General features: G+C 58.1%; 44 protein-coding genes (1 of these 44 running past the window's edge). 29 read left to right on the top strand and 15 right to left on the bottom strand.

Annotated features, from left to right (window positions below):
- Positions 1 to 115: 115 nt before the first annotated feature.
- Positions 116 to 766: a hypothetical protein gene (locus HY298_11865; protein ID MBI3850955.1), complete on the bottom strand. Its 651-nt coding sequence runs from the start codon at positions 764 to 766 to the stop codon at positions 116 to 118.
- 142 nt (positions 767 to 908) lie between these two features.
- Here HY298_11865 and HY298_11860 point away from each other — a divergent pair, with 142 nt between their 5' ends.
- Positions 909 to 1,184 (top strand): helix-turn-helix transcriptional regulator, encoded by a 276-nt coding sequence (locus tag HY298_11860; GenBank protein ID MBI3850954.1) that lies wholly within the window; start codon positions 909 to 911, stop codon positions 1,182 to 1,184.
- Positions 1,185 to 1,412: 228 nt separating this feature from the next.
- On the top strand, positions 1,413 to 2,849 hold the full coding sequence (locus HY298_11855) for an arylsulfatase (GenBank protein ID MBI3850953.1): 1,437 nt from the start codon (positions 1,413 to 1,415) through the stop codon (positions 2,847 to 2,849).
- 50 nt (positions 2,850 to 2,899) lie between these two features.
- On the opposite strand, the gene HY298_11850 is transcribed toward HY298_11855, so the two are convergent.
- Complete coding sequence (locus HY298_11850; GenBank protein ID MBI3850952.1) at positions 2,900 to 3,784, bottom strand: formylglycine-generating enzyme family protein; 885 nt, start codon at positions 3,782 to 3,784, stop codon at positions 2,900 to 2,902.
- Positions 3,785 to 4,080: 296 nt separating this feature from the next.
- On the opposite strand from HY298_11850, the gene HY298_11845 reads away from it, so the two are divergent.
- From HY298_11845 to folK, 5 genes are all read left to right on the top strand, one after another.
- A complete protein-coding gene (locus HY298_11845; GenBank protein MBI3850951.1) occupies positions 4,081 to 4,971 on the top strand; it encodes an alpha/beta hydrolase in 891 nt (296 codons plus the stop codon).
- A 97-nt stretch (positions 4,972 to 5,068) separates the two neighbouring features.
- Positions 5,069 to 5,425, top strand: a complete 357-nt coding sequence (locus tag HY298_11840; protein ID MBI3850950.1) for a hypothetical protein — start codon at positions 5,069 to 5,071, stop codon at positions 5,423 to 5,425.
- 169 nt (positions 5,426 to 5,594) lie between these two features.
- Positions 5,595 to 6,473, top strand: coding sequence for a 4-hydroxy-tetrahydrodipicolinate synthase (locus tag HY298_11835; protein MBI3850949.1), 879 nt, complete (start codon positions 5,595 to 5,597; stop codon positions 6,471 to 6,473).
- A gap of 65 nt (positions 6,474 to 6,538) precedes the next feature.
- A complete protein-coding gene (locus HY298_11830) occupies positions 6,539 to 7,273 on the top strand; it encodes a 4-hydroxy-tetrahydrodipicolinate reductase (protein MBI3850948.1) in 735 nt (244 codons plus the stop codon).
- Positions 7,270 to 7,800, top strand: a complete 531-nt coding sequence (folK, locus tag HY298_11825) for a 2-amino-4-hydroxy-6-hydroxymethyldihydropteridine diphosphokinase (GenBank protein MBI3850947.1) — start codon at positions 7,270 to 7,272, stop codon at positions 7,798 to 7,800. Before HY298_11830 ends, folK begins: the two co-directional genes overlap by 4 nt.
- 20 nt (positions 7,801 to 7,820) lie before the next feature.
- On the opposite strand, the gene HY298_11820 is transcribed toward folK, so the two are convergent.
- A complete protein-coding gene (locus HY298_11820) occupies positions 7,821 to 8,735 on the bottom strand; it encodes a TIM barrel protein (GenBank protein ID MBI3850946.1) in 915 nt (304 codons plus the stop codon).
- A gap of 20 nt (positions 8,736 to 8,755) precedes the next feature.
- Entirely contained in the window at positions 8,756 to 10,084 is a 1,329-nt protein-coding gene (locus HY298_11815; GenBank protein MBI3850945.1) for an MFS transporter, read from the bottom strand.
- Between the two features lie 120 nt (positions 10,085 to 10,204).
- Between HY298_11815 and HY298_11810 the strand changes: the two genes are divergently transcribed.
- Together HY298_11810 and maf are read left to right on the top strand one after the other, a co-directional pair.
- Positions 10,205 to 10,777 carry a DUF1802 family protein gene (locus HY298_11810; GenBank protein MBI3850944.1) on the top strand — a complete coding sequence of 191 codons (573 nt, stop codon included), beginning with the start codon at positions 10,205 to 10,207 and terminating at the stop codon, positions 10,775 to 10,777.
- A 1-nt stretch (position 10,778) separates the two neighbouring features.
- Positions 10,779 to 11,339 carry a septum formation protein Maf gene (gene maf, locus HY298_11805; GenBank protein MBI3850943.1) on the top strand — a complete coding sequence of 187 codons (561 nt, stop codon included), beginning with the start codon at positions 10,779 to 10,781 and terminating at the stop codon, positions 11,337 to 11,339.
- A gap of 36 nt (positions 11,340 to 11,375) precedes the next feature.
- On the opposite strand, the gene HY298_11800 is transcribed toward maf, so the two are convergent.
- From HY298_11800 to HY298_11780, 5 genes are all read right to left on the bottom strand, one after another.
- Complete coding sequence (locus HY298_11800) at positions 11,376 to 11,792, bottom strand: type II toxin-antitoxin system VapC family toxin (protein ID MBI3850942.1); 417 nt, start codon at positions 11,790 to 11,792, stop codon at positions 11,376 to 11,378.
- On the bottom strand, positions 11,792 to 12,007 hold the full coding sequence (locus HY298_11795; GenBank protein ID MBI3850941.1) for a hypothetical protein: 216 nt from the start codon (positions 12,005 to 12,007) through the stop codon (positions 11,792 to 11,794). Before HY298_11795 ends, HY298_11800 begins: the two co-directional genes overlap by 1 nt.
- Before the next feature lie 53 nt (positions 12,008 to 12,060).
- Positions 12,061 to 13,467 (bottom strand): dipeptidase, encoded by a 1,407-nt coding sequence (locus tag HY298_11790; GenBank protein ID MBI3850940.1) that lies wholly within the window; start codon positions 13,465 to 13,467, stop codon positions 12,061 to 12,063.
- A 211-nt stretch (positions 13,468 to 13,678) separates the two neighbouring features.
- Positions 13,679 to 17,254, bottom strand: a complete 3,576-nt coding sequence (locus tag HY298_11785; protein ID MBI3850939.1) for an AsmA family protein — start codon at positions 17,252 to 17,254, stop codon at positions 13,679 to 13,681.
- Between the two features lie 494 nt (positions 17,255 to 17,748).
- Positions 17,749 to 17,859, bottom strand: coding sequence for a molybdenum cofactor biosynthesis protein MoaE (locus tag HY298_11780; protein ID MBI3850938.1), 111 nt, complete (start codon positions 17,857 to 17,859; stop codon positions 17,749 to 17,751).
- Between the two features lie 95 nt (positions 17,860 to 17,954).
- Here HY298_11780 and HY298_11775 point away from each other — a divergent pair, with 95 nt between their 5' ends.
- The 13 genes from HY298_11775 to HY298_11715 all read left to right on the top strand — a co-directional run bounded on the left by HY298_11775 (position 17,955) and on the right by HY298_11715 (position 39,738).
- On the top strand, positions 17,955 to 18,671 hold the full coding sequence (locus HY298_11775; GenBank protein MBI3850937.1) for a sigma-70 family RNA polymerase sigma factor: 717 nt from the start codon (positions 17,955 to 17,957) through the stop codon (positions 18,669 to 18,671).
- 34 nt (positions 18,672 to 18,705) lie between these two features.
- Entirely contained in the window at positions 18,706 to 20,169 is a 1,464-nt protein-coding gene (locus tag HY298_11770; GenBank protein ID MBI3850936.1) for a tetratricopeptide repeat protein, read from the top strand.
- 2 nt (positions 20,170 to 20,171) lie between these two features.
- Entirely contained in the window at positions 20,172 to 23,090 is a 2,919-nt protein-coding gene (locus HY298_11765) for a serine/threonine protein kinase (protein ID MBI3850935.1), read from the top strand.
- 249 nt (positions 23,091 to 23,339) lie between these two features.
- Positions 23,340 to 24,782, top strand: a complete 1,443-nt coding sequence (locus tag HY298_11760) for a hypothetical protein (protein MBI3850934.1) — start codon at positions 23,340 to 23,342, stop codon at positions 24,780 to 24,782.
- 16 nt (positions 24,783 to 24,798) lie between these two features.
- The gene (locus tag HY298_11755; GenBank protein MBI3850933.1) at positions 24,799 to 26,352 is read left to right on the top strand and encodes a hypothetical protein; all 1,554 of its coding nucleotides are present in this window, start codon (positions 24,799 to 24,801) and stop codon (positions 26,350 to 26,352) included.
- A 1,525-nt stretch (positions 26,353 to 27,877) separates the two neighbouring features.
- Positions 27,878 to 29,629: a WD40 repeat domain-containing protein gene (locus HY298_11750; protein ID MBI3850932.1), complete on the top strand. Its 1,752-nt coding sequence runs from the start codon at positions 27,878 to 27,880 to the stop codon at positions 29,627 to 29,629.
- 152 nt (positions 29,630 to 29,781) lie between these two features.
- Positions 29,782 to 30,849, top strand: a complete 1,068-nt coding sequence (locus tag HY298_11745; GenBank protein MBI3850931.1) for a hypothetical protein — start codon at positions 29,782 to 29,784, stop codon at positions 30,847 to 30,849.
- An 898-nt stretch (positions 30,850 to 31,747) separates the two neighbouring features.
- Entirely contained in the window at positions 31,748 to 32,956 is a 1,209-nt protein-coding gene (locus tag HY298_11740) for a hypothetical protein (protein MBI3850930.1), read from the top strand.
- A gap of 131 nt (positions 32,957 to 33,087) precedes the next feature.
- On the top strand, positions 33,088 to 34,458 hold the full coding sequence (locus HY298_11735) for a c-type cytochrome (protein MBI3850929.1): 1,371 nt from the start codon (positions 33,088 to 33,090) through the stop codon (positions 34,456 to 34,458).
- Between the two features lie 182 nt (positions 34,459 to 34,640).
- Positions 34,641 to 37,805 (top strand): protein kinase, encoded by a 3,165-nt coding sequence (locus tag HY298_11730; GenBank protein ID MBI3850928.1) that lies wholly within the window; start codon positions 34,641 to 34,643, stop codon positions 37,803 to 37,805.
- 330 nt (positions 37,806 to 38,135) lie between these two features.
- The gene (locus HY298_11725) at positions 38,136 to 38,273 is read left to right on the top strand and encodes a hypothetical protein (protein ID MBI3850927.1); all 138 of its coding nucleotides are present in this window, start codon (positions 38,136 to 38,138) and stop codon (positions 38,271 to 38,273) included.
- Between the two features lie 152 nt (positions 38,274 to 38,425).
- Positions 38,426 to 39,004: a DUF3455 domain-containing protein gene (locus tag HY298_11720; protein ID MBI3850926.1), complete on the top strand. Its 579-nt coding sequence runs from the start codon at positions 38,426 to 38,428 to the stop codon at positions 39,002 to 39,004.
- Between the two features lie 71 nt (positions 39,005 to 39,075).
- Positions 39,076 to 39,738, top strand: coding sequence for a hypothetical protein (locus tag HY298_11715; GenBank protein MBI3850925.1), 663 nt, complete (start codon positions 39,076 to 39,078; stop codon positions 39,736 to 39,738).
- A gap of 39 nt (positions 39,739 to 39,777) precedes the next feature.
- Here HY298_11715 and HY298_11710 read toward each other — a convergent pair whose 3' ends face one another.
- From HY298_11710 to HY298_11690, 5 genes are all read right to left on the bottom strand, one after another.
- Complete coding sequence (locus tag HY298_11710; protein MBI3850924.1) at positions 39,778 to 40,170, bottom strand: molybdenum cofactor biosynthesis protein MoaE; 393 nt, start codon at positions 40,168 to 40,170, stop codon at positions 39,778 to 39,780.
- A gap of 81 nt (positions 40,171 to 40,251) precedes the next feature.
- Complete coding sequence (locus HY298_11705) at positions 40,252 to 40,497, bottom strand: MoaD/ThiS family protein (GenBank protein ID MBI3850923.1); 246 nt, start codon at positions 40,495 to 40,497, stop codon at positions 40,252 to 40,254.
- 12 nt (positions 40,498 to 40,509) lie between these two features.
- Positions 40,510 to 41,067 (bottom strand): GNAT family N-acetyltransferase, encoded by a 558-nt coding sequence (locus tag HY298_11700; GenBank protein MBI3850922.1) that lies wholly within the window; start codon positions 41,065 to 41,067, stop codon positions 40,510 to 40,512.
- Positions 41,068 to 41,074: 7 nt separating this feature from the next.
- Positions 41,075 to 41,557, bottom strand: coding sequence for a hypoxanthine phosphoribosyltransferase (gene hpt, locus HY298_11695; protein ID MBI3850921.1), 483 nt, complete (start codon positions 41,555 to 41,557; stop codon positions 41,075 to 41,077).
- Between the two features lie 117 nt (positions 41,558 to 41,674).
- Positions 41,675 to 42,055 carry a dUTP diphosphatase gene (locus HY298_11690; protein MBI3850920.1) on the bottom strand — a complete coding sequence of 127 codons (381 nt, stop codon included), beginning with the start codon at positions 42,053 to 42,055 and terminating at the stop codon, positions 41,675 to 41,677.
- Between the two features lie 113 nt (positions 42,056 to 42,168).
- On the opposite strand from HY298_11690, the gene HY298_11685 reads away from it, so the two are divergent.
- The 6 genes from HY298_11685 to HY298_11660 all read left to right on the top strand — a co-directional run bounded on the left by HY298_11685 (position 42,169) and on the right by HY298_11660 (position 46,228).
- Entirely contained in the window at positions 42,169 to 42,795 is a 627-nt protein-coding gene (locus HY298_11685) for a MotA/TolQ/ExbB proton channel family protein (protein ID MBI3850919.1), read from the top strand.
- Positions 42,792 to 43,229 (top strand): biopolymer transporter ExbD, encoded by a 438-nt coding sequence (locus HY298_11680; protein ID MBI3850918.1) that lies wholly within the window; start codon positions 42,792 to 42,794, stop codon positions 43,227 to 43,229. Before HY298_11685 ends, HY298_11680 begins: the two co-directional genes overlap by 4 nt.
- Complete coding sequence (locus HY298_11675; protein MBI3850917.1) at positions 43,226 to 44,014, top strand: energy transducer TonB; 789 nt, start codon at positions 43,226 to 43,228, stop codon at positions 44,012 to 44,014. Before HY298_11680 ends, HY298_11675 begins: the two co-directional genes overlap by 4 nt.
- A gap of 53 nt (positions 44,015 to 44,067) precedes the next feature.
- Positions 44,068 to 44,292, top strand: a complete 225-nt coding sequence (locus HY298_11670) for a hypothetical protein (GenBank protein ID MBI3850916.1) — start codon at positions 44,068 to 44,070, stop codon at positions 44,290 to 44,292.
- A gap of 123 nt (positions 44,293 to 44,415) precedes the next feature.
- Positions 44,416 to 45,594, top strand: a complete 1,179-nt coding sequence (locus HY298_11665; protein MBI3850915.1) for a GuaB3 family IMP dehydrogenase-related protein — start codon at positions 44,416 to 44,418, stop codon at positions 45,592 to 45,594.
- 31 nt (positions 45,595 to 45,625) lie between these two features.
- A complete protein-coding gene (locus HY298_11660; GenBank protein ID MBI3850914.1) occupies positions 45,626 to 46,228 on the top strand; it encodes a HupE/UreJ family protein in 603 nt (200 codons plus the stop codon).
- A gap of 31 nt (positions 46,229 to 46,259) precedes the next feature.
- Here HY298_11660 and galE read toward each other — a convergent pair whose 3' ends face one another.
- Positions 46,260 to 47,231, bottom strand: coding sequence for a UDP-glucose 4-epimerase GalE (galE, locus tag HY298_11655; protein MBI3850913.1), 972 nt, complete (start codon positions 47,229 to 47,231; stop codon positions 46,260 to 46,262).
- A gap of 189 nt (positions 47,232 to 47,420) precedes the next feature.
- Between galE and HY298_11650 the strand changes: the two genes are divergently transcribed.
- Positions 47,421 to 54,043, top strand: partial view of a tandem-95 repeat protein gene (locus HY298_11650; protein ID MBI3850912.1) — the 5' portion only. The gene runs 340 nt beyond the window's last position; 6,623 of the gene's 6,963 nt are visible here — the first part of the coding sequence; the start codon lies at positions 47,421 to 47,423; its stop codon lies off the right edge, out of view.

Here is a 54,043-nt window from a genome sequence, read left to right as displayed (position 1 = left end):
GTTGCTCCGACTCGTCTCGGCCCTGCTCCAGGAAACCAGTGAAGTCTGGGAAACCGGAAAAGTTTACCTCAACATGGAATGCCAAACCTAGCCCTCAGTTTGATGCTCAACAAATTTACAGAAAAAGAATTGCGCCGCCCAAGTCCAGATAATAAGGTGGTGGCCCTGAACCTGCCGCTTGTTCTCTGTTACCAAATTCAATGTAGTTTCCGTAGGTTGTAGTGCTCGAAAAGCTCAGAATTGCAATTGGCGAATTACTCAAAAATACCGAGATCATGCTCCCGGAGTCCGTAATCAAAAAATCGTAGTAGGTGTTCATGTCGATGGTTGGGGCGGCTGCCGCCAAGAAAGTTCCGGTCTGAAAATTCCAGAGTTGGAGGGTTTGAGATGCGCCGTAATCTGGGTTCGAGCCAGACGTAAATTGAATCCCAATTCCGCCGATACGTACCTGCGAATTAGTGTCCACTCTTGTTCCATCACTTCTGACCAAGACTTTGAATCTGTCGTATTCCCACCCCGAAATGCGAAAGCGGCCTGATACTGATGCGTTCGGGAATTGAGCGACGGTTGTGAGCCATGAACCGTTCACAAAACGCACGTTGCCTGAAGATTCAGAAATCGAGGAATTGCCAAACGAAGTAACAAACGTGCTCCATAGAGCAGGATTGATTGACGCACCATTAAAGTCGTCGGTGAGCGATTGAGCCGTAGCACCACCGGCCACAGCTAGGCACGCTGTCAAAATAGAGGGATATTTTATTTTCATTTGATTGAGCAGTTAAGCTTCACGGACTGAATTTCTTGCCCTTGAGGGTGGCCCCGTGCAACTGGTGCCCAGATTGGTAAGATTCAGCAACGCTACCGTTGGATGGGTGTTTTAGTCAAGCTCAAAATACGATGCTGCACGCGTGGCAGCTACCGCAATCACACGGCTCTTGACCCGGTTAAAAGACCTCAGAGCGCACCATAACCTGACCCAGGAAGCGTTCTCCGAGTTGAGCGGGATTTCCTACAAGTACTACCAGGCCATTGAAGCCGGTCGAAAAAAGGATTTGCGGCTGTCCACCCTGGAGCGGCTGGCGAAAACCTACGGAATCGAGGTCCATCAACTCATTTCGCCCGACTTGCCGAAAACCAGCGTAGGGAAAATCCGCAGCCGGGTTTCCAAGGGCAAACGGGGCTGACTGGATGAGTCGCTGGCAGATCAGCAAAACGTTGCAGCCGAAGTGATGAGGCTCCAATTAGCTTCGAATTTCGGGATCCGGATTCTTGATCAGAGCCTCGTCACCTCGGCTGCTACATCAGGGAGGGAGTTTCAGGCCACGCACTTGGCGGACTCAACCAATCAGCGGGTTTTTGCGTTCATTTGATTGGACGAAGCGCCTCGTTTCTTGAAAAATGCCGGCAGCATTATGACCAAGAGAATTTCATCGGGCTTCTGGCACGCGGTGATTGCGCTCCTAGCCACGAGCCTGCTCGCGTTGTCTGTCGCTGCTCAGGCACCCAAAGTCACGCGCCCCAGACCCCAGCACAAACCCAACATCATTTTCATTCTGGCGGATGACCTCGGCTATGGCGATGTCGGTTGTTTCGGGCAAAAGAAAATCAAAACGCCCAGCCTTGATCGCATGGCTGATGAAGGAATGCGCTTCACCAGCGTTTATGCCGGCAGCACGGTTTGCGCGCCGTCGCGGTGCGCGCTCATGACCGGTCTGCATTCGGGCCACGGCTGGATTCGCGGCAATTCATCGCTCGCTTTGCGACCGGAAGATGTGACGGTCGGTGAAATTCTGAAACAGGCCGGCTATCGCACCGGCGTCATTGGCAAGTGGGGACTCGGCCTGGAAGGTTCATCGGGTGTTCCCGGCAAGAAGGGTTTCGACGAATGGTTTGGCTATCTCGATCAGCATCACGCTCACAATTACTATCCCGAATTTCTCTGGCGCAGCGACCCGCAAGGGAACGAACGTCGCGTGTTGCTGGACAAGAATCAGAACGGCCAGAAGGGCGAATATTCCCATGACTATTTCACGTTCACCGCGCTGAACTTTTTGAACATCAACAAGGACAAACCGTTCTTTCTTTATCTCGCCTACACGATCCCGCACGCGAACAACGAATTGACCCGCGCCACCGGCAACGGCATGGAAGCGCCGGGCGATTCGCCTTACGCCAATGAGCCGTGGCCGCAACCGGAAAAAAACAAGGCCACGATGATCACCCGTCTCGACCGCGACGTCGGCATCCTCCTGTCCAAACTCAAAGACCTGCAGATCGACGACAACACGATTGTTTTTTTCTCCAGCGACAACGGCCCGCACAAGGAAGGCGGCAACGATCCCGATTTCTTCGAGAGCCGCGGGCCTTTGCGCGGCATCAAACGCGATCTTTACGAAGGCGGCATCCGCGTGCCGACGATTGTTCGCTGGCCGGGCAAGATCAAGGAGGGCGTCGTCAGTGATTTCCCGTGGGCGTTCTGGGATTTCCTGCCGACGGCGGCGGAGATCGCGAGTGTCAAGCCGCCGCCGAACATCGACGGCATTTCCATTCTGCCGACGTTGCTCGGTCAGGAACAAACGAAGCGGCACGAGTTCTTTTACTGGGAGTTCCACGAGCGCGGCTCGAAGCAGGCCGTGCGGATGGGCGATTGGAAAGCCGTGCGGTTGAGTCCGGGTGTGCCGTTGGAACTTTACAACTTGAAAACTGATTTGGGCGAACAGACGAATGTCGCGAGCCAGCATCCGGAAATTGTGGCGAAGATTGAAGCGTACCTGAAAACCGCGCGGACGGAATCAGCGCAGTGGCCGCTCAAACCTGCCGAGGAGAAGAAGGCGGAGAAGAAATCGTAAAACCGGTAACTGCTGAAACTCCACGATTCGTTGTCTTGCATCACGCCTCGTCATTTCGAGCGCACACACCGAAAGCCGGTGTGCGACAACCCGGTGTCCGGCGTGCTTTTCATCCGCGCGCTGGGACGATAACCGATGCAATACAAGTCGCTGCACAAGTAAGAGCCGCCGCGTTGGACACGCTTCATCACTCCCGGCTCGTTGGGATCGAAACTCGTGTCTGGCCCGGGCGGATTTTCCTTCGGGCTGTGCGCATAGTAATCGGGCAGATACCAATCGGCGCACCATTCCCAGACATTTCCCGCCACGTCGTAAAGCCCGTAGCCATTCGGCGGGAACGACGCGACCGGTGCTGCGCCTTTGAAACCATCAGCCAACGTGTTCTCGTTGGGAAAGCGTCCCTGCCAGATGTTCGCCTGCCATTTGCCGCCGGGCACCTGCTCTTTGCCCCAGACGTAAGGTTGCCGGGCCAGTCCACCGCGCGCGGCAAATTCCCACTCGGCCTCCGTCGGCAACCGGTTGCCCGCCCATTTTGCATAAGCCATCGCGTCGTCCCAGGAAACGTGCACCACAGGAAATTTTTCGCGACCTTGGATGGTGGAATCCGGTCCTTCAGGATGACGCCAGTTTGCGCCCGGCACATAACTCCACCAGGCGAAATGATTATCCAACGCCACCTCGCCGGGCGGCGGCGTGAACACGATTGAACCGGGGACAAGATTTTCGGACGGCACACCGGGGAAATCTTTTGGATCGGGCTTGCGCTCGGCGACGGTAACGTAACCCGTTGCGCGGACGAACTTTTCAAACTGCTCGTTCGTGACTTCGGTCTTGTCCATCCAGAAACCATTCACCGTGACTTCATGTAGGGGCCGCTCGTCCGTTTGCCCTTCATCCGAACCCATCCAAAACGTGCCGCCCGGAATCCAGACCATGTCATTGGTGTCGGCAGGATGGGCCTGTGACGGCGACGTGCCGGCGGGTCTGACGGGATAGACGGGCGGTTGCTCGTGCCGCATCACGACGATCGAGCCGACCGCGACCCCGCCCAAAACCACCGCCAATGCAATGATGAACTGAACCGTTGATTTGTGATTGTCATCCGCTTCTTTACTCATCCACTTTGGAGTTTAATTATCGCGGCCTCATCCGCAACTAAAACCGCGCCGTGGTTGACTCGTCGATAATTTCCTCGTTGGCTTTGCCGCCATTTTACTTCACTTTTACCTGCATGAAAAATCTCCTTGCGATGTGGTTCAGCTTTTTAACTTTTGCCGCTGGCACGAATATTCATGCGGCGGATTTGGTCGTGCCCAACGACGTGGTATTCGAACAAGCCATCGAGTATTCCAATCCTGACAACCAACATCTGCAATTGAATCTGGCGCGACCGAAGAACGCCACCGGCCCGCTACCGGCAATTCTGTGCATTCACGGCGGCGGATTCCGCGCGGGCCATCGCGACGGCTACAACAAACTTTGCCTGACGCTGGCCCAAAAGGGTTACGTTGCGGCCACAGCCAGTTATCGCTTGTCGCCCAAGTATCAATTCCCCGCGGCGGTGCATGACGTGAAGGCCGCCGTCCGCTGGTTGCGGGCGAACGCGAAGAAATACAACCTCGACCCCGACCACATCGGCGTTACCGGCGGTTCAGCCGGTGGGCATCTCGCGCAATTCCTTGGCGTGACGGCGGGTGTCAAGCAATTCGAGGGCGATGGCGGAAACGCGGAGCAATCGAGCAGCGTCGCCTGCGTCGTCAATTTCTACGGGCCGAGCGATTTCACCAAATCCTATGGCAAGAGTGTGGACGCGGCGGAAGTGTTGCCGTTGTTTTTCGGCGGCAACTTGGAACAGGAACGCCATAAACACATCACTGGCAGTCCGCTCTATTGGGTGACCCCGGACGCCGCGCCGACGTTGTGCATCCACGGCACCGATGACAAATACGTCGCTTACGAACAGGCCACTTGGATTGTGGACCGCCTGAAAGCCTGCGATGTCGAGGCAGAGTTGCTCACGCTCCAGGGCGCGGGCCACGGTTTCAAAGGCGCGGATGCCGAACGGGCGGACGAGGCGATGCTCGCTTTCTTTGCCAGGCACCTCAAGCCGGAGAAAAAGTGAAACAGGTGTCCGAAAATCCTGTTGACGCCGGATGGATGCATTTCTACCATCGCCCCACAACCAAAACCAATCAGGCAACCTTCAACTCATTAATTATATGAAACGATACGCGTGGATTCTGACGACGGTTATGGCCGCCGCTTTATTGTTCGGCGGATGCGCGAAGAAGAGCAGTGTGGACACCGGCAAACTGGAAAGCAGTTTTCAATCGGCTGAACCGGCCACCAAGAGCAAGGTGGATTCGGCTGTTTCTGCCATCAAATCTTCGGATTTTGGAGGGGCGATGGCGTCGCTCCAAGGTGTGGCCGCGGACGGAAAACTGACGCCTGAACAGAAGCAAGCCGTCAGTGATGTTCTGGAACAATTGAAAACTGCCATGGCCAATACTGCCAACCAGGCTGCGGATGGCGCCAAGAAAGCCATGGACGACATGAAGAAATCAATGCCGAAGTAACTTTGGTTCCAAGTTGGTTCAGTGCTGTTCAACCCTCTGGTCCGAAAAGGCTGGAGGGTTTTTCATTTGCGGAGAGATCCGCCCGCGAAGTCAGTGGTTTTCCCGCCGGATTAAAATCAGGCTCGCCAAACGCGCTTCTTTGACTGAGTTTATCCGTCGCATTTGAATTATGTTCACTGGAACTTACACCGCCATCGTTACGCCGTTTAGAAACGGGCAGATCGACAAAGCCGCGCTGGAACGTCTCATCAAGATCCAGGTCAAAGCGGGTGTCGATGGCATCGTTCCGGTTGGTACGACGGGCGAATCGCCCACGGTCGATTACGAGGAGCACATCCAGATCATCGCCTTGTCCGTGAAATTCGCCGGCGGCAAAATCAAAGTGCTCGCGGGCACGGGCGGTAATTCCACCAGCGAAGCAATCTACCTGACTGAGCGCGCGGAGAAAGTCGGTGCGGACGGCTCGTTGCAGGTCGCGCCCTATTACAACAAGCCCACACAGGAGGGATTGTTCCAGCACTTTCGCGCTGTTGCGCGGAAGACGAAACTGCCCATTGTGCTTTATAGCGTTCCGAGCCGTTGCGGTATAGAGATCGGCGTCGAGACGGTCAAGCGTCTCGCTGGGGAATGCAAGAACATCGTTGGCATCAAAGAGGCCGGTGGCAATCCCGACCGTGTCAGCCAGCTTCGCGCCGCGCTTGGGCCGCGCTTTGAAATTCTCAGCGGCGATGATTCCCTGACGCTGCCGTTCATGGCTGTGGGCGCGCAAGGCGTCATCAGCGTGGCGTCGAACGTCGTTCCCAAGCAAGTCGCCCAAATGGTCAACGCGTTTGCCCGTGGCCAACTCTCGACCGCGTTGAAAATTCACGAAAAATATTATCCACTGTTCAAAGACTTGTTTGTCGAAACCAATCCGATCCCCGTGAAAGCAGCACTGGCCATGATGGGACAAATCGAGGAAGAATATCGGCTGCCACTAGTGCCGATGAATCGGAAGAATCGCGCGGTGCTCAGAACAACGTTGAAGCGGTGTGGCGTTTTGAATTAAGGTTGGAATTCCAGCTTTAGCTTGTTTCGAGCAGGCTAAAGCCTGAACTCCAACAAAACCCCAACATGACCAAAATCATCATCACAGGCGCGAAAGGGCGCATGGGCAGGATGCTCCTCGCCTGCGCCGCACATCATCCAGAGTTGCAGGTCGTCGGGCAGATTGATGTCGGCGACGATCTGCAAACTGTGATCGCGAAGGGTGACGTCGTCATTGATTTCAGTTCACACGACGCCACGGCGGGCATTGTTGCGCTCTGCGCCCAGCACAAGAAGGCGATGGTCATCGGCACCACCGGCCATTCGGACGCGGACAAATCGCAGATCGCACATTTCAAATCGCAGATTCCGATGGTGTTGGCGTCAAATTATTCCACCGGCGTCAATACGCTGTTCTGGCTGACGCGCAAAACCGCTGAAATCCTCGGCGAAGGCTTTGATCTGGAAGTTGTGGAGATGCATCATCGTCTGAAGAAAGACGCTCCAAGCGGAACGGCGACGACACTGGCGGAAATCCTGGCCGACGTTCGCAAGCAACAACTTGGCAAGGTAATCCGTCACGGACGCGTCGGGATGGTCGGTGAGCGCACAGCCACTGAAATCGGGATGCACTCGCTGCGCGGCGGCGATGTGGTGGGCGATCACACCGTCATCTTTGCGACGAACGGCGAGCGACTGGAACTCACGCACAAGGCCGCAAGCCGCGAGACGTTTGCCAACGGCGCGCTGCGCGCCGCCCAGTGGGTCGTCAAACAGAAACCCGGCCTCTACGACATGCAGGATGTGTTGGGCTTGAAGTGAAATCAGAAGCCAGAAGTCGGAAGCCAGAAGTCGGGGAGCACGTTTTCGTTGCCCTTGGTTCAAACCTTGGCGATTCCCGCCAAAGGATTCTACAGGCCATGAAGCGACTTCAGGAATTGTCCAGCCAGCCGCTGCTCAAATCGTCGCTTTGGCAAACTGCGCCGGTTGATTGCCCTCCCGGTTCGCCCAAGTTTGTGAACGCGGTCGTTGGTCTGGTGCCGCCTCAAGGCGAAACGCCCGAATCACTCCTTGCAAAGTTGCAGGCGATTGAAAAGAAATTCGGGCGCCACGCAAAAAAAATTCTCAATGAACCGCGGCCGCTCGATTTGGACTTGATCGCCTTTGGAACGCAGACACGCTCGACGGAGGAATTGACGCTGCCGCATCCGCGCGCGCACCAACGCCGTTTCGTCCTGCAACCGCTCGGCGAGATCGCGCCGGAACTGGTTTTGGCGGGCCAATCAAAAAGTGTGGTGGTCTTGCTTCAAGAGCTGCCGCCCGATGAGGGCATGACAAAAATAAACTGACGCAGTTTTGCCAGTTCAGTTCAACCTTTTGAGAACTCTGCGCGGACCTTTTCAAGCAGCCGTTTAGTCGCGCGCACACCGTCCGGCTCGCTGAGCTTGTTGCCTTCGTATTCGATGCCGAGATGTCCGTGATAGCCCGCGTCCAAGACGATCTTCAACATCCGGCGGTAATCGGTTTCCATGCAGTTGCCTTGCGCGTCGAAGTCGTGCGATTTGGCGCTGACGGCTTTGGCGAACGGCATCATCTCCGCCACGGCCTTGTAGCGGTCGTAATCCTGGAAGTTGCCGAAATCGGGCAGCGTGCCGCAGTTCGGCAGGTTCACTTTTCGCATCACCGAGGCAAGCCAGTCGCCGTGCGAAGTAATGCCGCCGTGATTTTCGACGAGGACGTTCAGTCCATGCTGGCCGCCAAATTCGGCGAGTCGATGCAGTCCATCAACCACACGCTCGCGCTGCTCGTCGGGAGTGCCCGAGGAATAGGCGTTGACGCGGATGGAGTGGCAACCAAAAAACTTCGCGGCTTCGACCCATTTGTAATGATTCTCGACGGCTTTCAGGCGCTTCTTCTCGTCAGGGTCGCCAAGTTGCCCTTCATCATCGCACATGATGAGCAGGATTTTGACACCGAGGTCGTCGGCACGCTTTTTGAATTCAGCCAGGTACTTTTCGTCCTTGGCCTTCTTCATGAAAAACTGGTTGACCAGTTCGATGGCCTCGATGCCGTGGTCCTGTTTGGCGACCTTGGGAAAATCGAGATGGTCCATCTTCTTGCCGAAGATGGCGCGGTTATACGACCACTCCGCGAGCGAAATCTTGAACAATGGTTTCTTGGTGTCTGCCGCCAACGCAGAAGTCATGCTGGACGTTAGCCCAACACCCGCTGCTGCGATAGTCGCTTGTTTGAGGAACGTGCGACGGTCGGTTTGTTCTTGCATAGGTATCAGGGGTTAAATGTTCAATGTGCGGTGGCCGGCTGGCCGGTCATCTCTGGTAGCTTTTTGGCGGGAGGTCGGAAGAACAACGCCAGTGCAATCGCCGCCACCACTGCCGCACCGCAAGGCAGCAGGAACAGGCTCTTGAAATCCACCACACCATTGTGGTTGAACGTCGTACCGATCAGCACCGGTCCGAGCATGTTGGCCACCAGCGGTCCCAAGCCGAGAATCATGAAGTTGAACAAGCCTTGGGCGCTAGCGCGCGCGTCTTTCGGGAAAAACTCATCCACGAAAATGTAAACGGTGGCGAAGAAGAAGGCGTAACAAATGCCGTGCAGCACGTTGACGAGGATGATGATTTCCTTGTGTTGCGGCAGAAATGCAAACACAGCAAAGCGCGCTGCATGTCCGAGAATGCCGAGGATCATCGTTGTCCGCCAGCCCAGCGCTTTGAGCGTCGCACCCAGGATGAGCATTGTCAGGATTTCCGCTATCTGACCGATGCTCATCACCGGCATGATCCAGTTGCCGGGAATACCCACACCACCTGCTTCAACGGCGCTGCCAAGGAAACGACCCGTCCAGTTAAAAAATAAATTATGCACCGTTGCATCAATGAAGGTCACGGCCCACAGCACCAAAATGAACGGCAGGCCGAGGAGTTTCATCGCTTCGAGCCAGGCCAGTTTGGGAACGCCAACCTCCGCCGACTTCGGCGGTGTGTGTGGCAGCGTCAAGCTGAAAGCGGCGAGCGCGAGTGACGCCACTCCGGCGACGACAAACGTCCATGTGGTGGCGTGCTGTAATGCTTCGCCCGTGAGACCAGAGCCCAACACGGTGCCCAGCCAGTTGATGACGCCTTGCGGATTCGCCGCCTTCACTTTGTCCCAGTCCACCAGAATGAAAGTGAACGGCCAGGCGGCCAGAATCCATCCAATCGTTCCGCCCATGCGCACGACGCCAAATTCCTTCTGTGCGTCTTTCATCTGGGCGAAGGCAATTGAGTTCGTGATCGAAATCGTCGGCACATAGAGCAGGCAGTGAACCAGCATGAGCAGGAAAAAAGGCCAGAACGAATGCACCCAGGCCAGCGAGAGGATCGCCAGCCCGGCGATCAGATGACTCACCGCAAGAAACTTCTCCGCGGCAAAGTTCCGGTCGGCGAACTGATTGCTGAAAAACATCCCGACGATCGCGGCGATGGGAAAGGCGTTTAATATCCATGACTGTTCGCCGGCTGAAAAACCCAAGCTCGGCAAGTAACCGAATATCAACGGCAGCCATGCGCCCCAGATGAAAAACTCCAGGACCATCATGAGAAACAGTTTGAAGCGGATTGCTTTATTCATAGGTTGCTGGGTGCGGACGTTACGGGAAAGGTGGCCCTGTGGCAAGCACGGAGACAGTTGCCGGCGACACGCATCGGCGGAGCGCTCGACTTTCCTTCTACCTCACCGTAAAGTCCCGCCATGCACATCGCGTTCAAAGAATGGGCTATCATCGTCGATGCGCTGGGCTGCGGTGAGCAGATCATCATTCTGCGCAAGGGCGGGATCAACGAAAGGCGTGGCGGATTCCGACCGGAACATTCACAATTCCTTTTGTTCCCAACGCAGTTCCATCAACAACGGGAATCAGTGCTGCCCGCGGCGCAAGTCCGATTCGACCGGATTTCGGTGAATTGTCCCGACCCATCCAAATTGCGCCTGGACATTTTTGCCGAGGTGGTCGTAGTCCAACGACTCGGTTCGCTGGCCGCCGCCGAACGATTGCGCGGACAACACATCTGGCGCGATGAAGTCATTGCCCAACGATTTGATTGGGGAAAGGAGAAGAACATCCACGCGCTGGCCGTGCGCGTGTCTCGGCTGCCGCAAGCTGTCGAGTTGCCGATGTCGCCGGCTTACGGCGGCTGCAAGTCCTGGGTGGAACTGGAAACCGACGTCGCGACCGCTGGGGCGAGACCGGTTTTGTCTGAAGAAATGTTCACGGAAAAGCTGAGCCAGTTTCGCACTGCGCTTGAAACGGCGGCGGCGGCCTGAGATGAACCTGCCGCCGCTCATCCTGGCTTCGGCGTCGCCGCGCCGCGCGGAACTGCTTCGCCAGTTGCCTTGGGAATTCAGCATCGTTCCCAGCGACGCTCCCGAACTCCAGCACGAGCACCTGACCGCGACGGAAATCTCCCAGGTCAACGCCTATCGCAAGGCCCGCGCCGTCGCCAAGAAATTCCCCGACGCGCTCATTCTCGGCGCGGACACGGTAGTTTATCTGGGCACGCAGTTGTTCGGCAAGCCCGCCGACCTCGCCGAGGCGCAGCGGATGTTGGCCCAACTGCAAGGACGGACGCACCAGGTGATCACGGGAGTGTGTTTGCTTCACCTGCGCAGCCATCGGCAAAAAGTTTTTGCGGAAAGCACGGACGTAACGTTTCATCCGCTGAGCGACGAGCAAGTCCGTGATTACCTGTCGCGCATCAGTCCGCTCGACAAAGCCGGCGCTTACGCCATTCAGGAAAATGGCGATCTGCTTGTAGAAAAAATCTCCGGCTCGTTCAGCAATGTGGTCGGTTTGCCCGTCGAGCGAGTGCGTAAGGAATTGACGTAGTGGGAACGAACGAATTGAGGTTTTTGCGCGCCTGCATCAGACCGGTGGTGTTACGATGGGGAGGGAGGCGAACAATTGTGCAAAGTCGGAACTGTTGCGGGTCAAGAGTCCTTGGAAACGGGTTGCGAAAGCGCCAATCAACACATCGGCGATTGGACGTTTGGTCACGTTGCCTTGTCGCTTTTCGGCCACGTGTTTTGCCCAGGCTGCAAACGCCGCCTGGGTGTCGGCCAAGGTCCATGCTTCCGGCCACGGAATGTTTACTTTCTCCAGAAATTCACCGACTGAAGCATATTGACCGGCGAACACCGGCGCCAATTCCACGACGGAAACCGGACAAACCACCAAACCGTCAGTTTGCTTTTCCTCCAAAAGGTGTGCCGACCCGGAACAAAACTTTGGATCATCTATTGCCAAATCAATCAACAGGCAGGTATCCACCACCCAGGCCATTAGCGTTCCCCTTCGCGAAGAATCCTCATCCACTCGTCTGTGGTCAGTGGTTGCACGTGAAATTTACGCGCAAATCCTCGCGCAGCCATGACTCCTTTGCCAAAGGACGTCGGCTGGTTGGGGCGCTCGATTTCTGCAAGCCAATCCAGCAATGCTTTGGCCTTTGCCTCGGGCAGGGTTTTCACCTTCTTGATGGCGAGTTCAACAGAGCTCATACGGTCGAATAATAACCTTGCGGCCGGCTGAAATCAAACCTCAATTGGCGGGCTCAATTGGCCGCCTCATTTTTCGCTCTCCAAGTCTCACTCAACTCCTGCCACAAATGCGCGCTCAACAACTGGCCTTTGGAAAAACAATCGAGATCGAACTTTTCGTTGGGTGAATGGGCGTTATCATCGGGCAAGGCCAGACCGAGCAGCAGCGTGTCTGCGCCGAGGATTTTCTTGAAGTCATTGACGATGGGAATCGAGCCGCCTTCACGCATCAACACCGGTTTGTGGCCAAACGCGCGTTCCAAAGCGCGCAGAGCCGCTTGCGCTTTGACGCTCTTGGGTGAGACGACGTACGGATCGGCACCATGACCTGCCTCGATTTCCATCCGCACGGTGGGCGGGCACAGTTTGGTGATTTGTTGGCGCACCAGTTTGATGACGCGCACGGGATTCTGGTTCGGCACCAGACGGATCGTCACTTTAGCGCGTGCCCAAGCCGGTACAATGGTCTTGCTGCCTTCGCCTTGATAACCGCTCGTCAGACCGTTGATGTCGAAAGTGGGCCGCGCTGTGCGTCGTTCCATCGGCGTGAACCCGCGCTCGCCAAAAAGCCGCGGCACGCCAAGAAACTTTTGATAGGCGCGGTCGTTGAACGGCAATCGCGCCAGTTCCTTCTGCTCGAATCGGGAGAGCGGCGCGACGTCATCGTAAAATCCGGGAATTGTGATGCGGCCATTCTGGTCGCGGAGCCGGGCGAGTAACTGGCACAACGCCATGGCCGGGTTGTCCACCGAACCGCCGAAAATGCCGGAGTGCAGATCGCGCGAAGGGCCATGCAAAGTGATCTCGAAAGCCGCGATGCCGCGCAGCGCGTAAGTCAGCGCCGGATGTTTCAGGCTGGGAATGCCGGTGTCGGAAATGACCACGGCGTCACAGCGCAGTTCCTTACGGTGCAGTCGAAGAAATCGCGAGAGACTCTTGCTACCGACTTCTTCCTCGCCTTCGACGACGAACGTCAAATCGCAAGGCAACTCAGTGCCGGTCTTCAAATACGCTTCCACGGCGTTCAGATGGGCGAGGTGTTGCCCCTTGTTGTCGCTGGCGCCGCGGGCGAAAAGCGAACGGCCTTTGATGCGCGGCTCAAACGGCGGCGAAGTCCAAAGCTCAAACGGCTCCGCGGGCTGCACATCGTAATGACCGTAAACCAAAAAGTGTAGCCGCCGACGTGAGGAGGCGGATTTGCGCTGTGGCGTTTTGGCGACGATGACGGGATTGCCGTCCGTCGGGCAGAGCCGTGATTGCAGACCAATCTGGCGGCAATGCTTGGTGAGCCATTCGGCGCAAGCCTGCAAGTCCTTGCGATGTTGCGGTTGGGCGGAGACGCTGGGAAAGCGGACGTAGTTGCACAGTTCGCGGATAAACCGCGCCTGGTTCTTTTTCAGATAGTTGATCACGGCTTGCATCGCGGATGATGTAGCAAGGGCGGAGGAAAGAAGCAAAGGCGGAGTGACCAAAGTTGGAGTTCAAGCTTTAGCTTGCTTGATGTCTCGATCTTGATTCCAGAACAAGCTGAAGCTTGAACTCCAACGGTCGAAGTCCTCGCCAGGCTGCAGCGTTCTTTGCGCCCTTTGCGTTAAATGGTTTTGTCTCCGTCGGCCGGATCGAAGCTTTGCACTACTTCTTTTTCTTTGGCTTCTTGAATATGTCCAGTGAGTCGAGCAAGCTTGGTTGGTTGGTGGACGCTTTGTTTGTGTTCGTCAGTCCCTCGCCGGTCAATAGTCCGCCAACCCCGCTCAAGATTCCGCCGGCTTTGCTGCCGGTTAACGCGCCACCAACGGCTTTCGCTGCGAGTCCGGCGAGGGCAGCGTAATTGCGTTGAGGATCTGGGTTGCCGATCGTGCCTTGCATCGTGAGAAAGTCCGGCATCGGAAAGTAAACCTGGTTCGTCGGCGCATTGGCGTTCACTAGGCCAATCTTGTCTCCCAAGGCACGATTGAGCGAAATCGACACGGGCATTTTCAAGGTTGAATTGGTCAGCACCGGCGCCAACGTGATATCGCCATGCGCCTTGGCTTCGAATGCATCACTGCGCACGACGGCTTCTTGCACATCGACCCGTCCGTTGCTGGCGCTGCCCCGCATGACGACGACGTTGATCGGCGCTGAAGTGAGTTGATCGACCCAGCCGGCGTTTTCCTTCTTACTCGTGCCGATGATTTGTTCGAACACGTTGCCCAATGCTTCACCTGGATGGCTAATCATGTTTGGAATGGAAACGACAACGTTAATGATGGATTTAATCAGTTTACTTTTTACGTTGATCAGGGAGAGATTCAAGTTCGTGGAAAGCACATTGAACTGCCCCGACAGGTTCTTTTGCAAACTCGCTCCTGTCACTCCCGCGCCTTTCACATTTGCGCTGGCAATCAACACGCCTCCGATCTGGCCTTTCCGCTCCGGCTGAAAAGAGTTCACAAACGGTGGCAAAGGAATCTTGTCGGCATTCAACGCCACATCATACTGATAGCCGGGGACGCCGAGATTCAAATCTGCGTTGGCGTTCACTGGCGCGCCGTTGAGCGTGAGTTGAAACGGTTTCAAAAGCACGCGGCCGCCGTCGAGCTTCACGGTCGTCTGCCAGTTGGCGATATCCACTTCGCGCAAATAAAAACGCCCGATGTTCACCTCCGCAGTGAAATTCTTGAAGGGCAGGTTCATGGCGGCAGGTTCGGTTTCGCCTGTTTCCGCTGGCCCAAGTTTAGAGGCCGTCTTGGTAGAGGCTTTCGGCGGCTTGGTTTCCGCGGCCTTGGATTTGTCGGCAAAGAGATCGTAGTAAGACGTCACGTCCAGTGATTCGGCCAGCAATTTCACGCTGCCTTGGGTCGCGTTGGTCTTGGACATATCGACCTGACCTTTGAGTTGCAGTTCGTTCTTCGCACGAGACGTTGGCGAAAGCGTTACCTGACACTGACGCAGATCCAAAACTTGTTTGCGCAGCGAGGTATCGACCTGGAGTTTGGCTTCCAGCGGTGTGGTGGGCAGTTGGTTATTCGGATCGCTGACGACAAGTTTTGTCATTTGCAAATCGGCTTTGACGGCGGAATCGCCTTGATCGTCAAAATTCGCCGAGGCAGTGGCGTTGATCGAAACCGAAACCAGTTTCTTGTCGCCGAGCGCGGATTCGAGGAACGGCCGCAGCCCATCTTGATTCAAATCGACGAGCTTGAGCGCAAACTGGCCGGACTTCTTGTCGAGGTTATAATTGCCGGACACGTCAAAGCTGCCGCCGGGTTTCGCGCCTTCGCGCAAGGAACCGGCCGTCTTGCGGATTTGCAGTTGCTGACCTTTCATTTCCACGTCCACATCTGCAGCCGTGGCGAACTCCGCAAACTTGTAGGACCCATAATTGCCGGTGAAATTCTCCAACTGCAAATTGCCAACCACCGTCTGATCGAAGCTCGGCTTCTTTGTCTCTGTCGGCGTCAGGTTTTTTTGCGTGATGTGTCCGGTGAATTTCACCGTGCCGGCGGTGGCCTTGAAATCCGGTAGAACCACGACGGACACGAGTTGAGGCAGAGCGGTTTCCAACTTCGCTTGTAGATCGGCGTCTTGACTCTTGGCGTCGTAAGTTCCGTTGCCAGTGACGGCGAGAGTGGATTGTTTCTGATGGGCCAGTTGCAGACTGTATTCGGCAAGCTGCACTTTGCTGAAATCGTCCACCGTGCCGCGTACCGCCACCGTGACGTCCGCCTGATCGATCTTATTGCTGCCGAACGTCGCCGAGAGGCCGTTGATTTGCGACGTGACATCAAGTTTTAACTTCTTCCCGGCCTGCTGCGAAAGCAGATTCACCTTGGCGTTCACTTTGCCCGCCGACACAAACTCACCGACAAACGCGCGCCAATCAGCGAGGTTCAAATCGGTCAGCGTCAGATCGAAGGCAGATTCGTCAACGGTGTTGTTGGTGTTGCCCCAGTCCAGTTTCATCGGTTTGGAGAGCGCGCCTTGCAGCAACGGTCGCTGTTGTTGCTTGCCATCGAGCGTGAACGATTGCACGAGGGCGGTTTTGCTCGCCTGGTCCACGGTCAGATTGTAGGCGATTAACAAATCGACCGCCGGCGTGGTCTGTTTTTTTTGCGTCACGCTGAACGAACTCCCGGTGAGCTGGCCGTTCACCGCGATCAGTTGTCCATTCTTGGACAGCTCAATCTGATTGCTGGAATTCAGCACGGTCGAGTTGAAATCCATTCCCATCGCCGTGCCGGCCAGGTTCAACACTTGGCGGTCAATCGAAGAAACCTCGATCTTGATCTTGCCTTCCCGTTTCGCCAGATCCAGCGGTCCGCTGGCAGCAATCGAGCCGAGGTTCTTTCCCGACTGCGAAAAGGTCAGGGCGCATTTCTTGATTTCCGTCGGCGACAGATCGCAATCGAGCGAGCCGGTCAAGGCGGCCAGGTCCTTGAAAGCGCCGAGCGCCTGACTGACCGCCAACTTGGCGTCGCCCTGAACCGTTGTCGGGTTCAGGTTGGCGTCCAAGGCGATATTGAAGGACGATTTCAAACTGGCGGCGAGTTGATCGCGGCCTGTGGTCGGCGCGGCGGCGGGATGATCCAGTTTTACAATGGCGTCGAGACTCAGCTTGGCGGTTGCGCCATTTTTCAAACCGTCGGCGGCGATGTTGATACCGGACAATTCCGTCACCTGTTTGTCGCCGCCTTTGAGGTTCTTCGTCAGGCGAACGGTCGCGTTTTTCAAAGCCACATTCTTCAAATTCAGATTCAATGGCTTACCCGGTTTCTTTTCGGACGGCGCCTTTTTCTCCTTCGTGCCTTTCTGCGGTTTGGTGAAGGGATCGAGGTTGCTGGTGCCGTCGGCGTTTTCGACAATCTCCACGACGGGCGAAACCACAGTGACTTCCTGCACGGCAATATTGCCACCGAGAATCGCTCCAAGACTGTACCGAACGCGGACTTCTTCAGCTTTGACCAGCGGTTCTGTCCCCGTGGTCTGAACTTTCAACCCACGCAGCGTGACTTGCGAGAATGGGCTGATCGAAGCGTCGGCCACGGTGATGTCGGCGTGCATCACCTTGCTGACCCTGGGGAGAATGACGCCTTTGAAAAAGGCCGCGCTCGTGGCGACGAAGTAAAAAAGAATCAACAGCAGCAGGAGACCGCCAAAGATGAACGCCAGTTTGCGTCCCCAAGAAGAGCGTTTTGCGATTTTAAGACCAGGTGTTGTTTCACTCATAAATAATTTCCCAACTCACTGAGGGTTTCGACTTGCCGTTGCGAGTTGCTGTTCAATGGCAAAGCCGGGGTCAATTTAGTCTCTGTCCGTCAAAATCCAAAACAAAAGTTGGGTGATGGCCGCTTTGCGGCGCCCACGGTCTCCCCATCGGATGGGAAGAGACTGCGCATTTTACCGGCCCAGTCCAGGCCGACCCAGGCGGCGATGGGAGCGGGCGGTGTCGTGGTCTTGCTGTTTTGCAGGTATTCGTTTTTCGTAGAAGGCTGTCGTTGGTGTCGTGCCAAGCAGTTGGACCGGCGAAAGTGCGATGGTTCACCAGAGAAAATCCTCCCCGAACAAAAGTTATTTACCGTCGGCTGCGGCGCGAGGGGCCAAATCTCTCCCCGCCGCCGATGAATGGTTTTGGAACAGCTTTAAGGGCCGGGGTGAGGGGCAATTCGGAGACTAATTTTGGCAATCAGCATGGGACTTCAGGTTTCTCGGCCTCAGCCTACTCAACTCTGCAGATGGCGAAGAACGGGCTTCTTCCAGATCGGCACGATGCGTTTCATTTCATCAATCAGCCACTGGCAGGCGACGAAGGCTTCCTCGCGATGTGACGCGATGACCTCGAGTCACAACCGCACTTTTCCTTTGAAAGTTAGGGAACAGATCTTACACTCGCTCTATGCTCCCCGAGCGCAGCCTTGAACGAAGCAGCATGGCATCGGCGCAATGTTTCTTGACTACACATTGGAGTGTGGTCGTGGCAGCCCGTGAGGGAGCGTCGGTGGAGGCAGACGCCGCCCTTGAACGGTTGTGTTCCATTTATTGGTGGCCTCTATATGCATTCGTACGGCGGCGGGGTTACTATGCGCATGACGCGCAGGATTTGACCCAGGAATTCTTCGCCCGGCTGCTGGCCAAGGACTTTCTCCACGAGGTGGACCGGAGCAAGGGCAAGTTCCGCTCCTTCCTGTTGGCGGCGCTGGAACATTTTCTGGCCAAGGAATGGCGCCGCGCCAATGCGCAGAAACGCGGTGGCAAGTTCACTTTTGTTTCCCTCAACGATGGCTCGGCCGAAACGCAATTCCTGCAAGTGCCGTCGTCCGATTTGCCGCCGGAAAAGCTCTTCGAGCAACAATGGGCGCTGACGCTTTTGACCCAGGTGACTACCCGGCTTCAGCAGGAACAAGTTGCCGCAGGCAAAGGGGGACAGTTTGAGAAGCTCAAGATCTTTTTGACCGGGGAAAAGCGCGCAGTGGCTTACGCGGACCTGGCCTTGCAACTAAACACGACCGAGGCGGCGCTGAAAATGGCCGTCAACCGCTTGCGTCAGCGATACCGCGAACTGCTGCGCGCGGAGATTGCGCAGACGGTGGCCGGGCCGGAGGAGGTCGAGGAGGAACTACGCGCTGTAGTCTCGGCGTTGAGCTAAGTCCGGCGTTACTTTTCATCCGAAACGGGTCTGAATGAAGTGGAAGAAACTCAGGAAGCTGGAAATCGTGGTCACAAAACCAACACGCGGCGAATGCGGGGCAGAACTGCCAGCCAAGGTCCTGCGCAAACATCATCTGCGGTCCGGCTCTGTTATCTCCTCAGGCTTTTCCGCAGTGACCGCCCTGGTTCTGTTGGCAGGTATGGTTGCCTCTCGCAGCCAAACGAACCCAGCTATCATCGTTTCACCCAGCGAGCGCAGCGAGCAGGAGTATCAGTTCCGGAAGGAGCTCGACCGGCAGAAGAAAGTTCATCCGGAGGCGCACCAGGAAGTCGCCACGGCACTGAACAATCTGGCGGTTGTCTTGCGCGACGCGAAGAGAGTGGTGGAGGCGGAACAATTATTTCGCGAAGCGCTGGCGATGCAACGGAAGTTGCGCGGACCTGACCATTTTGAGATCGCCGATTCGTTGTGTGATGTCGCTACCATGCTCGAAAAGCAGGGCAAGCTGGCCGGGGCCGAGGAATTATACCGTGAAGCGGTGACGATGCTGAAAAAACTTCCGGCGGTTGACTACTCCGTGCGGCTTGATGTCATGCATGGTCTCGGCAAAACGATGGTTGACCAAGGCAAACTGGCTGAGGCCGAAACCTTTTATCGCGAGATGCTGGCCGATGTCCGCGTCCGGTTTGGCGGCGTCCATGAAGAAACGGCGAAGCACCTGGATTACGTGGCGAAAAGTTTGGAAAACTCAGGCCGGGAAAAGGAGATCGAGGTCCTGCGGCGGGAAAGCCTGACCATACGAAGGAAACTGTTTGGCGAGGAACACCCCAAGGTAGCAACCTCGCTTAATGATGTGGCGGTCGCCTTGCGGGATCAGGGCAAAACCGTCGAGGCGGAAAAAGTCTTTCTCGAATCCCTGGGCATGCGCAGGAAATTGCTCGGGACAAACGACCTCGCCGTGGCCCGCTCGCTGAATTATCTCGCCACGCTGTACTTTTACACGGATAGATTGGCTGAGGCCGAACCCATGTATCGCGAAGCCCTGACGATCCGGAGAGAGCAACTGGGCCCCGAACACGCGGACATCGCAACGTCGCAGCACAACCTCGCGGCCGTGCTGGAGAAAGAGGGCGAATTAACTGAGGCTGAACGGCTCTTTCGCGAAGCGATGGCGATGAGGAAGAAACTGCTCGGCGAATCTCATCCGGACTTCCGCCAGGCCCGCGTTGGCCTGCTCAACGTCCTGAATAAACAGCATGATTTCACGGCAGCCGAACCGCTCCTTTTGGAAGATGAAGCAGCGCTGAAAAAAAATCTGAAGGCAACGCGCGAGGAAAAACGCGACCAACTTCTGCGTCTGAGAAATTTCTACATTGAGTGGGCCGTCGCGTCACCCGGTACCGGAAAAATGCAGAAAGCATCGGAGTGGGGAAAGCGCTTGCTCGAGTTTGACGGGCTTCCAACCGGGCCGACACAGAAAGTAACACCGGAGTAATCATGTCCGCACCCCGAACTTGTGAGGAATGCGGGGCCGAACTTCCGGCCAACGCGCCTCAAGGTCTTTGCCCGCGCTGTCTGGCGAACATGGGACTGGGTCTGCTTCCTGCCACCGCACCACTGGTGGCTGATATCCACGTTGAGCGAACCGGCACGATAATCGGGCGCTACAAGTTGCTGGAGAAAATCGGTGAAGGCGGATTCGGCGTCGTTTTCATGGCGGACCAGGTCGAACCGGTGCAACGCAAGGTCGCACTAAAGATCATCAAGGCCGGCATGGACACGAAAGAGGTCATCGCCCGGTTCGAGGCCGAGCGGCAGGCCATTGCGTTAATGGATCATCCGAACATTGCCCGAGCACTGGATGCCGGGGCGACAGAAGCCGGGCGGCCCTACTTCGTCATGGAACTGGTGCGCGGCATTCCCATCACCGACTACTGCGATCGGGAGAATCTTTCCACGCGCGAGCGCCTGGAACTCTTCATGAAGGTCTGCCAGGCGGTGCAACATGCGCATCAGAAGGGCGTCATTCACCGCGACCTCAAACCGAGCAACGTGCTGGTGACGGAGCATGATGGCGAGCCGGTGCCCAAGGTAATTGATTTCGGTGTGGCCAAGGCGCTGGGACAAAAGCTCACCGAGAAGACGCTCTTTACTGGCTTCCAACATATGATTGGAACGCCGGCTTACATGAGTCCGGAACAGGCGGCGTTGAGTGGATTGGACATTGATACGCGCGCGGACATCTATTCGCTGGGCGTGCTGCTCTACGAACTGCTGACGGGCGTGACGCCGTTCGACGTGGAGACTTTCCGCAAGGCAGCGCTGGATGAAGTCCGGCGGATGATCCGGGAAACCGAGCCGCCGAAGCCTTCGACGCGATTGGCCCAGGAACTCGTAGCAGCCGACGTGAGGAGGCTCCATTCAAAATCCGAAATCCGCGACCCGAAATCCGCAGAAGAAGTTAGAGCCTCCTCACGTCGGCTGCTACAGATCAAGGAAACCATTCGCTTGGTGCGTGGCGACCTCGATTGGATCGTGATGAAGTGCCTGGAGAAGGACCGGCAGCGCCGGTACGAAACCGCCAACGGACTGGCGGCGGACGTGGCGCGGCACCTGAAAAACGAGCCGGTCGTGGCCCGTCCGCCCAGCCGCCTGTATGAGTTTCAGAAGACTGTCCGGCGTCACAAGTTCGGTTTCGCGGCGGCGGGGGCGCTCATCAGCGTGCTCGCGGTCGGCGTCCTGGTGAGCACCTGGCAGGCGGTGAGAGCAGGGCGGGCCGAGCAAGACCAAGGGCGTTTGCGACTACAAGCCGAAGCCGAACAGAAGAAGGCCCAGACCGAGGCCGCCAAGAGCCAGCAAGTCGCGCAGTTCCTCAAGGACATGCTGAAGGGCGTTAGCCCGTGGGTCGCGTCGGGGCGCGACACGACGGTGCTGCGGGAAATCCTGGACAAGGCCGCCGGGCGTCTCAGCGGAGATCTGAGCAACCAGCCCGAAGTTGAGTTGGAGTTGAGGAACACAATCGGCCAAGTTTACCGGGATCTGGGCGACGATAAGAATGCCGAAGGGGTGCTCCGCGACGTGCCGGCAATAGCGAGAAAGCTCTGGGGGAATGATGACCTCAGATTAGCCGATTCGTTACAGAACCTCGCCCTCGCATTTGCCGGCCCGAACGGCAAACCGAAGGAGGCCGAGGCGCTCCAGCTTGAGGTGCTGGCGATCCGCAGGAAAGCGCTGGGCAACGAAAGTCCGGCGGTCGGTCAATCACTTCGCGACCTGGCGAACGTGCTCCGCATCCAGGGCCGGCGGATCGAGGCCGAGAAGACCGAGCGCGAGGCACTGGCGATCCAAAGCAAACTGTGGCCCCAGGGAAACTCCGAGGTCGCCGCCTCGCTCCTCGATTTGGAGATCGTGCTTAGGGAGGACGGCCGGTGGCCCGAAGCCGAAATCGCGGCCCGACAGGCGCTGGACATGTACCTGAAACTGTCTGGGAAGGAAAATCCGGACGTGGCCCGCTCGTTAGGTGAGTTAGGCTATGTACTACAGGGCCAAGACAAGCTGGCCGAGGCCGGACCCCTGCTTCGCAAGGCCCTGGCGATGCATACGAAACTCTACGGTAAGGAAAACCCCGGCGTGGCCAATTCGCTCGGCAATCTGGTGGATGTTCTCATGCGCGAAGGCAAATTCGACGACATCGAACCCCTTTTCAACGACCTTCTCACGCCAACCTTTCAAACTCAGCCAAAGAGCGCAGGATTGCTGCGCGAGCGCGGCGCGTGGCGCGCCCGCACGCGCCATTGGCAGGAGGCGGCGGCGGATTTCTCGAGGTCGGTCGAGTTTGAGCCGGAGAACCACGAAGCTTACCACGCGCTCGCACCCTTGCTCGTGCAAAGCGGCGATCTTCAAGGCTACCGGCAGCTTTGCGCGCAAGAGCTTGCCCGCTTCCGCTCCACAAGTGACCCGCGCATTGCCGAGCGGACAGCCAAGGATTGCCTGATCCTGCCCGATTCCGGGGTGGATTTGAGCACGGTCAACGCTTGGGCCGATATCGCCGTCACTGCGGGCAAGGACAGGGTTTACGCGCCTTGGTTTCAATTCTGCAAAGGATTGGCCGAGTATCGCCAGGGACATTTTGCCGGCGCGGTGGATTGGATGCAGAAAGTCCTCTCTCACGCAGGGGATAATCTCGACCGGGACGGCGGAGCCTACCTAGTGCTGGCGATGGCGCAGTACCGCTCCAAACAAGCCGACCAAGCCGGCGCCACCCTCGCCAAAGGAGTTGAAATTGCAGCGAGGAGATTGCCGAGGCTTGACAGCGGCGACCTCGGTGGCGACTGGGATGACTGGATCATCACCCACGCTCTCATGCGTGAAGCCAAGGCGCTGATACAACGTCCGCCAGCAACGCCCAAAGAGTAGCGCGCCCCCGCTGGTTTTCTGTTGGAGATGCCTTTTGGGACAAGAACAGCGAGGCCGCTCAGATTTGCGCCGTTTCTCCGCAGGGCGGATACATCCAGATTCTCCGTTACTCCCCACCCGTTTCCGGTCTGGAAGGAGTGGACTCAATAATCCATGAACACAAGCATCCGCAACCTTGAACTGGCAACGGCCACTTTCCCCGTGGTGACCTTCGCCAGCATTCGTTCTGCTATCGCCAAATAAACCCAAATGAAAACAAAAAACCTATTCCTCCTTCCGGCGCTGATCGCCGTGCTCAACTTGCTATCGGCGGGCCGCGTGACGGCGCAGACCTTCACCACCCTGCATAGTTTCACCGAAACTGCCCCCTTTACTGGAACCAACAGCGACGGAGCCACACCGGTTGGCGGGTTGATTACCAACTTGTCGGGTACCACCCTGTATGGGACGGCGATTTTTGGCGGTGCTTTGGGTTATGGCACGGTGTTCGCCATCAACACCGATGGCACGGGTTTTACGAATCTGCACAGCTTCACTTACAGCGACGGACCTTATCCGAACAGCACACTGGTCTTGTCGAGCAACATCCTGTATGGGACAGCGCATGGAGACGGCAGCGGGAGCTTTGGCACGGTATTCGCCGTCCATACCGATGGCACAGGTTTTACGAGCCTGCACACTTTCACTCGCGGCGACGGACAAGGGCCGGTTGGCGGATTGCTGCTATCGGGCAACACCCTGTATGGGACAACGGAGCTTGGCCGCAGTGTTTCGGGCCATGGCACGGTGTTCGCCGTCCATACCGATGGCACGGGTTTTACGAACCTTTATGATTTTACTGGCGGCAGCGACGGAGCTATTCCGCAGGCTGGATTGATTTTATCGGGCACCACCCTTTATGGGACGGCGATTTATGGCGGCAGTTCGGACAATGGCACGGTGTTCGCCGTCAACACCGATGGCACGGGTTTTACAAACCTGCATAGTTTCACTGCAATCTCCGGTTCCTGGCCTGAACTTACGAACAGCGACGGAGCCCATCCGTCTGCCGGATTGCTTTTATCGGGCAACGCCCTGTATGGGACGGCGCCTTCCGGCGGCAGGTCGGGCGCGGGCACGGTGTTCGCTGTCAACACCGACGGCACGGGTTTTACGAACCTGCATAGTTTTACGGCATCCTCTGGTCCTGATAATACCAACAGCGACGGAGCTAATCCGTCTGCCGGATTAATCTTATCGGGCGACACGCTGTATGGCACGGCGGCAAGTAGCGGAAGTTCGGGCGCGGGCACGGTGTTCGCCCTTCATACCGATGGCACGGGATTTACGACCCTGCTCAGTTTTACTGGCCTCGACGGAGCCGTTCCGCGTGCCAGATTGATTTTATCGGGCAATACCCTGTATGGAACGGCGAGTGGTGGCGGCAGTTCGGGCAATGGCACGGTGTTCAGTCTTTCGTTCCGGCCGCAACTGACCATCACTTCTTCCGGCACCAATGTTATTCTGTCGTGGCCGATCAGTTACGCCGGATTCAGTTACGCCGGGTACTATTTGGAGGAAACCGCGAACCTGGGTTCACCGACAGGCTGGAGCGCAGCAGATCCCTTTCCGCCGGTGATCGTCAACGGTCAGCTCAGAGTGACCAGGCCCATGCTCGGCCCACAAATCTCTTACCGGTTAAGAAAATTCTGATCAAAAGAATCAACCGATGAAATCAGATCAAACGAAAGCAGTCCGCACTTCGATGTTCAGAGTTCGATGTTGGAGGTTGAATGTTGCGGTCCTTGCAACTGCCGCCAGCGCCTTGGCCGACGTGCATTACGTGGACGTGACCAGCACCAACGCCGCGCCGCCCTACACCAACTGGACCACCGCCGCTACAAACATCCAGGACGCCGTGGATGCCGCAGTGGCGGGCGATGAGATTGTGGTCACCAACGGAACCTATGCCCCGCTATCGGTAGGCAAGCCGCTGAGCGTTCGGAGCGTCAACGGCCCGCAGTTCACTGTTGTTGATGGAGGCAATGCGGTTCGCTGCGCGTACTTAGCCGCAAGCGCCACCCTGTCCGGGTTCACCTTGACCAGAGGGAGCACAGGCTACAGTTACAATTTGACCAATGGGTTTTTCTACAAGGTGGGTGGTGGAGTCGTTGGCTTCTCAGCGAGTGCCGTGGTTTCCAATTGTGTGATCACTGGCAACCATCTTGTTGCGGATAATCGGGGTCCTTTGGTGATGGAGGGTGGCGGAGCGTACGGCGTGACTCTGAACAATTGCACTCTGACCAACAACTCAGTTGACGCCCGGCTCCAGGACATCGGCGGTTGGGCTTGGGAAATCACCGCTGGCGGCGGTGGCGCGGCCCGCTGCACCCTGAACAACTGCACGCTCGCCCGCAATTCGGCTAATGTCACCGACGACGACTTCGGTGGGTCGACCGAGTTGCATGGTTACGCGGAGGGTGGAGGCGCGCTATTCTGCACACTGAATAATTGCACGTTAAGCGGCAATGCAGCTCGCGGCACCGTTATTACCCGGTTATCCACAGTGCTTGAATCGTACGGCGGCGGGGCGTATGGCAGCACGCTGAACAACTGCACGTTGAACGGCAATGAGGCTCTTGTCTCCTCCCCTGGTCCCTGGGGAGAAGCAGAAGGCGGCGGGGCGTATGGCGGCACGCTGAACAACTGTATCGTCCTCGATGGTTACGGAAACAGTTCCCTGAACCACTGCTGGACCACCGCACCGTTGTTCGTGAACCAGGCCTCCGGGAATCTGCGATTGCAATCCAACTCCCCGTGCATCAATGCCGGCCGGAATGCGTTCGCGCCCGCCGGCCCCGACTTGGACGGCAATCCGCGCATCGTGGGCGGCAGCGTCGATATCGGCGCGTATGAATTCCAATCGCCCGCTTCGATGATTTCCTACGCCTGGTTGCAGCATTTCAATCTGCCCATCAATCCCGCGACCGATACCACCGACCCGGACGGCGATGGCGTGAACAACTACCGCGAATGGCTCGCCGGCAGCGATCCCACCAATCCGTTTTCGTTCCCGCCGCTCCTGACCCTGATTCCTTACGGGGCGAATGTCATTTTGACGTGGCCGACCAATGCCTTCGGCTTCACTTTGCAATCCACCACGAACCTTGGTTCATCGGCGGTCTGGAGCGCCAATTCACCCGGCCCGGTCGTCATCGGCGGGCAGAACGTGGTGATCAATCCCATCACCGGCCCGCAGCAGTTTTTCCGGTTGAGCCAGTAATCAAAAGAATCACGAAGGAGAACTACACGGCACACGATTATGAAAACAAAATCAAAACTGTTTCAAGTCCCGCTCTTTTGCGCCGTGGCGCTTGCCATTGCCTGCTCTTTCAGTCTGATTGCAACGGCGGCGGATTCGGCTGAGACCGCGCCTAAAAAAACAACCTAGGAAGCGAGACTCGTTACCGCGTCTCCTACAATCCCGTGGTCGCAGATTGGCGCGAAGGCCGGCGGGGATTACCAGGGCGACGGGCTGGCCGTCAGTCCCACCGCCGGGGGCGCGCGGTTGCGCTGCGTTTTCCAACGGCTCGAAGGCGAGGCCACGCGCGAAGGCCTCTGGCTGACTTCGACCGTCACCAACGGAGTGAGCGACCGTTTCCGCGTGGTAGCAGCCGACGTGAGGAGGCTCACTTCAACTCGAAACTTGAAACCCGAAACTCAAAACGAAGTTCAGAGCCTCCTTACGTCGGCTGCTACGGATCAGGGGACGCTCCCGCGCACCGGCACGGTGCAGGTTGCGGACAAGCTGGTTCGTTTCACCCGGCCCGGTGTGATCGAGGAATACAGCGTGAGCATGGACGGTGTGCGGCAGGATTTCATCATTGAACATCCGCCACTCAACCCTCAACTCTCCACCCTCAACCAACGAGCGGGCGAACTGGCGGTGCGGCTGGCCGTGAGCGGCGCAAGGGTCGAGCGGGCGGCGGGTGGCGCCCAGTTGGTGCTGGAAAACTCCGGGCGGAAAATTGCCTACAGCCGGTTGCGCGTCACCGATGCGACGGGTAAAGAGTTGACCGCGCGGATGGATGTAGCGTCAGGCATCCTGCCTGACGTAGAGGGCGCGCATCCTGCCGCCCGGAATTTGCCTGCGGATTTTTCCAGGGCTTCTTTGCAAGACACGCTTCAATCCGCCGGGCTGGAAGCCGCGGCTCTACGGCAGGCAGGGATGCCTGCCGCTACGATGCTGCTCGTGCTGGTGAACGATGCCGACGCCGTCTATCCCGTGCGCATTGACCCGACCTTCAGCGATGCCAACTGGATCAGCGTGAACCCCAGCATTCCCGGCGCGGACGGCCCCGTTTACGCGACGGCGGTGGATGGCTCGGGCAATCTCTACATCGGCGGCGCCTTCTTCCTCGTCGGAGATGTGTTTGTCTCGAACATTGCCAAATGGAACGGGAGCAGTTGGTCGCCCGTGGGTTCGGGGATGAACGGCGTTGTGCGGGCGCTGGCGGTGTTGGGCAGCGACGTGTATGCGGGAGGCTCTTTCACGACGGCGGGCGGCAGCACGGCCACGAACATCGCCAAATGGAACGGGAGCAGTTGGTTGTCTTTGGGTTCGGGAGTCAGCGCCCCAGCCGGTTATCCTTACCGCGGCGGCATCGTGACTGCGCTGGCAACGTCGGGCAGCGACGTGTATGCGGGGGGGGCGTTCACGACGGCGGGCGGCAGCGCGGCCACTAACATTGCCAAATGGAACGGGAGCAGTTGGTCGGCGCTGGGCTCGGGCGTGAACAGCCGGGTGTATGCGCTGGCAACGTCGGGCAGCGACGTGTATGCGGGGGGGGGCGTTCACGACGGCGGGCGGCAGCCCGGTAAATTACATCGCCAAATGGGACGGGAGCAGTTGGTCGGCGCTGGGCTCGGGGATGGGGGGCGGTGATCCCTTTTTCCCTCCCTACGTGTTAAAGCTGGCGGTGTCGGGCAGCGATGTGTATGCGGGCGGCGATTTCACTACGGCGGGCGGCAGCGCCGCCAATCATATCGCCAGATGGAACGGGAACAGTTGGTCGGCGCTGGGTTCGGGGATAAGTGGCTATGTGCATGCGCTGGCGGTATCGGGCAGCAACGTGTATGCGGGGAGCTTCTCCGGGACGATTGCCAAATGGGACGGGAGCAATTGGACGGCCCTGGGTTCGGGCCTGGGGCTGAGCGGTAATTCTTATGGTTATCCCTCTGTGTCTGCTCTGGCGGTGTCGGGTAGCAACGTTTACGCGGGGGGCGAGTTCAACATAGCGGGCGGCAGCGCGGCCAATAACATTGCCAAATGGAACGGGAGCGGTTGGTCGGCCCTGGGTTCGGGGATGAACAGCTCTGTGTCTGCGCTGGCGGTGTCGGGCGGCGCCCTGTATGCGGGGGGCGGGTTCACGACGGCGGGCGGCAGCCCGGCCAACCGGATTGCCAGATGGAACGGGAGCAGTTGGACGGCGCTGGGTTCGGGGATGGGTGGCCCTCCTGGCGGTGCTTCCTATGTGTCTGCGCTGGCAGTGTCGGGCAGCGACCTGTATGCGGGGGGCTATTTCACAACGGCGGGCGGCAGCGCGGCCAATTACATTGCCAAATGGAACGGGAGCAGTTGGACGAACCTAGGTTCGGGGATGAACGGCGAGGTGCGTGCCCTGGCGGTGTCGGGCAGCGACCTGTATGCGGGAGGCGGGTTCACGAATGCGGGGGGCAACGCGGCCAATTACGTTGCCAAATGGAACGGGAGCAGTTGGTCGGCGCTGGGTTCAGGGATGGACAGCTGGGTGTATGCGCTGGCGGTGTCGGGCAGCGACGTGTACGCTGGGGGCTACTTCACGAACGCGGGCGGCAGTGCAGCGACCAACATTGCCAAATGGAACGGGAGCAGTTGGTTGGCTTTGGGTTCGGGGATGAACAGCTATGTGCTTGCGCTGGCGGTGTCGGGCAGCGACCTGTATGCGGGGGGCTATTTCACGAACGCGGGGGGCAGCGCAGCCAATTACATTGCCAAATGGGACGGGGGCAGTTGGTCGGCGCTCGGTTCGGGGATGGGTGGTAACCCGTCGCCTTATACTTATGTGTCTGCGCTGGCGGTGTCGGGCAGCGACCTGTATGCGGGAGGCGATTTCACGATGGCCGGCGGCGGCCTAGCCAATTACATCGCCAAATGGAATGGGAGCAGTTGGTCGCCCGTGGGTTCTGGGATGAACGGCGGTGTGCGGGCGCTGGCGGTGTCGGGCAGCGACCTGTATGCGGGGGGACATTTCACGATAGCGGGCGGGAAGTTTTCGGCTTATGTGGCCAGGGCAATCGTGAATCCCCCGGTCCTGGCCATCGAAGGGGACGGCGACGGCGGCTACTTCATCCGCTTCAGCGGCGTCCCTGGCTCCGCCTACCGGTTGCAGCGCGCCCCCGGCGTGAGCGGTCCCTGGTCGGCCAGCGGCTCGCAGACGGCGCCTGCCTCCGGCCTGCTCGAATTCTGGGACCTGTTCCCGCCGCCCGGCCAGGGCTTCTACCGCTCGGTGCAGCCCTGAGATCTCGGGGAAAGAAATGAAAACAAATCAATGGCTCGCCGCAGCGATCCCACCAATCCGTTTTTAAAGCACAAATTTAAGTCCGGAGACGGAAATGGAATCCGGGCTTGGAAACAAAACAACCACAACAAACAAAGTGAAAGGTAAAAGTTATGAACGAAGAACGCATCGCAACATCAGCCGCCTGCAGCCGCCAATCGGGCGGTGAGGCGGCCAATGCACAGACACAAATCAGCAGCCGAACGCGCCTGAAGAACCACCCCCACCTCGGCGCTCTTGGGAGGGCAACATCACGGCTGCTCTTGCTCTCGCTCGTCGGCATCGCCACGCTGGCGGGAGCAGTCCCTCGGGCTGCGGCCGAAGACCGGGTTAGTTTTCGGGAGGACTTCCAGGCGCAGGTCTTCATGTACAACGACAATGGTGACGGGACTTCGGAGCAGGAGTTTTATGGCACTGGGACTACCGACCCTGGGGGTGCGGCTTGGACAGTGATTTATGTCCACAGCGGTAATTCCTACTTTGACCCTGGTTCCAGTTCTTGGTTGACCCCCCTCAGCGGGACCAAGCTCGTCACCACTCAGAATGGCGACAGGCTCTACACCACCTTCACTGGAGTTGACGGCCCAAGCGGTTTTCAAGTGACCCAGAAAATCGCTGGCGGCACGGGCGGACTTCAAGGTGCGACCGGGACGCTCCAAACCTCCGGGCAGGGTGACGGTCAGGGGAACATTGCGTTCACCAGCTCCGGGACCATTCGGTTCGACGAATTAGAGGACGAGGAAGGTCGGATTGTCGTCAGCATCAACGACCGGGCGGTAGGACCTCCCGAAGTTAAAGTGGAAGGCGCGCCGAATGGGTATGACATCAACACCGGACCGCTGGTCAACAACCCAGCCGTCGAGGATGGCGCGCTCATCACGCTTTTTGGCGTGGACACGTACGGCTCCATTCTGGACTGGGGCGGGCGCTTCGTGGACCCGAGCTTGGCGGCTGCGGGCGCATTTCTCGATGCGCTGGACATTGTTTGGGTGCAGCACGACTACTCCGGTCCATTGTTTGGAGGGGATCTCCAAGTCGGGTTTAATAGCGCCTTCCCGGGCGTCTATTACAGTAATCCCGAGATTCACGGCGAAGACAACCTTGGCCCCGTGTCATCCAAGTGGAAAACGGTCTATTCGAGCTCCACCGTGGTGATCAGGTTCAAGGGCCCGGGAAACTGACCTCTGGTCCTGCAATTCAAAGGGGCCGAGCAGAAAAAGTGACACCAAACCACACGCCCGGCTCCAATTCGACGGCTGCCTGGCTTGGCTTAACTCTGATTCATCCAGTTTAGCCGGTCGTTTCACGCAAATCCCGATGCGACTTGCTTCGCACCGGGATCTTTTGTGCAACGAGGACGAGAGCAAAGTGGCAGGAGCACATTTCCCGACATGCAGAGTCCTCTCGAGCGAGGACGGCAGTTCATGGCGCTTAAATCCTTTTGCCAACCAAAGGTTTTTCGCTCTCTCCAAACCGGCATTTCCACCCCACTTTCTTGAGCAAAGGCGCGAAGCGCGAATCGGAGTGAAGACCGCAACCCCATCCTTGTAGCAACCGACGTAAGGAAAATCCCACGGTGGCTCTCCGGGCAGCGCGGCCATGAACCGCGCAGGTTGGTAGGGCGCGTCACTCCGTGCGCGCCGCAAACTGGAACCGGTCCTCCGAACGGCGCGCACGGAGTGACGCGCCCTACCCACCTCGGCATCGCGCAAGAGCATCGGGATGTAACGAAATCTCCGTGTCACATTGTACGAGCAGTCGCTTAAAAAAGTTGCCACCCGCGTTCGTCCCGACTTTTCGCCGTGTGCTACGTGGACCCGTTTTTCCACGCTCGGTTCTCTGCCTCGCCGCAAAATAGCTTCAGCTTTCGTGTTACTCGCCGCCGGTTTTCGGTCTGGAAAAGAGTGGAAGGCGTTCGTCTGAACGAGCTCGTATGAAGAACTTTCTTATCGTGGGATCACTGATCGGGGATTGTTTGTTCGCCGTTGACATCGCGGCCAAAGTTGCTCAGCGTCGAACCACCCTCTCGCATCGTCCGACGTGCGGTCTTGCCGTTCGGTGCTTCTGGCATCGAACGTTATGAAAATACTTCGCGCCTCGTTCGTCGGAATGAAACTTGATTACCGCCTGCTCGGTTTGGCCGCCCTGGGCAGTTTGCTGCCCGTGGTTAATCTCGCCTTCGCCCAAACCTGGACGCAGACCAGCGCCCCCATTACGAACTGGACTTCAGTCGCCAGTTCCGCAGACGGAACCAAACTCGTCGCCGTTGTCGGTGGCGTCCCAGGCGGCTCGATTCACACCTCCACGAACTCGGGCGCGACTTGGACGCCGTCCAGCGCGCCCGTTACCAATTGGACTGCGGTCGCCTCGTCTGCGGACGGATCGAAGCTGGTGGCGGCGACCGGGAGCGGACCGATTTACGTCTCGTCGGATTCCGGCGCAAACTGGACTCCAACCACAGCGTCGAATGCGGTCGCTGTCGCTTCGTCAGCCGATGGCATCCATTTGATCGCTGCAAGCCAGGGCCAGATTTTAATGTCGCCGGATTTGGGCGGCACCTGGTTGCCAAGCGGCGTGCCCTTTGGCGGTTGGTTGTCCGTGGCCTCTTCGGCGGAGGGAACCACCTTGGCCGTGGCGGGCGCTGGGCCTTTTGCCGACATCCCTATCTACGTCTCAACGAACTCCGGGGCGACCTGGACCAACACCGACACGTACGCCACGCGATGGAGTTCCATCGCCTCCTCGGCCGATGGAAGGAGAATGGCCGCCGCGTCAGTGCGCAGTCTCTACGGCAACTCGCCTGGGCTGATATCCACCTCGACCAATTCGGGCGTCACTTGGAACGTGACCAGCGCGCCTGGCACAGCGTGGTCATTCGTCGCCTCCTCCGCTGATGGCAGCCACTTGGTGGCTGTGGGTGGAGGCGTCATCTTCACCTCAGTGGATGCGGGAGGCAACTGGAGCTCGAACAACGCGCCCGTTACAAATTGGAGTTCGGTCGCCTCTTCGGCGGATGGAAGCAAACTAATCGCTTTGATCAATGGCGGTGGCATCTGGATCTCGCAGTCCACACCAACGCCGGAGTTGCACATCACACCTTCAGGCAGCGACCTTGTCCTCTCTTGGATCGTGCCCGCAACGGCTTTCGTACTGCAAGAGAATGCCGATATCACCACGACCGACTGGACGGACGTGACGAACACGCCAACGCTCAACCTGGCCAGTCTGAGGAATGAAATGGTGATCGCATCAACCAACGGCAGCCGCTTCTATCGGCTCAAGCATTGATGACAGGATAAAATCTTTCCCTACTGCGCAGACCCGGAACGGATATTCCCAGATTCCTCGTTACCTTTCGCCTATTTCCGGTCTGGAACAGACGGACCGTCCTCACTGGACGGCAGAAGAAAGGTTTAGCAATGAAACACGCGAAAGAAGTGGGAGCCTACCGGGTCGCTTTTCGGGCTCGAAACTTCGAACGAATAAGCAGCATCTGCCAACACTTGAGCGGTGTGAGGATCGCTGCCTTGTTGATCATCATGGCGGTGGTCACGGGCCGGTCGCTGCATGCCAGTGATGCTGCCCCCGCTGCGCAGTGGAACATCATGGTGGTGCCCTCCCGGCAGACGGCCTTTTCCGGCGGGGCGAAAGAAATGTTCAACAAAAACTGCGCGCCCTGCCACAGCAAGGACGGCAGAGCGCAAACGCCAGTAGCCAGGCAGCGCCATGTCCAAGACCTCAGCGAATGCAAGTTGGAGGATGACAAAATTATCGAGCAAATCCTCGAAGGCACCCACAACAAGACGAACACGTTCAAAATGCCACCCTTCAAGGAGAAACTCACCCGCGCAGAGGTCGAGTCACTCGTCCCGCTGGTGAGGGCGTTCAGACCTTTGCCGCTGCCGCTACCGAACAAGAGATCGGACGACGACCAATCAGTTGGTCCACGACTTGTCGGAATCATCAACCTGGATTGGTGTGGCTATGCCGTCTTGGAAAGCGGGCGCTCCCCTGGCCGGTATTTCATGCTGCGGGAAAAGGAGAGCCATGAGGGCGTCAGCTTGATCAAGATTAGGCCGAAGAAGGGCGCAGTGAAACTGAATGTGGGCGGAACAAATCCCATTGTCACCCTGACCTTGGATGGTTGGGCAGCCAGCCACCCCAAGGCCAAGGGCATATCCGGATTCCTGGCCCGCCTCGGCGACGCACTTGCTGACACCCCTCAGGGGATTGCACTGAACGGAGCCAATACGGATCTCGTCTTGTTCTTGTATTCACAGTTTAGCGGACAGACTCTCATACGTTCCCCACGTCTTCCCGCCGCGCTTTTCGACCTGGATTTCCTCGCGCCCAGCCCGGAAACCGCGGCTCACAGACTCAATAAAGCGCTCGCGGTCAAAGGAATCACAACAATTGAGGATGGAGAAAAGTTTCTACTCGTTGTGCCGACTTCTGAGGTCGCAGCCGTGAAGCCGCGCTTCTCGGAAATCAGATCGCTGGCTCGCGACAACAGCCGGCCAGGATTGTTCCCCGGAGGCGTATTCATAAACCTTCCCAACACGGAATTGAGCCGGATGGTGAAGCTTTATGCGGATTTGACCGGTCGCCGGCTGGATCGAACACGGCAACTTCCATCATCAAATGACCCCGTGAACTTCACGACCCAAACTGCGCTCAGCCAGGAGGAGTGTGCCTACGCGCTCGAAACTTTGCTGAGTTGGCACGGCCTGAAGGTTGTCCCTGTGGGCAGTGATGAGATCAAAGTTGACTTGGTTCGTACCAGGCAATGACACGTTGACACCTCACCAGATCGTTTCGTTTATCCGTTACCTTGCGCCAACTTCCGGTCTGAAAAAGAGTGGAATACGTTCGTCTGAACGAAACTTCGAAGCCGCTAAATCGGCGACTTCGGTCGAACAGAATCGCAGTCTGGCGCAACCACGCTGGTTGGCCTTTGCTTTTCGGCTCCGTTATGTCTGAATGCAGCAAGAACACCGACCAACCGATCATGCCCGCAGAACGCACATGCGAGGAATGCGGAGCGGAGCTTCCCGCCAACGCGCCGCAAGGACTTTGCCCCCGCTGTCTGGTCAGCATGGGGATCAGCCTGGTGCCACCTGCGGCTGCTAAGATCGAACCCCGAACCGCGAACGCCGAAAGTGAACGCCGTCGCCAGTTTGGCGATTATGAATTGTTGGAGGAAATCGCGCGGGGCGGAATGGGTATTGTCTATCGCGTGCGGCAGGTGAGCCTCAACCGCATTGTTGCGATGAAGGTGCTGTTGTTCGGGAAGTTTGCGAGTGACGAATTCGTGCAGCGGTTTGAAACCGAGGCGCAGGCGGTGGCCAGCTTGCAGCACCCGAACATCATCGCCATTCACGAAGTCGGAGAGCACGAAGGCCAGCATTATTTTTCGATGGATTATGTGGATGGCAAGAGCTTGGCAGAACTGGTGCGCGACAATCCGTTGCCGGCCAGGCGCGCCGCGGGCTACATCAAGATCATCGCCGGAGCCGTGCAGTACGCGCATCAGCGCGGCATTCTGCACCGCGACCTCAAACCGTCCAACGTCCTGATTGACCCGCTCGACCAGCCGCGCATTACGGACTTCGGCCTGGCAAAACGGCTGCAAGGCGATTCCGAACTGACTTCGACAGGCCAGGTCTTGGGTTCGCCGAGCTACATGCCGCCCGAGCAGGCCGACCCAAAGCATATCGGCGTCGGCCCGGCGAGTGATGTCTATTCGCTCGGCGCGATTCTATATCATCTGCTCACCGGGCGTGCGCCGTTTCTCTCGGAGACGCTCGAGGACACGCTTCGGCAATTGCTCCACAATGAGCCGGTATCGCCGCGCGGGTTGAACGCCAGTGTTCCACGCGATCTGGAAACAATTTGTTTGAAGTGCCTGGAAAAGCATCCGCGCGCGCGATACGAGTCGGCGCAAGCGCTGGCCGATGAGTTGGGCCGGTATCTCCGCGGCGTACCGATTCAAACCCGACCCGCCAATGCGGCGGAAAGAATCTGGCGTTGGTGCCAGCGACAGCCCGCGGTCGCCAGCCTGCTCGCAGGGTTACTGCTCGCGTTCACACTGGGCTTCGTCGGGGTGTCGCTGGAGTGGCGGCGGGCGGAGACGCAGCGACATCTGGCCGAAACGTTCCGTTATGCGGAGGCGATGAATCTGGCGCTGCGGGACGCAAACAACGGCAACTGGCGTCAGGCCCTTAACTTGATTCAAGAGCAGCGGCCAAAACCCGGTGGAACAGACTTGCGCAGGTTTGAATGGCGTCACCTGTGGCGGCGTTGCCGCGGAGATTATCCTTTGGCGCTGCCGAGGCAGGATCAAATTGTGGGCGACCTCATGTTCTCGCCCGGTGGAAAACTGCTCGCGTCGTTTGCCTGGGACAACACGTTCAAAATCTGGGACCTTGATTCGCCCCGGACACCGCTGCTCATCGTTACGAACGCCTCGACGCTAGGCGGATTCTCCGCTGACGGCGCAACCTTTGTGATTGGTCAGCGCGATGGCACGATCAAGCAGTATCGCGTTGGAACTGGAGAGGTGAACACGTGCGCAACGAACGCGGGGGAACTGGTCGGCGTTGCCGCGAACGGAAACATTGTCGTCGCCAGTGAACAGAACCATCTGCTCAACGTTTGGGACCTCGCAAAGCAGCAGAGGATCTTCCACTTGCCGGATGCCGTTCCTCGCCGCCTAGATTATGGCTGGGCCAGCGGCGTCGCCCTCGCGTCGTCTGGAAATGTCCTGGCGGTTGTTGAGCAGAGCAAGAACCCGCTTCACCCCGATCCCGGCGTCCGGCTCTGGAATGTTCCGGGCGGAAAAGAGTTGAAGTATCTGCTCATGAACCGCGAAATCCGGTCGCTACAGTTTTCGTCCGACGGAAAGGTGCTGGCCGTCGGTGACGGTGATGGCACGATCTGGTTTTGGGACATGGCGACGTTTCAAAGCCAGAAGATTCAAGCACACAATCCGCCGGTGCTCGCGCTCGCGTTTTCCGCCGACGGGCAAACGCTGGCCAGCGGCAGTTCGGACGAGACGATCAAATTGTGGGACCTGGCCACCCAAAGGCAGAAGGAGAGAGCTTTCCGCGGACAAATCGGCGCTGTCTGGTCGCTCGCATTTTCACCCGATGGTTTGCGGTTGGCAAGTGGCAGCCGCGATAGCACGATAAAGATTTGGAACGTGAAGGAAGAAGCCACACGTGAAGTCGCAACCAACTTGTTCTCCAAGGAATGGGGAAATTTTACCTTTTCGCCTGACAGCAAACTGATCGCTGCCGGTTGCAAGGACAGGACCGTGCGCGTCTGGGACGTGGAGTCGCTGGAGGAAAAGGCCGTGTTGCGCGATGCCGCTTTTGCCGTCGCGTTTTCCCGTAACGCAAAGACCTTGCTCGTTTCGACTTTGAACGAAATACCTGAATGGTGGGAGGTGGGAACCAAAACCACCAAACGACTGCCAGCTTATTCCGGGAGAATCGAAGGGAACGTCCCTTGTGTGGATATTTCTGCCGACCGGCGAACGGCGGCGCTGGGTTTCAACAACGGCACGATCCAACTCCTGGACATCGAGTCAGGGCGCCAGCTGGCTGCGTTTCACGCGCATGACGGCGGGGTCGCTTCGGTGGCGTTTTCTCCTTCGGGCGACAAATTGATTAGCGGCGGCCGTGATAAATCCGTGGCGGTGTGGGACGCCCGAACGCAAACGAAACTCCGCTCCAGTGGCGAACACCGCGGCAGCGTTTGCGCGGTCGCAGTGTCGCCGAATGGCAAAACGCTCGCGTCGGGCTGCAACGCCAACACCATCAAGTTTTGGAACTCGGCGGATATGTCCAAGTCTCTCGCCTCAATGTCGTATCATCAGTCCGGCATCCGGACCTTGTGTTTTGCGCCGGACGGAGAAACGCTTGCCAGCGGCAGTGAGGACAACACGGTCAAACTTTGGAGCGTGGCCAGCCATCTGGAAGTGGCGAGTTTCCCGGTTGATGATCACGTGCGGCTGGTCGCTTTCTCTCCTGACGGCAATTATCTCGCCGTAGTGACCGACAACGGCACCCTGCGGCTGATCCGCGCCGTGAGCCTGGAACAAGCGGACTTGGAGGCGGAAGCGATCATGAGGTGAATATGAACTCGATGAAACTCGGTTCGTGTGCTTTGGCACTGGTGATCACCTTTCCCTTTCACGCCGAAGAAAAAACGACGGACAACAGACGGCAAGCGTGACAAAAACCCGCCATCGGTAGGCCAGGCTCAATGACTGATTGCGCCAAGGAATCGTATTTGCCGAAGTCCACACCTTGAGTCGGCTGGCACACATGATTTCTTCTATCCCGAATCCGGGTCGGGCCGTGGCGCGAGTGGACCGACTGTTCCAATTGAACCGGCTTCTTACGGACGCAACCCGCACTTGGACAGTTTTGGCGGATTCGAGATAGACTTGGACGCATCCTGGATGATCAAGCCTTGGACCGTGGTTCGCGCCGGCTTTGGCCACTTCTTCGCCGGCGATTACCTCAAAAGCTCCCTTGCCAACGTCGGCGGCGCGACGGATGCGGATTGGGTTTACGTGCAAGCCACTTTGAATTTCTAGGTAGAGTTGGGAAACTTCTCCCTTTTCCTTGTTACGTTTCTATCGCTTCCGGTCTGGAAAGAAGTGGAAGGCGTTCATCTGAAAGAGCCTTCAGTAACAACGAAATCAAAACCAACAGGCGCACGCCGCCTGAACATAAGAAAGGTCAAGTCATGAAAAGTTCACAAACCGGAAGCGCCCAATCAGGCTTCTTCCCAACGAGCACATTCGCGCTGTCCGCAGTGGCTTTGCTGCTGCTCGCGTCCCCCACAACCATGCAAGCGGGCAACGACAACCGCGCACCAGAGGTGCCTGTCAGCCTGCAAGTGCCCGACGGCAACAAGGTATCGTTCCACGCCTACGCCGTGGGCGTGCAGATCTACGTCGCAACAGCATCGCCGACGGATCCAACGAAGTTTGTCTGGACGTTCCAAGCTCCAGAAGCCGTGTTGTTCGACGCGGACGGAAACGTGGTGGGGCTTCACTATTCCGGCCCCACCTGGGAAAGCCAGAGCGGCAGCAAAGTCGTCGGCGCGCGCTTGGCCAGCACGACGGTGGACGCCAGCGCCATCCCGTGGTTGCTCCTTCAGGCGAAGTCCACGGAAGGTCCGGGAATTCTCGAACACACGACCTACATCCAGCGCGTGAACACCACGGGCGGACTGGCCCCAACCGCTGCGCCCACAGCGCCGGATCAAGAAGCGCGCGCGCCGTACACGGCGGAGTATTTCTTCTATCGCGCAACACAATGAGAATGGGGAAACGCAGCAAGCGAGCAACTGCGCACTGCGCTACACACGAGGAAACGGCAGGCAGCTTGAACGTGAAAACCAGTTTTACTTTGACCGGCGGCGTCCGGCTTGGCGCCGCGCTGACTTGCACACAATTGATCGTCGCGGGAGTCCCTGGCGCCCCAGTGACGATCGGTTCGCTGCCCGGCGCGCCGGCCCGCACGGCTTGCGGTCAGGGCACGGCGGTGAAGGTTTTTAAGAAAGCGGGGCTCTGGAGTTCCACGGACGGCACGAATTGGGTCGAACAAAATTCGAGAACCGCCTGCTCGCTCTACGACGTTGCTTTTGGCAACGGGATATTTGTGGCAGTCGGAAACGAAGGGGCAGTGGTCACGTCGCGCGACGGGCTCTCGTGGATCGTGAGCGATGCTCACACGGACGAACGTTTGCGCGGTGTCGCGTTTGGCAGCGGAACGTTCGTCGCGGTGGGATACGCGGGAACGGTGATCACTTCCAAAAACGGCACGCGATGGAGGACGAGAAGCTCCGATACCGGCGAGCGTTTGCAAGGCATCGTCTTCCAACACGGCAGATTTGTGGTGGAGGGTTGGAGCGGCGTCATTCTGACCTCAGCAAATGGAAAACACTGGACACGCGCGAGTCGCGCGGTTGGGAGTGTCGGGACGGCACCGCCTCTCCTGCCGATGGCTTCGCGGCAACCGCCATCACCGCCCGGCGCCTCGGGGAGTAAGTAAACGTTTCGTCCTCATGAATCCGCCTCGTAATCTCGGCGGTTACGGAGCGAGCGGGCGTTTCCAAATCGGCACGGTGCGTTTCATCTCGTCGATCAGCCATTGGCAGGCGGCGAATGCTTCCTCGCGATGTGGAGCAATGACTTCCACCCATAACGACGGCTCGTTCACCTTGACCACGCCAATGCGATGAACTAGCCGTACAGATTCGATCAACCAGCGCTTTTCGATTTGCTGGAAGATGATTTCAAACTGGTGCTCGACCATTCTTGGAAATGCCTCGTAATCAATCGCCAAAATGTTCGCGCCCTCTTCACTCTCGCGCACGACGCCAAGAAAATAAATCGCCGCGCCCATGCCGGGGGACATCGCGCGGGCGCTCAATAACGTCGCTTCGTGGATCGGATCGGTGGTGATGGTAAGCGTGCGGTTCACAGTTGAATGATGCGTGATGCGTGATACGTGACCAGGAAGCGCGCGTAAATTGCAAATCGTAAATCGTAACTCATAAATACCTCATCCTCCCTGAACGGGCGGAAACAGCGAGACTTCATCGCCGTCTTTCAAAACATAACTGCGATCCTGATAATCAACCCCGACGGCGATGAGGGTGGATCGTTCCATCGCGGTCAGTTTGGGGAAACGAATCATCAACTGTTTGAATAGATCGCCGAGGGTGCTGCCGTCCGCCACTGTTTCCTTGGTTTGTGCACAGCCGGTCAGCTCTTTGAAATAGGAATAAAACTGGACTTCGACGTTCATGTTAGTTACCGCTCAGAACAATTTCACAAAAACCTGCGTGTCGCGCAAGCGCCCACGGTTATCGCGTGCGTCCTGACGCAAAATGGCCTCCAATTTGAAGCCCGCGCGTCTTGCCACCGCTGCGCTGCGTGTATTGCGCGGGTCGATCCTGATTTCCAGCCGCCGCACGCGCAGATGACGCCGTGCAAACGCCGTCAGCACTTTGGCAGCTTCCGTGGCGAAGCCGTGCCCGATGAATTTCGTCCTCAGCCAATAGCCAATTTCGAACTTTGGCACTGACCAATCTCCGCGCACCAAGCCTCCCGCACCCACCAGTACGCCGCCATCTCGCAGACGCAATAAAAAGGAAAATTCCTGGCGCGCGGAAATATCCCTCGCCGCCTTCCTGCAGAACGACTCAGTCTCCTCCATTGTTGGCCGCTGTTTGGCCCAAGGCATCCATCGGTGCAGTTCACGAAACGACTCGCGGACAGCCTGATTGACCTCCTGGCCATCCCCTCGACGCGGCGCAACGAGCACGAGACGCCCGGTTTGGAGTCGCTGGGGGATTGGTAGAGTCGGAGGGCGCACGGCGAGCTTAACTCTGATGCGATTGATACAACGCCGGTTTCAACACGCCGACGAACGGCAGGTTGCGATAACGCTCGGCGAAATCCAATCCGTAGCCGACCACAAACAAATCGGGAATCTCAAATCCGACGTAGTCCGCGCTCACATCCTCAACACGACGCGTGCCTTTGTTGAGCAACACGCAGGTTTTTATCCGGCGCGGTTCGAGGGCGCGCAGTTTTTCCAGCACGCGTGAAAGAGTTTTGCCGGTGTCCAGAATGTCATCGACCAGCAAAACGTCGCGGCCTTGAACATCCAGCCGCAATTCCTTGGTGAAAACCAGTTCGCCTGACTCCGTCCCCAAGCCATAACTGGAAACGCCGATGAAATCCAGCCGCAGCGGCAGCGACAAGTGCCGGATCAAATCCGCCAGAAACATCACCGTGCCGCTCAGCAAAGAAACCACGACCATCTCCCGTTTGTAAAAATCACGCTCAATCTCGCGTGCCATTTGCCGGACGCGCCGGGCGATTTGAACATCGGTGATCAGGACGCGCTCGACCTCGTTGCGCCAGCGGACTGGGACACGTGAGGCGTGCGGCGTGCGGCGTGCGGCGTTCACTTTGCGTCAGATGTGTTTCGAGTCGTGCTCGTCCTTCTGCGTGTAACCACTTTCCTGCCGCTTGAAATTCACCTCGTTCTTTTTGACGTAGGCGTTGAAGACGTCGTCCGCACTCATGCCGAGGACCTGCGCCAGACTGATGAGGAAATGGAAAAGATCAACCACCTCCACGCGCGCGTTCTGCTCATCAAACTTCTGATATTTGGCCCACCACTTCCACGGGACGCTGTCCGTCAACTCGGCGATTTCCTGGGTCATCGCGCGGCAATAGTTCAAGACCCACTTGGTTTTTTCGGCCTCGCTCATGGCGTCGGTTTTCACGCCGATGCGTTCATTGAGGGATTTCTGCATGCGGAACAGTTCACGGAGTTGATCGGGCGTTTCCATGCGCCAAGGAGTAACAGGTCGAGGTTAAAAGTTCAAAGTTCAATGTTGTTGGTTCTCCAACCAACCTCAACTTTGCACTTTGAACTTTGCGCGGATCACCGTATAAGAGCCGCATGTTGCCCATGTTGTTGTCGAATGGCGGGCCGATGCTTTGGCTGATCCTGGTCACCAGCGCGGTGGCGGTGGTAGTATTTGTGGAGCGCGTGCTGCATTATCACCGCGCGCAAATCAATTCCACCGAGTTTCTCAACGGCGTGCGCAACGTGTTGAAACGCGAAAATGTCGTGGAGGCGTTGTCGATCTGTGACGCCACCCCCGGCCCAGTGGCGCGATTAGTGAAGACGGCGATTTTAAATCGCGACCACGGCCGCGAGCGCGTCCGGGAATCGCTGGACGACGCGGGGCTGGCGGAAGTGCCGCGGTTGGAGGAAAAGTTGAATCTGCTGGCGACGATTGCGCAGATTGCACCGCTCCTGGGTTTGCTGGGAACGGTGTTGGGCTTCATCACCATGTTCTCGCAGATGGAGGCCAAGGGATTGAATGCGAACGTGGCCGATCTTTCGAATGGGATCTGGCAGGCGCTCATCTGCACGGCGGCGGGACTGGCCGTGGCGATTCCCAGTTATGCGGGCTACAATTATCTGGTCAGCCGCGTCAATGACATCGTGCTGGACATGGAGAAGGCGGCCACGGAAATCGTCAATATTGTGGATGAACCGTCCGACGAGAAGTCGTCATGAAATTCTCGCGCAACGCCAAAATCTTTCGCGGACAGCTCGATGCCGCGCCGTTTGCGGGAGTGTTTTTCTTGTTTGTGATTTTTCTGGTGCTGGCTTCGCTGGTGTACACTCCCGGCGTGCGAATTCAGTTACCGGCGGCAGCGGACCTAGCCGGCACCGACCATCCCACGATCGCCGTGGCGGTTGATAAGAACGGACAACTTTATTTTGAAAACCAGTTGATTCAGGAAGCGCAACTGAAAAACCGCTTGAAAGCCGCCGTTCAAAAATCCACCGAACCGCTGACGCTCGTGGTGCTGGCTGATGTGGAGGTGAAATACACAGACCAGGTCCGCCTGCTGTTGCTGGCGCGGGAAGTCGGCATCAAAGAAGCGCTGCTGGCCACGCGACCGCGCGCATTTGCTTCGTCACCCGCCGGCCCGACACCTCCATGATCCCTGCGACCGTTGAACCGGCGATGTGGCCGCGCGTCCGCTGGTGGCTCGCCGTTATTTTTGTCCTGCTCGTCCAGGTGGGTCTGGTGTACTGGCTGTCCGACCGCTCCGTCGTCACACCGCGCCCCCCCGCAAGCGTGCCGGCGGTTTTTCTGGTGCAAGATGCGCTGGTCAGGTTACCGACCGTGACCGACCCGTTGCTCTTTTCACCGGCTAATCCCAATGGTTTCTCCGGCGGTGTCTGGTCGAAAACGCCCAAGCTGGAATTTCATCTGGCGGATTGGACGGCCCCGCCGAGTTTGTTGGGCTTGCAAACTCGGCAACTCGGCAATGCCTTCACCAAGTTTGTCCGGACCAACAACACTTCGTCTTTCACCGTCGCAGACAACCCCGAACCACGCCTGTCGTCACCAGAACTTTTCCTGACCGTGACACCCGTACCCACACAGTCGGAGTTGAGGGTCGAAGGCGAACTGTTGCAGCGAACGTTTGCGTCACCAATGGTTTTGACCAATTGGCCGGGCACCAACATCCTCACTCCGACCGTGGTGCAAGTCATGGTGGACTTGGACGGCAAGACTGTCTCGGCAAGTGTGCTGTCCAAGAGCGGTTCGACAGACGCCGACAAACAGGCGTTGAACTTGGCCAAAGCGGCACGCTATAGTTCCATCCGCAACCACGGGGCGAGTCAATCGCCCGTCAGCAAGTTGACTTGGGGTCGGCTGATTTTTGAATGGCACACGGTGGCGTTGCCGCCAGCCGGTCCGCCGCCCCGAAAACCCTGATTGTTGTTCGCCGTGGAATGTGTTTAATGATTCAACGATTCAGTAATTCAGCCATGTCCATCGAATCGCTCATTTTAGGTTACGTGGTTTCTTTGCTTGCCGCGCTTTCCGGCCTCGCCGTATATTCGGAGCAACGTCGCAAGCGATTCGAGCCGACGGCAAGCGCCGACCGCATTTTCCGTTGCAACCAATGCGGTTTTGTCTATACGGACGACGCAGATGTGGATCGCTCGCGTTGTTCACAGTGCGGGGCCTTGAACGAACCGATGAAGTTTTGACAGGGTCGGCAAAGCGATGCGGCAAGTCGAACGATGTGCGGGGACAACATTCCGGGATTCCTTCAGTCCATCGCTTGCATCGCCGTGTGAAATAATTCTAACTGTTCCGAAGGCAGATCATTTATGGGAATGTGGATAGGCCGTAACCGAAAAGCCCGCGTCACTTACGGGTTTGACGAAATTGCGCTCGTGCCGGGTGAAGTGACCATCAATCCAAACGAGGTGAACACCCGTTTTGAAATCCCGCGCAAGGACGGCAGCGCCATCACGCTCAAGATTCCCATCATCGCCAGCGCCATGGACGGCGTGACCGATGTGAAATTCTGCGTGGAGATGGGTAAGCTCGGCGGTTTGGGCGTCATCAATCTCGAAGGCGTGCAGACCCGTTATGAGAATCCGTCCGAAGTGCTGGAGAAGGTCGTCAAGGCGGACAAGGACGAAGTCACCACGCTCATTCAAAGAATCTACCTGGAGCCGATCAAGGAGAAACTCATCACCAAACGCATCCAGGAATTAAAAAAGGCCGGCGTGCTGGCGGCCGTCAGTTCCATCCCCCAAAAGGCCGACCGGTTTGGCGCGATTGCCCAGGAAGCGGGCGCGGACGTTTTTGTCGTGCAATCCACCGTCTCCACCGTGAAGCACATTTCGACGGAATACAAATCGCTCGAGCTTGAGGCGTTCATCAAAAGCATGAAAATCCCTGTGCTCATCGGGAATGCCGTCACCTACAGCGTGACTTTGGAGTTGATGGGGTGCGGGGTGGCCGGTGTGCTGATCGGTGTGGGGCCGGGCGCGGCCTGCACCAGCCGCGGCGTGCTCGGTCTCGGGGTGCCGCAAGTCACGGCCACGGTCGATTGCGCCGCCGCCCGCGACATGCACCACAAGAAAACCGGCAATTACATTCCCATCATCACCGACGGCGGCATGAGCAAAGGCGGCGATGTTTGCAAAGCGCTGGCCTGCGGCTCGGACGCCGTCATGGTCGGGAGCGCATTTGCGCGCGCCAAGGAAGCGCCGGGGCAGGGGAATCATTGGGGCATGGCCACGCCGCACGCGAACCTGCCGCGCGGCACGCGCATCAAGGTCGGCGTGACCGGATCGCTGAAGCAAATCCTGTTTGGCCCGGCGAGCGTCGATGACGGATCGCAGAATCTGGTTGGCGCAATTACGACTTGCATGGGCAACGTGGGTGCGGCAACCATAAGGCAGTTTCAAGAAACTGAAATCATCATCGCGCCCAGCATCAAGACCGAAGGCAAACTCTTTCAAACGGTGCAAAGTGTCGGGATGGGAACGCGATAATCGTAATTACGTCAAATAGGAGAATACTACTATGAAAACGACAATCGATCATCTCACGGCGACCAGCAAACTGCTGGTGCTGGCGCTCTGTTTAAGCGTGCCTTCCATGGCTCACGCGCATATTTCGCCCAACCACGCCAACAACGTGCTCGGCGGTTTAAGTCACCCGCTGCTTGGCCTCGACCACATTCTGGCGATGGTGGCGGTGGGCTTATGGGCGGCACAACTCGGCGGACGCGCCATCTGGCTGGTGCCCGCAACCTTTGTCAGCTTGATGACCGTCGGTGGCTTGTTGGGGATTAGTGGTTTTGCACTGCCATTCGTTGCTGAGGGCATTCTGATTTCCGTGCTGATGCTGGGGGTTTTGATTGCCACTGCTGCGCGATTGCCTCTGGCAGTGAGTATCGTCGTGGTTGGGTTATTTGCCATTTTTCACGGACATGCTCACGGGACGGCGATGCAGGTCGGCGTATCAGGCATTTCGTACGGACTGGGCTTTGTGCTGACGACCATCGCACTGCACGCTTGCGGCATTGGTCTCGGCCGGATGGCGCAGCAGCAGTCGAAAGTTCCGCTGCTTCGTTTTGCGGGTGCGGCCATCGCACTGGCCGGTTTGTCACTCTGGCTGGCGTAGCCTGTACTGGCGCTACATTTCCGGCTCCCCTTCAATCGGGATAACCCGCCGGATGGGCCTTGTGCCATTGCCACGCAGTGGCGACGATGTCCTCCAGCTTCGGATACTTCGGTTTCCAACCCAGCTCGCGGATGGCCTTTTCCGCTGAAGCAACGAGCCGGGGCGGATCGCCGGGTCGTCGCGGCTTCTCAACCGTCGGGATTTTCCGACCGGAGATTTTTTCGCAACATTGGATCACCTGCCGCACGGAATAACCATCGCCATTGCCCAGATTGTAGAAGCCCTGAGCGCCGGGCGTGAGCGCCCGGATATGCGCCTGGGCAAGGTCGATGATGTGAATGTAATCGCGAATGCAAGTGCCATCGGGCGTCGGATAATCCGTGCCGTAAATCTCACAGTGGAGAGACTGGCCGAGGGCGACTTTCAGCACGTTGGGAATCAAATGCGTTTCCACGCGGTGATGTTCGCCGAACTGCTGGCTGGCACCGGCGGCGTTGAAATAACGAAAGGCGACAAATTCCAGCCCGTGCAGGGTGTGATACCACTGAAGCATCTTCTCAAACATCAACTTGGATTCGCCGTAGGGATTTGTGGGAAGTTGTGGCAGATCCTCGGTCATCGGCATTCGCTCCGGCACGCCGTAAGTGGCGCAGGTGGAACTGAAAACAATTTTTTTTACGTTCGCCGCAACCGCCGCCTCCAGGACTTTCAATCCGTTGGCGACGTTGTTCCAAAAATACTTTCCAGGATTTGTCATCGATTCGCCGACTAATGCGCTTCCGGCCACGTGAATGATGGCGTCAGGCGCTGCTTCCTTTATGGCAGACGCAGTATCGCTTGCCAATCCCGGTCGGGCCAGGATGAACCCTGCGCGCGGATCGACGGCGGAGCGATGTCCCTCCGTCAGATTATCGTAAACCGTCACCTCATGGCCGGTGTTGAGCAATTCCTCCACGAAGATTGATCCAATGTAGCCCGCGCCGCCGGTGACAAAAACGTTCATCAGAACAAGCTAGTGAGGCGGATGTGCCGACTCAACAAAAATGCTGGTGGAGTTTGTGATAAGGGATTCACCGTAGGAAACGGTGACCGTTTCTCTTATTGCTTTTCCCTGATTTTAATGCTTTGATTACCTCAGCGGCCAAAGCCTTATGCCATTCCTTCTCGCATCGATGATTCAACCTTCATTCAATTGAATAACCCACCTCGAACACAGACACCGCTGGCCAACCTCAGGCTTTTGTTCGTCTTCATTGCCATCCTTTTGCAGGTCGAGGTAATCGCGGGCGCTCCTGCGTGCATCACGCCGCCTCCAGGGCTGGTCGGTTGGTGGCCAGCGGAAGGTAACGGCGCCGAGCTGGTTGGCAGTAATACGGCTGTGTTGCTGAATGGCGCGACCTTCACCAACGGCGTCGTGGGCGAGGCATTCTTCTTTGACGGCGTGGATGACCGTGTGATCGTGTCGAACGCGGCGGCGCTGAATTTTGGACCGGGCCAAAACTTCTCCATCGAAGCGTGGATTCAACCCATCACCGCTGTCACGGACTTCGGGGTGCAATCGATCGTGAACAAGCGTTACACGCCCAACTTCCTTTCCGCAGTGGGCTACGAGTTCGGGCTGGCGGACGGCAAGTTGTCCTGCCAACTGGCCGACGCGCCGCTGACCCAACTGGATTTTACCAGCTACACTTCGCCCGGCCCGGACTTGCGCGACGGGCAGTTCCATCACGTCGCCATGACGGTAATCCGAAGTGCGACGAACGGGGGCCACCTCTACGTGGACGGCCAAGTGGTGCTGACGTTTGACCCGACGGTGCAACCGGGTGATTTGTCCACGACCGAACCGTTGCGCATCGGCAACCACGCCGACCCGGCGTTGAACTCGCACTTCAAAGGCCGCATTGACGAGGTCGCGATTTACAATCGTGCACTTTCCGCCAACGAGATCGCCGGCATTTACAACGCCGGCAGTGCAGGCAAGTGTCTGCTGCCTCCACCCTGTCTCTCCGCTCCCTCCAGTCTGGTGAGTTGGTGGAAGGGTGAAAGCAACGCTGCGGACACGAGCGGTGGCAACCACGGCCAACTCGCGGGTGCCATCACTTTCGCTTCCGGTCAAACTGGTCAGGCATTCGTTTTCGACGGAGTGGATGGGGTTATCACTGTGCCCGCTTCGCCTAGCTTGAATGTCGGCCTCGGTGCTGGCCTGACGATCGAAACCTGGATCAAGCCTTCCGCCATTGAATTGGAGCGGCCGATTGTGGAATGGAATTCGGTGACGGGGGGCAATCCTTACCCCTATGGCGTGCATTTCTGGATTTCGGTTCCCGTGGGTTACGGCGCGGGGCCGGGCTGCCTTTACGCCAACCTGGTGGACACCGCAGGCAATTTTCATTGGCTGACCTCGGCAGGCGGTTTGATCAACACCAATTCCTTTCAGCATGTCGCCGTGACTTACGACGAGAGTTCTGGATTGGCCGTGCTGCTCCTCAACGGTGCGGTGGTTGCCCAGCAGAATCTGGGGAGTTTTACGCCGCAAACCAGTTACAATTTGTATCTCGGCGCTCGTCCCGGTGGCACGGCAGCGGCATATCGGTGGGCAGGTTTGATGGATGAAGTTTCCCTCTACTCGCGCGCACTCAACCAGACTGAAATCCAATCCATCTACAACGCCCGCAGTGCTGGCAAGTGTCCACCTGCTCCACCGCCGCCTCGGTGTGTTCCAACGCCTTCGGGCTTGGTGAGTTGGTGGCGGGGGGAGAGCGATGCCTTGGACAGTGCCGACGGGAATAATGGAACGCTGCAAAACGGGGCCGTGATTGCGGCCGGCAAGGTGGGCCAGGCATTTAGCTTGGATGGCGTGGATGATGTCGCCCTTGTGGCCGATGCGCCCAATCTGAGATTTGGTCCCACCTCCCCGATGACGGTGGACATGTGGGTTTATCGTACCTCAAGCAATCCGGTCCAGCACATCATCGGCAAGCGCGCAAGCTGCACCGGCAGCTCGACCGAGGGAACTTTCCAGTTGGTTTTTGACGACGCGGGTGTAGGGCTGGCCTTCGGCCCGCCGAGCGGCGCGTGCGCCTGTTCGGGACAAGCCCTGCCCCTCAACACCTGGACGCATCTGGCCGGCACGTTTGACGGCACGACGCTGCGTCTGTTTATCAACGGCCAGTTGGCGGCGACGACCCCCGGCTCGCTGGGACCGGCGAACACGGCGCCTTTGAAGATTGGCGACTCGGGCAGTTGTGGAGCGTTTTACGGTCAGGCCTTTGGCGGGCTGATCGACGAGGTTTCGATTTACAACCGGGCGCTTACGACCAATGAAATTCAATCCATCTACAACGCCGGCAGCGCGGGCAAGTGTCCTCCTCCGCCGCCGACCGCCTGTGTTACACCCCCGTCCGGACTGGTGAGTTGGTGGCGAGGAGAGGGATCAACGGCGGACGCAGCCGACGGAAACACCGGAACAATCGACGGAACGGGGACCGTCACCTATGGGCTGGGCGTGGTCGGGCAGGCTTTTGTGTTTGACGGCACGCACCGCGACCGGGTGACTCTTGGGAATCCAGCGAGCCTCCGCTTGGAAGATTTTACGCTTGAGGCTTGGGTTAAGCGATCCAGTCCAACGGTCACTTCCTTCGACGTTTTGGGCGCGGATGGTTCCGTGGCTGGGGACGGAGCTGTGATTTTCGGCTACGGACGTGGCGGCTATGGCTTTGGTATTGCCAACGACGGGCGGATGTTTCTCAGCAGGATTGATCTGGATGGTCTCTTTTCGGCCCCGCTAGTCACGGATACGAACTGGCACCATCTGGCGGTAACCAAATCCGGATCGAGCGCCGTTTTCTATGTGGATGGTGCGCCCCAGGCGACCCCGGCCTATGATCATCCCAACCCGTTTACCTTCGATGACGCGACCTGCGCCTGCGATGCGGCAGTTGCAATTGGTTCGCGCGGCGATGGGCGTGGCGGCACGTTTTTCGGAATGATCGATGAGCCCGCCGTCTTCAACCGGGCCCTTTCCGCCACCGAAATCGCGGGCATCTACCACGCCGGTCGCGCGGGCAAATGCCTGCCCCCGCCGCCGCCATATCTACTCGCCGGCCCGATCACAAACACCGCGAACGGCCACTGGTATTATCTGCTCGACGCGACCAACTGGCCGGCCGCCGAACAAATCGCCGTGAGCCTCGGCGGCCATCTCGCCACCATCAACAACGCCGCCGAAAACGAATGGGTCTTCACCAACTTCGGCAACTTCGGCGGCGGCGACCGGGCCTTGTGGATTGGGTTGAATGATGCTGGTCAGGAAAACATCTGGTTTTGGGTGAGCGGCCAGCCGGTGACCTATTTCAATTGGGCGCCCGGCGAGCCAAACAGCGGCGGCGGCTTTTTCCCCGACGAAGACCACGTGTTGATTTGGAATCCCAGCTCCGGCTTCCCGCTCGGCACGTGGACCGATGCGCCGTCGAACCAGCTCCACTCCGCCGTCATCGAAGTCGGCCCGCCGGATCCGATCATCCTCGCCGGCCCGATTACGAACACGGCGAACGGTCATTGGTATTACCTCCTCAACTTCACCAACTGGCCCGCCGCCGAACAGATCGCCGTCAGCCTCGGCGGTCACCTCGCCACGATCAACAATGCGGCGGAGAACCAATGGGTCTTCGACACGTTCAGCACGTTCGGCGGACTGGAGCGCCCGATGTGGATCGGGCTCAACGATGCCGCGCAGGAGGGCACGTGGGTCTGGGTCAGCGGCGAACCCGTGACCTATTTGAATTGGTCGCCCATCGAACCGAACAGTGGCGACGGCGTTTTCCCGGACGAGGATCACGTGCTGATCTGGCATCCCAGTTCCGGTTTCCCGCTCGGCTCGTGGAACGACGCGCCGTCCAATCAATTGCAATATGCCGTCGTCGAAGTCGCGCCGCCGGCGCCTGTCATCGTCTCGCAGCCGACCAACCTCACCGTCTATGTCGGCAGCAACGCCACCTTCCGTGTCACCGCCACCGGCGGCGCGCCGCTCGCCTACCAATGGCGCTTTTATGAAACCAACTTGCCCGGCAAGACCTCCAGCGTGCTAACTGTGGCCGGCGCGCAGTTTAGCAACGCTGGAACATACTCCGTCATCGTGAGCAACGCCGGTGGGTCCGTTACCAGTTCCCCTGCACTCTTGTTCGTGAATCCACTGCCAGACTGTGTTCCGCCGCCGACGGGCCTGGTCAGTTGGTGGCGCTGGGAGAATGACACGATTGACAGTTGGGACTCCAACAACGCCGTTCCGGCGCTCCCGGCTGTTTTCTCCCCCGGCAAAGCGGACAAAGCGATCTCCATCCAACGCGGAATCCAAGTGCCCGACTCGCCTTCGCTGCGATTGACCAACGGAGTTACGCTCGAAGCCTGGGTCAATCCTTCGAGTGTCTCGGGCACGACGCCCCGCACCATCATTTCCAAATTCGATTATCCCCCGGAACAGCCGGTTGGCACTCAGAGCGGTTACCTGCTGGGCACGACGAACAACGGTCGGTTGTTTTTCACAGTCAGCGCCACCGGCTCCGCGCGGACGAACACCATGCTCGTGACAAGTCAGGTGCTGCCGACTAACCAGTGGAGCTTCATCGTGGCGACTTATGATGGCGCAGCGCTACGCATTTACGTTAACGGCGCGCTGGCCGCACAAACCAATTACTCCGGCGGCATCTTCCCCGGCACGGCCAACCTCGGACTCGGCGCAATTCCGTCAAGCAGGTCCTTCTTCTGGCCCTTCTTGGGCCTGCTGGACGAAGTCTCGCTCTACAACCGCGCGCTGACCGACGCCGAAATTCAAGCGATCTTCAACGCGGACGTCGTCGGCAAATGTCTCGTGGCGCCGACCATCGTCACGCAGCCGCAAGATCAGGCCGTTCCGCTCGGTGAAGATGTAAAGTTCAGCGTCTCGGTTCTTGGCAGCCGGCCGTTAAAGTATCAATGGCGTTTCAACGGTCAGGTGATCCCCGGCGCTACCAACTCCGCGCTCGTGCTTGAAAAGCTCAAGACCAACCAGGCTGGCCTTTACAACGTCTCGGTCACGAACGCTGTCGGCTTTGCCATCAGCGCTCGTGCGGAGTTGACTTTGCTCCCGCCGCCAACTTGCACGGACACACCCACCGGCTTGATCAGTTGGTGGCCGGGCGACGGCAATCAGGCCGACGCGATGGGGACGAACAACATCTCGTCATTCTCGCCGACGCTTTATGCGACCGGGAAGGTTGACCGGGCCTTCAGCCTCAACGGCATCTCCAGCCGTATCCAAGTGGCACCGGCGACGACGTTAAACTTCGGAAGCAATGTCGATTTCTCCATTGAAACGTGGATCAAGACCGGGCCGAGCAACACCATCAATCCCAACGTACCCATCATCGAAAAACGCACCGAGGGCACCGCCGCCTGGGTTGGGTACTCCCTGTCACTGAATCAGGGCCGCCTGGCATTTGCGATGGGCTCGACACCGCTGAGTGCCACGAATGTTGCCACATTCATCTCACCCGGACCCGATTTGCGCGACGGGATGTTCCACCACGTGGCCGTGAGTTTGAATCGCACTGTCACCAACGGAGGCAACCTCTTCGTTGATGGACAGCTTGTGTTGACCTTCGACCCAACCAAACGCAAAGCCAGTCTCGCCAGCAGTCCTCCATTGTATATCGGCGCTCCGGTGATCACGCTTTCCAATTCCTACTTTGGCGGACTGATTGATGAGCCGGCCATTTACAACCGCGCACTCTCCGCCGCCGAGATTCTGGCCATCCGCCAGGCCGGCGCGGCGGGCAAATGCAAAGTGAAGCCGACCATCCTTGTTCAACCCGTCAGCCAGCGCGTCACAGTCGGCTCGAACGTGACATTCAGTGTGGTGGCCGCAGGCTCACCACGGCTTCGTTATCAGTGGTTGTTCAGCAGCGGCCAGAGTATCCTCGGAGCCACAAACTCCTCCTACAGCTTCATTGTCAAGAGCGGCGGCACGTTTTCCGTCCGCGTGACCAATGTGTTTGGGGCCATCACCAGTTCCAACGCCGTGCTTACGGCCAACATTGTACCGACGGCGGCCGGCGACGTGGTGACATTGAACGAGGACACTCCGACGGCGATTGAACTTCATGGTTCTGATCGCGAGAACGACCCCCTGATTTATTCCATTGCCACGCCGCCGGCCCACGGCACCCTCAGTGGCACGCCACCGAATGTGATCTATTTGCCGTCGCCAGACTACAACGGACCGGACAGCTTCACGTTCAAGGTCAACGACGGCCTGGCGGACTCAGCACCCGCCACGATCAACCTCACGGTCCTGCCCGTCAACGATCCGCCGGTCGCCCAGTCGCAATCCGTCGCGCTCAACGAGGACACGACCGCCGCCTTCACCCTCGGCGCGTTCGATGTGGACGGCGATTCGCTCACTTACCTCGTCTTAGCGCCGTCGCATGGCACACTCATCGGCACGCCGCCAAATCTGACGTATCAGCCGAACACAAATTACTTCGGTCCGGACAGCTTCACGTTCAAAGTCAACGATGGACAAATGGATTCAATCGTGGCGACGGTCAGCCTCAACGTCATTTCCGTGAACGATCCGCCCATGGCCAAGGCTACGGTCTCACCCTTGGCGCAATTCCCCGGCCTTACAAATCTGGTGGTGATCTCGCCCAACAACTCCAATGCGACGGTGGTGCTGGACGGCTCGCAGTCCACCGATGTTGAAAATGATCCGCTGCAATACTCCTGGTTGGAGGGCACCAACGTCATTGCCTCCGGTGTGCTGGCCACCAACCATCTGGA

It is taken from the genome of Verrucomicrobiota bacterium, from assembly GCA_016200005.1.
GTDB lineage: Bacteria > Verrucomicrobiota > Verrucomicrobiia > Limisphaerales > PALSA-1396 > PALSA-1396.
Note: the sequence above shows the minus strand (reverse complement) of the source record. Positions and strands in the feature narration are given on the sequence as shown.

Excerpts from the sequence above, each read along its gene's own strand:
- HY298_11665 (MBI3850915.1), top strand. The coding sequence starts at position 44,416 with ATGGGAATGTGGATAGGCCGTAACCGAAAAGCCCGCGTCACTTACGGG.
- HY298_11760 (MBI3850934.1), top strand. The coding sequence starts at position 23,340 with ATGAAAACAAAAAACCTATTCCTCCTTCCGGCGCTGATCGCCGTGCTC.
- HY298_11840 (MBI3850950.1), top strand. The coding sequence starts at position 5,069 with ATGAAACGATACGCGTGGATTCTGACGACGGTTATGGCCGCCGCTTTA.
- HY298_11690 (MBI3850920.1), bottom strand. The coding sequence starts at position 42,055 with ATGGAAACGCCCGATCAACTCCGTGAACTGTTCCGCATGCAGAAATCC.
- HY298_11795 (MBI3850941.1), bottom strand. The coding sequence starts at position 12,007 with ATGAGCTCTGTTGAACTCGCCATCAAGAAGGTGAAAACCCTGCCCGAG.
- HY298_11815 (MBI3850945.1), bottom strand. The coding sequence starts at position 10,084 with ATGAATAAAGCAATCCGCTTCAAACTGTTTCTCATGATGGTCCTGGAG.
- HY298_11670 (MBI3850916.1), top strand. The coding sequence starts at position 44,068 with ATGTCCATCGAATCGCTCATTTTAGGTTACGTGGTTTCTTTGCTTGCC.
- HY298_11765 (MBI3850935.1), top strand. The coding sequence starts at position 20,172 with ATGTCCGCACCCCGAACTTGTGAGGAATGCGGGGCCGAACTTCCGGCC.
- HY298_11865 (MBI3850955.1), bottom strand. The coding sequence starts at position 766 with ATGAAAATAAAATATCCCTCTATTTTGACAGCGTGCCTAGCTGTGGCC.
- HY298_11680 (MBI3850918.1), top strand. The coding sequence starts at position 42,792 with ATGAAATTCTCGCGCAACGCCAAAATCTTTCGCGGACAGCTCGATGCC.
- HY298_11810 (MBI3850944.1), top strand. The coding sequence starts at position 10,205 with ATGCACATCGCGTTCAAAGAATGGGCTATCATCGTCGATGCGCTGGGC.
- HY298_11830 (MBI3850948.1), top strand. The coding sequence starts at position 6,539 with ATGACCAAAATCATCATCACAGGCGCGAAAGGGCGCATGGGCAGGATG.
- HY298_11850 (MBI3850952.1), bottom strand. The coding sequence starts at position 3,784 with ATGGTCTGGATTCCGGGCGGCACGTTTTGGATGGGTTCGGATGAAGGG.
- HY298_11745 (MBI3850931.1), top strand. The coding sequence starts at position 29,782 with ATGAACGAAGAACGCATCGCAACATCAGCCGCCTGCAGCCGCCAATCG.
- HY298_11755 (MBI3850933.1), top strand. The coding sequence starts at position 24,799 with ATGAAATCAGATCAAACGAAAGCAGTCCGCACTTCGATGTTCAGAGTT.
- HY298_11820 (MBI3850946.1), bottom strand. The coding sequence starts at position 8,735 with ATGCAAGAACAAACCGACCGTCGCACGTTCCTCAAACAAGCGACTATC.
- HY298_11660 (MBI3850914.1), top strand. The coding sequence starts at position 45,626 with ATGAAAACGACAATCGATCATCTCACGGCGACCAGCAAACTGCTGGTG.
- HY298_11835 (MBI3850949.1), top strand. The coding sequence starts at position 5,595 with ATGTTCACTGGAACTTACACCGCCATCGTTACGCCGTTTAGAAACGGG.
- HY298_11725 (MBI3850927.1), top strand. The coding sequence starts at position 38,136 with ATGATCAAGCCTTGGACCGTGGTTCGCGCCGGCTTTGGCCACTTCTTC.
- HY298_11705 (MBI3850923.1), bottom strand. The coding sequence starts at position 40,497 with ATGAACGTCGAAGTCCAGTTTTATTCCTATTTCAAAGAGCTGACCGGC.
- HY298_11720 (MBI3850926.1), top strand. The coding sequence starts at position 38,426 with ATGAAAAGTTCACAAACCGGAAGCGCCCAATCAGGCTTCTTCCCAACG.
- HY298_11740 (MBI3850930.1), top strand. The coding sequence starts at position 31,748 with ATGAAAATACTTCGCGCCTCGTTCGTCGGAATGAAACTTGATTACCGC.
- HY298_11730 (MBI3850928.1), top strand. The coding sequence starts at position 34,641 with ATGTCTGAATGCAGCAAGAACACCGACCAACCGATCATGCCCGCAGAA.
- HY298_11800 (MBI3850942.1), bottom strand. The coding sequence starts at position 11,792 with ATGGCCTGGGTGGTGGATACCTGCCTGTTGATTGATTTGGCAATAGAT.
- HY298_11735 (MBI3850929.1), top strand. The coding sequence starts at position 33,088 with ATGAAACACGCGAAAGAAGTGGGAGCCTACCGGGTCGCTTTTCGGGCT.
- HY298_11790 (MBI3850940.1), bottom strand. The coding sequence starts at position 13,467 with ATGCAAGCCGTGATCAACTATCTGAAAAAGAACCAGGCGCGGTTTATC.
- HY298_11685 (MBI3850919.1), top strand. The coding sequence starts at position 42,169 with ATGTTGCCCATGTTGTTGTCGAATGGCGGGCCGATGCTTTGGCTGATC.
- HY298_11785 (MBI3850939.1), bottom strand. The coding sequence starts at position 17,254 with ATGAGTGAAACAACACCTGGTCTTAAAATCGCAAAACGCTCTTCTTGG.
- maf (MBI3850943.1), top strand. The coding sequence starts at position 10,779 with ATGAACCTGCCGCCGCTCATCCTGGCTTCGGCGTCGCCGCGCCGCGCG.
- HY298_11845 (MBI3850951.1), top strand. The coding sequence starts at position 4,081 with ATGAAAAATCTCCTTGCGATGTGGTTCAGCTTTTTAACTTTTGCCGCT.
- HY298_11775 (MBI3850937.1), top strand. The coding sequence starts at position 17,955 with ATGGCATCGGCGCAATGTTTCTTGACTACACATTGGAGTGTGGTCGTG.
- HY298_11770 (MBI3850936.1), top strand. The coding sequence starts at position 18,706 with ATGAAGTGGAAGAAACTCAGGAAGCTGGAAATCGTGGTCACAAAACCA.
- hpt (MBI3850921.1), bottom strand. The coding sequence starts at position 41,557 with ATGGCACGCGAGATTGAGCGTGATTTTTACAAACGGGAGATGGTCGTG.
- HY298_11675 (MBI3850917.1), top strand. The coding sequence starts at position 43,226 with ATGATCCCTGCGACCGTTGAACCGGCGATGTGGCCGCGCGTCCGCTGG.
- HY298_11750 (MBI3850932.1), top strand. The coding sequence starts at position 27,878 with ATGCGCTGGCAACGTCGGGCAGCGACGTGTATGCGGGGGGGGGCGTTC.
- galE (MBI3850913.1), bottom strand. The coding sequence starts at position 47,231 with ATGAACGTTTTTGTCACCGGCGGCGCGGGCTACATTGGATCAATCTTC.
- HY298_11855 (MBI3850953.1), top strand. The coding sequence starts at position 1,413 with ATGACCAAGAGAATTTCATCGGGCTTCTGGCACGCGGTGATTGCGCTC.